The organism is Streptomyces sp. NPDC007863 (genome assembly GCF_040633895.1).
In the GTDB taxonomy this organism is placed as follows: domain Bacteria; phylum Actinomycetota; class Actinomycetes; order Streptomycetales; family Streptomycetaceae; genus Streptomyces.
In genome coordinates, this window is the sequence record NZ_JBEYEI010000015.1 from 170,290 (window position 1) to 226,261 (window position 55,972).

A 55,972-nucleotide genomic window follows, 5' to 3' on the forward strand; every position below is an offset into this window, starting at 1 on the left:
AGGTCTCCAAGGACCCGGCGGCCGCCGGACCGGAGCAGCTTCCGGGCTGAGCCCGTCCCCGGGGTAGGTTCGGAGGGTGACTTCCGAGAACCCCGGCCGCGTCGTCCTGCTCACCGCCAGCCACCGGGTGGCGCCCGGACTGCTGTCCTGGCCCGCCTGGCAGGCGCTGCGGGACGCCGACCGGGTGCTCTGCCCCGACGAGCGCCACCCCCAGCTGCCGTACCTGCGGGAGGCGGGCGTCGCCGTCGAGCACGTCCGCCCCGCCGCCGAGGAGCTGGTCGCCGCCTGCGCCGGCGGCCGCACCGTCCTCGTGCTGCCCTCCGGCGAGGGCGACCGGGCGCTCACCGACGGGCTCGCCCGGCTCGCCGGCTCCGGCCGTGTCGCCATGCCGGACCTGGAGCTGCTGCCCGGCTCGTACGACCTTCCCGGCGCCCGGCTGCTCGACCTCGTGCAGATCATGGACGTCATCCGGCGCCGGTGCCCCTGGTCCTCGCTCCAGACCCACCAGGGGCTCGCCAAGTACGCCATCGAGGAGGCCTACGAGCTCGTCGAGGCGATCGAGACCGGCGACCGGCACGAGCTGCGCGAGGAGCTGGGGGACGTCCTCCTCCAGGTCGTCTTCCACGCGCGGATCGCCGAGGAGGACGCCGAGGAGCCGTTCTCCGTCGACGACGTGGCCGCCGGGCTCGTCGAGAAGCTGATCCAGCGCCACCCGCACATCTTCGGCGACGAGACCGCCGAGACCCCCGAGGACGTCCGCGCCCACTGGCTGCGCACCAAGGCCGCCGAGAAGCGCCGGGAGTCGGTGACGGACGGCGTCCCCGTCGGCCAGCCCGGCCTCGCCCTCGCGGCCAAGCTCGCGAGCCGCGTCCGCACCGCGGGCCTCGACGCGCCGGCTCCGGCCGGCGAGGGCATCGGCTACGAGCTGCTGGCGCTCGCGGTCCGCGCGGAGGCCGAGGGCGTGGACCCGGAGGCGGCGCTGCGCGCGGCGGCCCGGGCGTACCGGGACGCGATCCGGGCGGCGGAGGGCGTCTGAGTCGGTCCTCGTCAGTCCTCGCGCGGGGCCCGGGCGGCCGGGTCGTGCCAGTGGACCGCGGGGCGCTCCAGGAGCCATTCGGCGCGGGAGCCGGGGCGGGTGACGAAGCGGCCCACCGGCGGGAGGAGGTCGTGGCGGGTGCGGGCCGGGTCGGCGCCCAGCTCCGCCAGGACCTCGGCGACCTCGGTGACGAAGCCGGGCGGGCCGGCCAGGTGGACGTCGTGGTCGGGCCAGCGGCCGCAGGACCGCAGCGCGGTGAGGAGGCGTTCGGTCGCCTGGTCGCGCGGGTGGCGGGGGGCCGAGGTGATGTAGGTGACGCTCAGGCCGGGCAGCCGGGCGGATAGCCGCTCCAGCTCCTCCCGCCCGTACAGGTACTCGCGGGAGCGGGCCACCGCGAAGATCCGGCCCTCGGCCTCCGGGTCGGCGTCGGCCGCCTCCTCCAGGAGCGCCTTGACCGGCGCCCAGCCCGTACCGGCGCATATGTAGGTGCGCAGGCCGCGCGGCGCCTCCCGGTGGGTCGCCGCCCCGCCGGCCGCGCTCAGCCGCAGCGTCTCGCCCGGACGGACCTCGTCCACCAGGGCCGTGGACATGGCCCCGCCGGGGATCCGGCTCACGTGCAGGTCGAGGGTGCCGTCCGCGCGGGGGGCGTTGCCGAGCGAGTACGTGCGCCACACCCGCGGGACCCGGAGCGAGCTGACGCCGGCGTACTGGCCGGGGAGGAAGGGGTACGGCCGCCGGGGCCGGAGGGTCAGGACGGCGAGGTCCTCGCCGTGGAGCCGGTGGCCGACGACGTCCGCGTCCCACCAGGCGGGCTCACCGGTGCGGGCGGCTTCGTCCGCGCCCCGCAGCATCAGCTCCGCGACGTGGCCGTACGCCTCCGACCACGCCTTCTCCGCCTCGATCGTCCACGTCGAGCCCGCGGCGTGCGCGAAGGCGGCGAGCAGGCTCTCGCCGACGGCCGCGTACAGGGCGGGGGTGGCGAGGTACTTCCGGTGGTCGCGGCCGAGCCGCTCCAGATAGGCGTCCAGGCCCGGATCGTCGAGCCCGGTCACCACGTGCGTGAGGGCGGCGAACAGCCGGTCGCGCTGCGGGACCATGTCCTCGGGGAAGAGCGCGCGCACGCCGGGGTTGCGCCAGAAGAGATGCGAGTAGAAGTACGTGACAGCGTGTTCGGCCCGTCTCTCGACGACCGCGAACGTGCTTCTGAGCAAGGCGAGGTCCACGCGGGAAATGTAGGGCACGGCCCGTCACGGCGTGATCACCGGCCGGTGATCACGTCAGGTCGGCCGGAGGGGCGCGCCGGACCGGACGGTACGGTCGGGGAGTGAGTGAAGGACCCGCCCCGACGCCCGGTACGCCCCGCGAGCCCCGTACGACCGGAAACCCCGGAACACCCGAAACGCCCGGAGGGGCGGGAGCGGCCGCCGCGCCCGGCGCCTCCGAGGGTGCCCGCGCGGCCGGAGCCCCGGGCGGCTGCCCCGTGTCGGGCGCGGCGGGAAGCGCCGGCGACGGGCCCGTACCGGAGGGCGCGGGGAGCGTCGGCGACGGCCCCGCGGCGGCCGCGGGAAGCGTCGGCGACGGGCCCGTACCCGCCTTGTTCAGCTGGGAGTTCGCCGCCGATCCGTACCCGGCGTACGCCTGGCTGCGGGAGCACGCGCCCGTGCGGCGGACCACCCTGCCGAGCGGGGTCGAGGCCTGGCTGGTGACGCGGTACGCGGACGCCCGGCAGGCGCTCGCCGACCAGCGCCTGTCGAAGAACCCGGTGCACCACGCCGAGCCGGGCAAGACCGGCATTCCGGGCGAGCGCAGCGCCGGGCTCATGACCCATCTCCTCAACATCGACCCGCCGGACCACACCCGGCTGCGCCGGCTGGTGTCGAAGGCGTTCACCCCGCGCCGGGTCGCCGCCTTCGCGCCGCGCGTGCAGGAGCTCACCGACCGGCTCATCGACGACTTCGCGGCGCGGGGGAGCGCGGACCTCATCCACGAGTTCGCCTTCCCGCTGCCCATCTACGCCATCTGCGACATGCTCGGCGTGCCCGCCGAGGACCAGGACGACTTCCGGGACTGGGCCGGGATGATGATCCGGCACGGCGGCGGCCCGCGCGGCGGCGTCGCGCGGTCGGTGAAGAAGATCCGGGGGTACCTCGCCGAGCTGATCCACCGGAAGCGGGAAGGCCTGCGGCAGGACGGCGAGGACGACCTCATCTCCGGGCTCATCCGGGCCTCCGACCACGGCGACCACCTCACCGAGGCCGAGGCCGTCGCCATGTGCTTCGTCCTCCTCTTCGCCGGCTTCGAGACGACCATCAACCTCATCGGCAACGGCACCTACGCCCTGCTGCGGAACCCGGAGCAGCGCGCCCTCCTCCAGGCCTCGCTCGCCGCCGGAGAGACCGGTCTCCTGGAGACCGGCGTCGAGGAGCTGCTGCGCTACGACGGGCCGGTCGAGCTGGCGACCTGGCGGTACGCGACCACCGCCCTGACGATCGGCGGGCAGCCGATCCCGGCCGGCGATCCGGTCCTCGTCGTGCTCGCCGCCGCCGACCGCGACCCGGACCGCTTCGGCGACCCGGACACCCTCGACCTCGCCCGCAGGGACAACCAGCACCTCGGGTACGGCCACGGCATCCACTACTGCCTGGGCGCACCGCTCGCGCGCCTGGAGGGGCAGACCGCGCTCGCCACCCTCCTGACCCGCCTGCCGGACCTGCGACTTGGGGTCGATCCCGACGAACTGCGGTGGCGCGGCGGACTCATCATGAGGGGATTGCGCACGCTTCCGGTGGAGTTCACCCCTTCCGCACCCCCGCACGGCGGGTGACGGCGTGTCAGAAATGTGATCTTCGCGTGATCGCGAAGCCATCGACTTGTGACGGACGTTCGAATGCGGCTACGTTCGCGCCAACGTTCGGCCCCACCCCGGCCGTCCCAGGCGTACCCGCCGTCACCGCCGTCACGCGAAAGGCCCCGACATGCTTTCCGGAAACGGACGACACCGTCGACCCCGTCAGGCTCCCGCGCTCGTCGTCACCGCCGGAGTGACCGGATCCGCCCTGGCGCTGCCGCTGCTCGCCACCGGTTCCGCCTCCGCCGCCGACGCGTCCACCTGGGACCGGGTCGCCGCCTGCGAGTCCGGCGGCCAGTGGAGCGCCAACTTCGGCAACGGCGCCTACGGCGGCCTCCAGATGACGCAGGAGGCGTGGGAGCGGCACGGTGGCCTCGCGTACGCGCCCAGCCCCGACCTCGCCAGCCGCGCCCAGCAGATCGCCGTCGCCGACGCGGCGCTCTCCTCCGGCAGCACCGCCTGGGACACCTGCGCCCCCATCGCCGGCCTGAAGAACGACGGCAGGCCCACGGGCGTGCAGCCGGGCCCCGCCGTCCAGCAGGAGGACGAGGGCGGCGTGGCGCCGGAGTCCAACCGGACCGGCGGCGCGACCGTCTCCACCCCGCCCGCCGAGGCGGAGAAGGCGGCGGAGGCGACGGAGAAGGCCCCGGAGGCCGGGAAGAGCACCACCACCCCGGCGACGCCGGCCACCCCCGCCACGCCGACGACCCCCGCCACCCCCGCCACGCCCGCGACCCCGCCCGCCACCGGCGCGGTCACGGCGCCGCCCGCGAGCGCCACCCCGGAGACGCCCGACGGCACCGCGCCGACGGCCCCGGACGCCTCCACGGGCGCGCCGGGCACCCCGGGCACGCCGGAGACGCCCGGCACCCCGGGTACGACCCCGGGCGCCCCGGAGACCCCCCTGGCGCCCACCACGCCGGTGACCCCGGGCGCGGAGGGCGCGGCTGACGCGCCGTCGGCGACGCAGGGCACGGGCAAGCACCGGGGCGAGGCCGCCCCGGAGGAAGGCGACGTAACGGACACCGAGCAGGAATCCGGACGTCATGCCGCAGCTGCGGACAAGCTCACCTCAACCCCCGTCAACTCGGACGCAAGCGACGCATACACCGTGCGGCCGGGTGACAGCCTGTCGGAGATTGCTCAGGAGAACGATCTCGTCGGCGGCTGGGACGCCCTCTATGACGCCAACCGCCAGACGGTCGGGGCCGATCCGGACCTCATCCTCCCTGGTCAGAGCCTTGAGCTGAAGGCCGCCTCCGCGGAGAAGTGAGGCCGTTTCAGGGGCGTATGTCCGATTTTGGGAAAGTGAGACATGGGTCTCTTCGTCCCAACTGGCGTGTCACGTCCGCAAAGTTTGCTTCCGTCAGGCCTCACCTGCACAAACGAGGTCTGATGGAGTGCAAGTAGGGGCGTTTTGTCCGACGTAAGCCTCTTTGAACTTCGAGCACCTGTGTGTCTACGGTCGTCACCGCTCGCCACCGCGGGCCCCGTCGACCGAAACGCCGAGTCCTGCCGTCGGCCGCCGGGAATGTCGTCGCGAAAGCGCCGTAGGCAGGAGTGGGGGACCCAAGGTTCGTGCCGGTCCCGGCCGTCGAGTCAGACGGACGGAACGACCGGCTAGGGGTGAAGCCGCACGCAAGGACGTGCGGCCGGGCGAACTCTTCAAGCCCGAACCCGACAGCTCACCTCACAGGCGTCGGTGAAGAGGAAACTCCATGCTGTTCTCCGGCACGGGCAAGCGTCGTCGTCCCTCCAAGGCCACCCGCGTCGTCGCCCTCGTCGGCGTCACCGGCGCGGCCGTCGCCGCCCCGCTGATGGCCGCCGGCACCGCTTCGGCCGCCACCGCCTCCGAGTGGGACCGCGTCGCCCAGTGCGAGTCCGGCGGCAACTGGTCGATCAACACGGGCAACGGCTACTACGGCGGCCTCCAGTTCTCGGCCTCCACCTGGGCCGCGTACGGCGGCACCGCCTACGCCCCCAGCGCCAACCAGGCCAGCAAGTCGCAGCAGATCGCCGTCGCCGAGAAGGTCCTCGCGGGCCAGGGCAAGGGCGCCTGGCCGAGCTGTGGCGTGGGCCTCTCCTCCGCCTCCTACGACGGTGGCGCCGCCGAGGCCGCCGCCCCGCAGCAGAGCGCCCCGAAGCAGAGCACCCAGCAGAGCGCCCCGAAGCGCACCACCGAGCAGCCCGCCAACCGCAGCGAGCAGCGCCAGGCCCCGAAGGCCCAGGCCGCCCCGCAGGCCGCCGCCAAGAAGACCGTCACCACCCCGACCGGCAAGAAGGTCAAGAAGGGCGACGGCGAGTACAAGGTCGTGGCCGGCGACACCCTCAGCAAGATCGCCCAGGCGCAGGGCGTCGAGGGCGGCTGGGCGAAGCTCTTCGAGCTCAACGAGGACGTCGTCGAGAACGCCGACCTGATCTACCCGGGCCAGCAGCTCCACCTGAAGTGAGCCCCGGGGCACCGGTGAGTCCGGCGGCTCACCGGCGCCCGGCGACCCTCCCGCGGTGACCACCCCGGTCCCGAGCCCTCTTCCCCCGTGGCTCGGGACCGGGGTTCTGCCGTTACCGTCCAGTAGATTCCGGGTCTTTCGTCCCCGACTGGATGCTCTTGGGTCCTTTTTCGTCCCAGGGGACGGGCGGTCGGCTGGCCGGAGCGCCGGAGCCGGTTAGGCTCTTGTCGCAAGGCGAACGAGACCTTGCGACCCATGCGTCACACCTAGCGTCACATCCCAGAAGGAGATGCTCGTGCCGTCCATCGACGTCGTCGTAGCCCGGGAAATCCTGGACTCCCGAGGCAACCCCACGGTCGAGGTCGAGGTCGGCCTCGACGACGGCAGCACCGGCCGTGCTGCCGTGCCGTCCGGTGCCTCCACCGGTGCGTTCGAGGCCCTGGAGCTCCGCGACGGTGACCAGAACCGCTACCTCGGCAAGGGTGTCGAGAAGGCCGTCCTCGCCGTCATCGAGCAGATCGGCCCGGAGCTCGTCGGCTACGACGCCACCGAGCAGCGCCTGATCGACCAGGCCATGTTCGACCTGGACGCCACCTCGGACAAGTCGTCGCTCGGCGCCAACGCCATCCTCGGCGTCTCCCTCGCCGTCGCGCACGCCGCCTCCGAGGCCAGCGACCTCCCGCTCTTCCGCTACCTCGGCGGACCGAACGCGCACCTGCTGCCCGTTCCGATGATGAACATCCTCAACGGTGGGTCGCACGCCGACTCCAACGTCGACATCCAGGAGTTCATGATCGCCCCGATCGGCGCGGAGTCCTTCTCCGAGGCCCTGCGCTGGGGCACCGAGGTCTACCACACCCTCAAGTCCGTCCTGAAGACCAAGGGCCTCTCCACCGGCCTCGGCGACGAGGGCGGCTTCGCCCCGAACCTCGGCTCCAACCGTGAGGCGCTCGACCTCATCCTGGAGGCCATCAAGCAGGCCGGCTACGTGCCCGGCAAGGACGTCGCCCTCGCCCTGGACGTCGCCGCCTCCGAGTTCTACAAGGACGGCAAGTACCTCTTCGAGGGCAAGGAGCGCTCCGCCGCCGAGATGACGGAGTACTACGAGGAGCTCGTCTCCGCGTACCCGCTCGTCTCCATCGAGGACCCGCTGTTCGAGGACGACTGGGCCGGCTGGAACGTCATCACCGAGAAGCTCGGCGACAAGGTCCAGCTCGTCGGTGACGACCTCTTCGTCACCAACCCCGAGCGCCTCGCCCGCGGCATCGAGGAGAAGTCCGCCAACGCCCTCCTGGTGAAGGTCAACCAGATCGGCTCGCTGACCGAGACCCTCGACGCCGTCGAGCTCGCCCAGCGCAACGGCTTCAAGTGCATGATGTCCCACCGCTCCGGCGAGACCGAGGACGTCACCATCGCCGACCTCGCCGTCGCCACCAACTGCGGCCAGATCAAGACCGGCGCCCCGGCCCGCTCCGAGCGCGTCGCCAAGTACAACCAGCTGCTGCGCATCGAGGAGATCCTCGACGACGCCGCCGTCTACGCCGGCCGCAGCGCCTTCCCGCGCTTCAAGGGCTGACCTGCCCGGCACCTGTGGTTACGTACGTCCCCGCACACGGTCCCGTACCGTGTGCGGGGACGTACGCGTGATCAGGGGAGGCGAGACGGCATGGCCGTGAAGAACGGGGACCGGTTCTCCACCGCGACCCGGATCAGGCTGCTCGGCGAGCAGACCGCGGCCCGTGTCTACCGCTCCCAGACCCGCCGCCAGGCCCGGCGCTCCCGGCTCACCGGCCGCGCCGCCTTCCTCGCCCTCGTGGTCTGCTCCCTCGTCGTCGCCCTCGCCTACCCGATAAGGAGCTACGTCTCCCAGCAGGGCGAGATCGAAGAACAGGAACGCAGGGCCGCCGAGGCGGCACAGCGGGTCGAGGAGCTGCGGGACGAGAAGGCCCGCCTCCAGGACCCGGCCTACGTCCGCCGCCTCGCCCGCGAGCACCTCCACTACGTGCTCCCCGGCGAGACCGGCTTCACCGTGAACGACCCCGGGGCGGCCGACCGCCCCCGCGCCGACCAGGGCACGGCCGACCGGCCCTGGTACGACAACCTCTGGGACGGCGTCGACGACGCCGACCGCAACTGAACCGACCCAGGATCCGAGACATGGACACGCCCCCTCCGCAGACCGAACGCACCGAGCCCACCGAGGCGGACGTCGCCGCCTTCGAAGCCCAGCTCGGCCGCCCGCCGCGCGGACTGCGCGCCATCGCCCACCGCTGCCCCTGCGGCAACCCGGACGTCGTCGAGACCGCGCCCCGGCTGCCCGACGGCACCCCCTTCCCGACCACGTACTACCTCACCTGCCCCCGGGCGGCCTCGGCCATCGGCACCCTGGAGGCCAACGGGGTCATGAAGGAGATGCAGGCCCGGCTCGCCACCGACCCCGAGCTCGCCGCCGCCTACCGCGCCGCGCACGAGGACTACATCGCCCGCCGCGACGCCATCGAGGTCCTGGAGGGCTTCCCCAGCGCCGGCGGCATGCCCGACCGCGTGAAGTGCCTGCACGTGCTCGTCGGCCACTCCCTCGTGGCGGGCCCCGGCGTGAACCCCTTCGGCGACGAGGCCCTCGCGATGCTCCCCGAGTGGTGGGCCAAGGGGCCGTGCGTGAATCCGTGCGCGGACGACCGCTCGGACGACAAGGAGTCCGTCAAGTGACCCGGGTCGCCGGAATCGACTGCGGCACCAACTCCATCCGCCTCCTCGTCGCCGATGTTCACCCGGACACCGGCGCGCTCGTCGAGCTGGACCGGCGGATGACGATCGTCCGGCTCGGCCAGGGCGTCGACAAGACCGGCCGGCTCGCCCCCGAGGCCCTGGAGCGGACCTTCGCCGCCTGCCGCGCGTACGCGACGGTCATCAAGGAGCTGGGCGCCGAGCGGATCCGCTTCGTCGCCACCTCCGCCTCCCGCGACGCCGAGAACCGGCAGGACTTCGTCGACGGGGTCGTGGCGATCCTGGGCGTCGAGCCCGAGGTCATCTCCGGCGACCAGGAGGCGGCCTTCTCCTTCACCGGCGCCACCGGCTCGCTGCCCGGCGACGACCGCCGCCTGGTCGTGGACATCGGCGGCGGCTCCACCGAGTTCGTCGTCGGCACGCGGGAGGTCGAGGCCGCCCGCTCCGTCGACATCGGCTGCGTCCGGCTCACCGAGCGGCACGTCCGCCACGACCCGGTGACCGCCGAGGAGGCCGAGGCGATCCGCGCCGACGTCCGCGCCGCCCTCGACCTCGCCGCCGGGACCGTGCCGATCGCCTCGGCCGCCACCCTCGTCGGCCTGGCCGGCTCGGTCACCACCGTCGCCGCCCTGGCGCTCGGGCTGCCGGAGTACGACTCCGGGAAGATCCACCACTCCCGGATCTCCGCCGCCCGGGTCGCCGAGGTCACCGGCATGCTGCTCGCCTCCACCCACGCCGAGCGGGCCGCGCTCCCCGTCATCCACCCCGGCCGGGTGGACGTCATCGTGGCCGGCGCGCTCGTCCTCCAGGAGATCGTCGAGCGGGTCGGAGCCGCCGAGGTCGTGGTCAGCGAGCACGACATCCTCGATGGGATTGCCCTATCCGTGGCATAGCGGGCAGCTATCGAGGCTCCGGCGACAGCCTGTCGGAGAAGCTTCGTGAAGTTCTTCACAAGGAAAAGGGCCCTGATGGCACCTAGGGGAGGTCTTCGGACCCTCCGAGGGGGCCCTCAGGGCCCTTTCGCAGGTGCGGAGGCCACTTCGCTCGAAGTTTCCATCGTGTGAACGCACCCGCTGGTTCAGCGTTAACGGGCGCTCTCCAGGCCAGTTCAGTAGGGGTGAACAACGTTCACCAGTGCATTCCGGTTCCTTTGCACGACCATGACCTGGATCACGTGGGCGGCGGAGTGTAGCAGAGTGCCCTCGGAAGCTTGTGAAGGGGCGCACGAGGTGACCCCCCCGAGTGGGTGGATACTCGATGGCATGAGCACCACGGAGCGTCCCAGGATCCTCATCGTAGGCGGCGGGTACGTTGGCCTGTACGCCGCGCGGCGCATCCTCAAGAAGATGCGTTACGCCGAGGCGACCGTCACGGTCGTCGACCCCCGGTCGTACATGACCTATCAGCCCTTCCTCCCCGAAGCCGCCGCCGGCAGCATCTCGCCGCGCCACGTCGTCGTCCCGCTGCGACGCGTCGTGCGCGGAGCCGAGGTGCTCACCGGCCGGGTCACCACCATCGACCAGGACCGCAAGGTCGCCACGATCGCGCCGCTCGTCGGCGAGGCGTACGAGCTGCCGTTCGACTACCTGGTCATCTCGATGGGTGCCGTCTCCCGCACCTTCCCGATCCCCGGCCTCGCCGAGCAGGGCATCGGCATGAAGGGCATCGAGGAGGCCATCGGTCTGCGCAACCACGTCCTCGAGCAGCTGGACAAGGCCGACTCGACCACCGACGAGGAGGTCCGCCGCAAGGCCCTGACCTTCGTCTTCGTCGGTGGCGGCTTCGCCGGCGCCGAGACGATCGGCGAGGTCGAGGACATGGCCCGCGACGCCGCGAAGTACTACCAGAACGTGTCGCGCGAGGACATGCGCTTCGTCCTGGTCGACGCCGCGGACAAGATCCTCCCCGAGGTGGGCCCCAAGCTCGGCCAGTACGGCAAGGAGCACCTGGAGAGCCGCGGCATCGAGATCTACCTGGAGACCTCCATGGACTCCTGCGTGGACGGCCACGTCGTGCTCAAGAACGGCCTCGAAGTCGACTCCAACACCATCGTGTGGACCGCCGGCGTCAAGCCCAACCCGGCGCTCGCCCGCTTCGGTCTGCCGCTCGGCCCCCGCGGCCACGTGGACTGCAACGAGAAGCTCCAGGTCAACGGCATGGACTACGTCTGGGCCGCGGGCGACAACGCCCAGGTCCCGGACATGGCCGCGATCAAGGCCGGCGTCCCGGCCGAGCGCGCCTGGTGCCCGCCGAACGCCCAGCACGCCCTGCGCCAGGCCAAGATCCTCGGTGACAACGTCGTGTCCGGCATGCGCGGCTTCCCGCAGAAGGAGTACAGCCACGCCAACAAGGGCGCCGTGGCCGGACTCGGTCTGCACAAGGGCGTCGCCATGATCGTCATGGGCAAGTTCAAGATCAAGCTCAAGGGCCGTCTCGCCTGGTACATGCACCGTGGCTACCACGGCATGGCGATGCCGACCTTCAACCGCAAGATCCGCGTCTTCGCCGACTGGACCCTCGGCATGTTCCTCAAGCGCGAGGTCGTCTCGCTCGGCGCCATGGAGACGCCGCGCGAGGAGTTCTACGAGGCCGCCAAGCCCGCCCCGGCCCCGGCCGCGGCCGCCCCGGCCCCGGAGAAGGCCAAGGCGTAGCAGCACCCCCGGCAGTACCGAAGGGCCGTCCGTCATCCGTGGTGCGGGCGGCCCTTCGGCGTGTTTTGCACACTCCTTGCGTCGCGGCGGGATGGCAAACCCCTACCGACGGTGTTCCCTTGGTGACGAACCAATCTGGGGCAAGGACCACGGAGGTGTTTCACCATGGCCGACGCCGCGACGCGGCTCGCTACCCTCGCCGAGGATCTGCTGGGAAGTCCCCTCCCCGTGCGCCTGCGCGCCTGGGACGGCAGCGAGGCCGGGCCGGCGGGAGACGGACCCGTGCTCGTGATCCGGGACCGCAAGGCGCTGCGCCGCATGATCTGGAAGCCCGGCGAACTGGGCCTGGCCCGCGCCTGGGTGGCCGGGGAGCTCGACGTCGAGGGCGACCTGTACGAGGCGCTCGACCGGCTCTCCGGACTGATCTGGGAGCGCGGCGAGGAGACCCGCGGCCTGCTCTCCGTCGCACGCGATCCGCGGATGCGGGCCGCCGCCGGGGCGCTGCTGCGGCTCGCCGGGCCGCTGCCGCCGCCGAAGCCGCCGGCCGAGGAGGCGAAGGGCCGCGGCGGCGGCCGGCACAGCAGGCGCAGCGACCGGCAGGCGATCAGCCACCACTACGACGTCGGCAACGACTTCTACGCCCTGGTGCTCGGCCCGTCGATGGTCTACTCGTGTGCCTACTGGACGGACGGCGGGACCCTGGAGGAGGCCCAGCGGGCCAAGCTCGACCTCGTCGCCCGCAAGCTGGCCCTGAAGGAGGGCGACCGGCTCCTCGACGTCGGCTGCGGCTGGGGCTCCATGGCGATCCACGCGGCCCGCGAGTACGGCGCCCGGGTCGTCGGCATCACCCTCTCCCGCGAGCAGGCCGCCTTCGCCCGCAAGCGGATCGCCGAGGAGGGCCTCACCGACCGGATCGAGATCCGGGTCCAGGACTACCGGGACGTGCCCGACGGGCCCTTCGACGCGATCTCCTCCATCGGCATGGCCGAGCACGTCGGAGCGGAGCGGTACCGGGAGTACACCGACCTCCTGTACGGCCTCCTGAAGCCCGGCGGGCGGCTCCTGAACCACCAGATCTCGCGCCGCCCGGAGCCCGACGAGGAGGCGTACGAGGTGGACGCCTTCATCGACGCGTACGTCTTCCCCGACGGTGAACTCGCCCCGATGGGCCGCACCCTGACGACCCTGGAGGACGCCGGCTTCGAGGTCCGGGACGTGGAGGCGCTGCGCGAGCACTACGCGCTGACGCTGCGCCGCTGGGTGGCGAACCTGGAGGGGGAGTGGGACCGCGCGGTCCGGCTGACCTCCCCGGGCCGGGCGAGGATCTGGCGGCTGTACATGGCGGCCTCGGCGGTCTCCTTCGAGCGCAACCGGATCGGCGTGAACCAGTTCCTGGCGGTGAGGACGCCGGCGCCGGGGACGAGCGGGCTGCCGCTGCGGACGCGGGAGTGGACGGAGTAGAGGACGCCGGAAGGGCCGGTCCCCGTGCGGGGGACCGGCCCTTCTCGTACCTCGGTGCCTACTCGGCCTTGATGGCGCTGAGCATGTTCAGGCGGGCGGCGCTGCGGGCCGGCCAGAGGGAGGCGAGGACGCCGACCAGGGCGGCCAGGAGCAGGAAGATCCCGACCCGGTCCCAGGGCATGACCAGGCCGTAGCCCGGCATGCTCGCCTCGAAGGTCTTGCCGAGGGCCCAGGCGAGGAAGGTGCCGAGGCCGATGCCGACGATCGCGCCGAAGACCGAGATGACCACGGCCTCCAGGCGGACCATGCGCTTGACCCGGCGGCGGTCGAGACCGATCGCCCGGATCATGCCGATCTCCTGCTGCCGCTCGAAGACGGACATCGCGAGGGTGTTGACGACACCGAGGACGGCGATGATCAGGGCCATCGCGAGCAGGCCGTACATGATATTCAGCATCAGGTTGATCTGGCCGCCGAAGGTGTCGCGGATGTCCTTCTTGTCGAGGACGGAGATGGCGGGGTTGTCGCCCATGGCCTTGATCAGCGCCTGCTCGTTGGCGTCGCTGGGGCCGCCGTCGGTCGAGACGTAGATCTCGCGGATGTACTTCTGCGGGTCGTGCGCGTCGAGGATCTTCGCGTCCATGACGACGGGGGAGAGGAACTCGTTGCCCTCGTAGAGGGCGGTGACGGTCAGCGCGCCCTTCTTCTTGTCCAGGTACTCGACCGGGACGGAGGAGCCGACCTTCAGGCCCCGCTTGGCGGCGGTGTCCTGGGCGACGGCGATCTGGCCCTGGGCGAGGCCGGCCAGCGAGCCCTCCACGACCTTGAGGTTGAGGAGCTTGTCGATCTGGCCGGGGGTGACGCCGGAGGCGGAGGTGAACGTGCCCTTGATCTCCAGGGCGCCGGCCTGCTGCGGGGAGACCGCGGTGACGCCGGCGGTCTTCTCCAGGGCGGTGAGGGCCTCCTGGGACAGGCCGTCGCCGCTGGCCATCATGACCATGTAGTCGGCCTTGACCCCGTCGACGGTCATCTTGTCGATGGCCTGGCCGGCGCTGACGCCGATCACGGTGAGGCCGGTGACCAGGGTGAGGCCGATGGCGAGGGCGGAGGCGGTGGCGCCGGTGCGGCGCGGGTTGCGGACCGCGTTGAGGCCGGCGAGCTTGCCGGAGATCCCGAAGGCCTTCACGAAGAAGGGGCGGATCAGGGCGATCACGGGCCGGGACAGGAAGGGGATCAGGATGATGATGCCGATGAGGGTGGCGAAGGCGCCGCCCGCGATGGTCATCCGGCCCTCGTCGCCGCCCGTGTTCGCGCCGAGCACGATCAGGACCGCGCCGATCGCGGTGATCGCGGCGCCGATCGAGTTCCGCACGACGAGCGACTTGGCGTTCGGGGTGGCGTGGACGCTGTTCATGGCGGCGACCGGCGGGATCTTCGCGGCGCGGCGGCCGGGCAGCCAGGCGGCCAGCATGGTGATGACGACACCGACGCCGAAGGCGGCGAGGACCGGGGTGGCGCCGAGGACCAGGTCGCCGTCCGGGACCTTCATGTCGAAGGCGGCCATGCCGGAGCGCAGGCCCACGGCGAGCCCGACGCCGAGGAGGTAGCCGACGGCGGAGGCGACCAGGCCGACGATGCCGGCCTCGGCCAGGACGGAGCGGGTGATCTGCTTGCGCGAGGCACCCACCGCGCGCATCAGGGCCAGTTCCTTGGTGCGCTGGGCGACCAGCATCGTGAAGGTGTTGGAGATCAGGAAGACGCCGACGAAGAGCGCGATGCCGGCGAAGCCGAGCAGGATCTGGTTGAGCATGCCGAGACCGGACTCGATCTCGCGGGCCTGCTCGTCGGCGAGGGCCTGGCCGGTCTGCGCGGTGGCGGCCTTCGGGACGACCTTCAGGACCTCGTCGCGGAGCTTCTCGTCGTCGGTGCCGGGGGCGGCCGAGACGTTCAGGTCGGAGTAGTAGCCGGGCTTCAGGTAGAGCTTCTGGGCGACCGGGGCGTCGAAGACGACGAGGCTGCCGCCGGCGTTGACGGCGCCGTCCTCCGTGGTGAAGACACCGGAGAGGGTGTACTCCTTCACCGGCCCGTTGGTGGCGACGCGGACCGGCTCGCCGACCTGGTAGCCGCCCTTGTCGGCGGTCTCCTTGTCGAGGGCGATCTGGCCCGGCCCGGCGGGGCCGTTCCCGGACGTGAAGGCGAGGGCCGGGTCCTTGCCGTCGGGGCCGGGGGCGAAGTTGGTGCCCTTGTTGGACCAGCCGGAGCCGATCAGCTTGCCCTTGGCGTCCGGCACGCCGGCGAAGCCGTCGACGCGGGGCTGGACGCCGGTGACGCCGTCGAGCTTCGCGACCTTGTCGACGGTCGCCTGGGAGAGGCCCGGGTTCTTGGCGGCCTCCTCCGGGTCCGGCCGCATGGCGACGGCGACGGCCACGTCGTCGTAGCTCTTCGCGGACTGGCCCCGGAAGGCCTGGGAGAGGGTGTCGGTGAAGACGAGGGTGCCGGAGACGAAGGCGACGCCGAGCATCACGGCGAGCACGGTCATCAGCAGCCGCGCCTTGTGCGCGAGGACGTTGCGCAGGGCGGTACGGAACATGGGTGAGGTCCTGGAGGAAGGCGGGACGGAAGTCAGGTGCGGGGCCGGCGCGTCCGCGTCAGCTCGTACGGCCCTTGGCGTCGAAGGCCTTCATGCGGTCGAGCACGCCGTCGGCGGAGGGGCGCAGCATCTCGTCGACGATCCGGCCGTCCGCCAGGAAGATCACGCGGTCGGCGTAGGAGGCGGCGACGGGGTCGTGGGTGACCATGACGACGGTCTGGCCGAGCTCGCGCACCGAGTTCCGGAGGAAGCCGAGGACCTCGGCGCCGGAGCGGGAGTCCAGGTTTCCGGTGGGCTCGTCACCGAAGATGATCTCCGGCTGGGAGGCGAGGGCGCGGGCGACGGCGACGCGCTGCTGCTGGCCGCCGGAGAGCTCGGTCGGGCGGTGCTTGAGGCGGCCGGAGAGGCCGAGCATGTCGATGACCTTCTGGACCCACGCCTGGTCCGCCTTGCGGCCGGCGATGTCCATGGGGAGCGTGATGTTCTCCATGGCGGTGAGGGTCGGCAGGAGGTTGAACGCCTGGAAGATGAAGCCGATCTTGTCCCGGCGGAGCTGGGTGAGCTGCTTGTCCTTGAGGGTGGACAGCTCGGTCTCGCCGATCCGGACCGAACCGGAGGAGAAGGAGTCGAGGCCGGCGACGCAGTGCATGAGCGTCGACTTGCCGGAGCCGGAGGGGCCCATGATCGCGGTGAACTCGCCCTGGCGGAAGTCCACGCTGACCCGGTCGAGCGCGATCACCTGGGTCTCGCCCTGGCCGTAGACCTTCGTGAGTTCCGTGGCGCGGGCGGCCACGGCGGTGGCGCGGGGCACGGTGGGAGTGGTGGTCACGTGGGGACTCCTGTCACGACGGTCGATCGGATGAGCGGAAACCCGGTGTTCCGGGAACCACTCCATCGTTTCGAACGTTCGTGTCGCGGTCGTCCGCCCACGTGCCCGTTCCCAGGGCCCTCTCGGGTCGGACCGGGCCCCTCCCGCCTCCTCCTCTGGTATGACGGCGACCCCGACGAGGGGGCCGCGGCGGAGGTGACACACCTGCGGCGAGATCTGGTCATTCCGGGGGTGGCCGCTTTGCGCCCGCGACCTCGGTCACAGTTCGCGAAAACCCTGCTCACCTGCGCTGACGCACCCTCAGACGTCAATAAAATAAGACAACATCGCGCCCTCGTTACCGCTGAACGGGGGAAGGGCCCCGATAGGCTCCTGTGCTAACGCGGAGCATTCGCGACAACGCCCGGATGGTGGAATAGCAGACACGGCGAGCTTAAACCTCGCTGGCCTTCGGGCCGTACCGGTTCAAGTCCGGTTCCGGGCACCACCCGGGCCCCAGGAGACCCTGCGGCCCGGCGCACGGCCCCTCTCCCCGCCCTTCTCCCTCCCTCCCAAAAGATCCTCCCCGAGCACTAGAGAGTTTCTTTTGCCTACGCATTACTCTTGACGCAAGGCCGCGCAGTGCGGCCGTCCATGGAGGAGTGAGATGAGGAGCAGCAACCCGGTCTTCTCGCGACGGGGGTTCAGCCGCGACAACGGCTACGCGGGCTTCAACGCGCAGCAGCCGCAGGCCGGGGGCCCCGCCGTCGGAACGAACCCGTACGCGACCGGCAACCCGTACGCCGAGGGCGCGGCCAACCCGTACGCCACCAACCCCTACGCGCCGCAGGACGTCCAGACGGGCGCCCCGCAGCAGGCGCGCGGCAATGTGATGACGATCGACGACGTCGTGAGCCGTACGGCCATGACGCTCGGCACGGTCGTGCTCACCGCCGTCCTGTCCTGGCTGCTGCTGCCGGTCGACCCCGCGAACCTCGGCAAGTCCTACGGCATCGCCATCGGCGCCGCCCTGGTCGCGCTCGTCCTGTCGCTCGTGCAGTCCTTCAAGCGCAAGCCGTCGCCGGCGCTGATCCTGAGCTACGCGGCCTTCGAGGGCGTCTTCCTCGGCGTGATCTCGGCCGCCGTCTCGACGTACATCGCCGACGGCGTGGTCATCCAGGCCGTGCTCGGCACGATGGCGGTCTTCGCCGGTGTGCTCATCGCGTACAAGATGGGCTGGATCCGGGTCAACCGCCGCTTCACCGGCTTCGTGATGGCCGCGGCCATGGGCTTCATGCTGCTCATGGTGGTCAACCTGCTGTTCGCGGTCTTCGCGGGCGGCGACGGCCTCGGCTTCCGCAGCGGTGGCCTCGGCATCCTCTTCGGTGTCATCGGCATCATCCTGGGCGCCTGCTTCCTCGCCCTCGACTTCAAGCAGGTCGAGGACGGCATCACCTACGGTGCCCCGCGCGAGGAGGCCTGGCTGGCCGCCTTCGGTCTCACCATGACCCTGGTGTGGATCTACCTGGAGATGCTGCGTCTGCTGTCGATCCTCCAGGGCGACGACTGACGCACCCCGTGACTCGGGGGAAGGGCCCGTCCGGCACCCGCCGGGCGGGCCCTTCCGCGTGCCCGGAGGGCGGTAGGGTCGGCCGGGTGCTGGATACGAGTGAACTGACCGCCGCCGTGGAACGCTTCGCCGACCGGCTGCGGGCGGCCCCCCAGAGCCGCCTCCAGCGGGGCGCGGCGGCGGAGGGGCTGGCCCTGGCGCGGGAGCTCGCGGTACGGGCGCAGGCGGTGGAGACGCCGGGCCCGGAGCCGCGGATCATTCCCGACGCGGGGGTCTTCGTGGTCGCCGACCAGCTGGCCGTGGCCGGCACGGACCTCGCCGAGGCACTGCGAACGGCCCCGTCCCCCTCCCGTGAGCGGGAGCTGGGCGAGGCCGTGAGTCTGGTACGGGAGGCGCTGGAGCGGTCGGGGCTGTAGGGGGGCCGGGTGGCGCCCCCTGGGGCCTCACGCCGCGAGGAGCGCGGGGAATCAGAGGGACGCGATGACGCGGTCGGCGAGGATGTAGACGTTCTCGTCGTCGGTGTCGCCGTAGGAGAAGGTCAGGGCGAAGGCGCCGGAGACGCCGGAGCCGCCGAGGAGGACCGGGGTGCGCCCGGCGCGGAGGGCTTCGGCGAGGCGCTCGGCGGTCTCGCGGTGGCCGGGGGTCATGCAGAGCGTGGTGCCGTCGGCGAAGACGTACACGTCCAGCGTGCCGAGCGGGCCGGGGCGGACGTCCGTGAGGGCCGTGGCCGTGTCGGCCAGCTCCTCCAGGCGCGCCACCGTGCGCTCGTGGTCCGTGACGACCGGGGTCTGCACCGGCACGAAGTCCGGGTGCGAGGGGTGCCGGCGGCGGGCGGCGGCCAGCTCCGCGGAGTCCTCGGGGTACTCGGGGAAGTCGTCCACCGGGTCGACGATGCCGTCGAGCGCCGCCGCCTCGGCCTCCATGGCCTCCAGGGCCATCGCCTCCAGGCCCACGAAGTCGGTCTGGCGCGGCACGAAGAGCCCGGTGGACTCCTCGCCGCCCAGGCCGCCGAGGAGGGCGGAGGGCGCGTCGGCCGCGTCCCGGGCCTCCTGCGCCGCCCAGAAGGCCCGCGCCTCGGCGAGCTCGCGCTCGCGCTCCTCGGCCAGCGCCTCGGTGACCGCGGCCCGTATCTCGGCGGCGGGCGAGGTGCGTGCCGCGGGGACCGTCACGCCGCGGTCGGCGGCGAGCTCGGTGCGCAGGGCGGTGACCTCCTTGCGGAGACCCCGCACGTGGTGCAGGGCAGCAGCGCCCACGGCCGTGGCAGCGGCCGTGGTCAGCAGCAGGGCAAGAGACATGGCGCTCACTGACGTACTCCCGGTTCGAGTCGATCCCCCGACTTCCTACATCAGCTTGTCGCGCCCCGGGACCCCCTGTCAGTGCATTACGTCACGAAACGGACAGGTATTTTGGCCGGGTGTTTAGTCCCGTAGCAGCTCTGACCTGGGAAAACGAACTCCCCCGGGATGTATGTCACATCCTGGGGGAGATTCGGTCACGGCTTGGACGCGGGGTGGTTGACGCGTTCGGCGAGTGGAGAGCGCGGCCCCCGCGGCCGTACTAGCTGAGGCGCTCGATGACCATCGCCATGCCCTGGCCGCCGCCGACGCACATGGTCTCCAGGCCGAACTGCTTGTCGTGGAACTGGAGGCTGTTGATCAGGGTGCCGGTGATGCGGGCGCCCGTCATGCCGAAGGGGTGGCCGACGGCGATGGCGCCGCCGTTGACGTTCACCTTGTCCAGGTCCAGGCCGAGGTCCTGGTAGGAGGGGATGACCTGGGCGGCGAAGGCCTCGTTGATCTCGGCGAGGTCGATGTCGCCGACGGTGAGGCCGGCGCGCTTGATGGCCTGCTTCGACGCCTCGACCGGGCCGAGGCCCATGATCTCGGGGGAGAGGCCGGAGACGCCGGTGGAGACGATCCGGGCCAGCGGGGTCAGGCCCAGCTCGCGGGCCTTGGTGTCCGACATGATGACGAGCGCTGCGGCGCCGTCGTTCAGCGGGCAGCAGTTGCCGGCGGTGACCAGGCCGTCGGGGCGGAAGACCGGCTTGAGGCCCTGCACGCCCTCCAGGGTGACGCCGGCGCGCGGGCCGTCGTCCGTGGAGACGACCGTGCCGTCCGGGGTCGTCACGGGGGTGATCTCGCGCTCCCAGAAGCCGTTCTTGATGGCCTGCTCGGCGAGGTTCTGCGAGCGGACGCCGAACTCGTCCATCTCCTGGCGGCTGATGCCCTTCCAGCGGGCGAGGTTCTCCGCGGTCTGGCCCATGGCGATGTACGCGTCGGGGACGAGGCCGTCCTCGCGCGGGTCGTGCCAGGCGGAGCCCTCGGAGGCGGCGACGGCCGCGGTGCGGGCCTCGGCCTCGGCGAAGAGCGGGTTGTGGGTGTCGGGCCACGAGTCCGAGTTGCCGCGCACGAAGCTGGACACCATCTCGACGCCCGCCGAGATGAAGACGTCGCCCTCGCCCGCCTTGATCGCGTGCAGCGCCATCCGGGAGGTCTGCAGCGAGGAGGAGCAGTAGCGGGTGACCGTGCAGCCCGGCAGGTGGTCCATGCCCATCTGGACGGCGACGATCCGGCCCAGGTTGTTGCCCTGCTCGCCGCCCGGGAGGCCGCAGCCCAGCATCAGGTCGTCGATGTCGCGCGGGTCCAGCTCGGGGACCTTGGCGAGCGCGGCCTGGATGATCGTGGCCGTGAGGTCGTCGGGGCGCAGGTCCTTCAGGGAGCCCTTGAAGGCCCGGCCGATGGGGGAACGGGCGGTCGAGACGATCACGGCTTCGGGCATCACGGCTCCAGAGGGCTGGTGGGCGGTCGGACTCAAAGGGAAGTTACCTGCACGTACCGCACGGGGTCATCGGGATCGACGTGTGATGAGGGCCTCTTTTCTAAGCGCTTGCTCAGGCGTGGGGGGAGTCGTGCGGCAGCGGCTCGACGGCCGGTTCCCGGCGTGCCTCCCGTACGTCCCCGGGGGCCGCGCCCTCCGCCTCCGCGCCCTGCGCCTCCGCGGCCTCCGCGGCCTCCGTGAGCCGCCGCCGCCGGCGGTGCTTCAGGAGGGCCCACGGGGCCCGGGCGCCGGTCACCTCGGTGCCCGCCTGCTTGGCCGCCTCGGCCGCCGCCTTCGCCACCGGCAGGATGTCCTCGCGGCGGCCCGGCTCCAGCCGGTCGGGCTCCGGCCACACGCCGAGCGCGGCGCACAGGGTCGGCAGCACGGCCATCGCCGCCGTCGCGTACCCCTCCGCCGACGGGTGGAAGAGGTCCACCCCGAACATCTCCCGGGGGTTCGCCGCGAACTCGGGGCCCAGCAGGTCGCCCAGCGACACCGTCCGCCCGCCCTGCTCCACCACCACGATCGTCTGCGCCGCCGCCAGCTGCCGCGAGGCCCGCCGGGCCAGCCAGCGCAGCGGCTGGTACACCGGCTCGATCGTGCCCAGGTCCGGGCAGGTGCCGACCACCACCTCCGCCCCGGCCGTCCGCAGCCGCCGCACCGCCGCCGCCAGGAGCCGTACCGACTCCGTCGCCGGCGTCCGGTGCGTCACGTCGTTCGCCCCGATCATGATCACGCAGACGTCCGGCGGGCCCAGCGGCTGCGCGAGCAGCAGCGACACCTGCCGCTCCAGATCGTCCGAGCGGGCCCCCGACAGCGCCACGTTCTTCAGCACCACCGGACGCTCCGCGACCGCCGCGAGCCCCGAGGCGAGCAGCGCGCCCGGCGTCTGACCCGCCCGGCGCACGCCCTGCCCGGCGGCCGTGGAATCACCCAGAAGGGCCAGCCGGAGCGGGTCCTCCGTGCCGAAGGCCCTGCCGTAGAGACCGTCCACCGCCGGCGGCAGGGGAGCGGTCCCCGTGCCCACCGTCCGCTTCGCGAGCTGCGCCTCCGCCAGCAGGATCCCGACCGCGGCCACGCCGATCAGGCCGATGCTCCCGCCGCCGTACGCCGCTCCCGCCGCGATCCGGCGCGCCACCCTCGCCCTGGACATCGCGGGCGTCACCTCCTCCGAGCCGTACCGGTCCCACAGCTCCTCCGGGTCCGTTCAGGGTCTACCTGCCCCGAAAGGCGTCCCGACTACGCATACGCTGGCCACACCATTACGGAGACCCCGGAGAACACGGTGCAATTCCACGACTCGATGATCAGCCTCGTCGGCAACACCCCGCTGGTGAAGCTCAACAACGTGACGGCAGGCATCCAGGCCACCGTCCTCGCCAAGGTCGAGTACTTCAACCCGGGCGGGTCGGTCAAGGACCGCATCGCGCTGCGGATGATCGAGGCGGCCGAGCAGAGCGGCGAGCTGAAGCCCGGCGGCACCATCGTCGAGCCCACGTCGGGCAACACCGGTGTCGGCCTGGCGATCGTGGCCCAGCAGAAGGGCTACAAGTGCATCTTCGTCTGCCCGGACAAGGTGTCCCTCGACAAGATCAACGTGCTGCGGGCCTACGGCGCCGAGGTCGTCGTCTGCCCCACGGCCGTCGACCCGGAGCACCCGGACTCGTACTACAACGTCTCCGACCGCCTGGTCCGTGAGACGCCCGGCGCCTGGAAGCCCGACCAGTACTCGAACCCGAACAACCCGCGCTCCCACTACGAGACCACCGGTCCCGAGCTGTGGGAGCAGACGGAGGGGAAGATCACCCACTTCGTCGCGGGCGTCGGCACCGGCGGCACCATCTCCGGCACCGGCAACTACCTGAAGGAGGCCAGCGGCGGCAAGGTCAAGGTGATCGGCGCCGACCCCGAGGGCTCCGTCTACTCGGGCGGCTCCGGCCGTCCGTACCTGGTCGAGGGCGTCGGCGAGGACTTCTGGCCCACCGCCTACGACCGGAACGTCACCGACCGGATCGTCGCCGTGTCCGACAAGGACTCCTTCCAGATGACCCGCCGCCTCGCCAAGGAGGAGGGCCTCCTGGTCGGCGGCTCCTGCGGCATGGCCGTGGTCGCCGCCCTGGAGGTCGCCAAGGAGCTCGGCCCCGACGACGTCGTCGTCGTGCTGCTGCCGGACTCCGGCCGCGGCTACATGTCGAAGATCTTCAACGACGAGTGGATGGCCGACTACGGCTTCCTGGAGGACACCTCCACCGCCACCGTCGCCGACGTCCTGCGCCACAAGTCGGGCGGGCTGCCGTCCCTCGTCCACATGCACCCGGACGAGACCGTCGGCCAGGCCGTCGAGGTGCTGCGCGAGTACGGCGTCTCCCAGATGCCGATCGTGAAGCCGGGCGCCGGCCACCCCGACGTCATGGCCGCCGAGGTGATCGGCTCGGTCGTGGAGCGCGAGCTCCTGGACCACCTCTTCACCCGGAAGGCGCAGCTGGAGGACCCGCTGGAGGACCACATGTCGGCGCCGCTGCCGCAGGTCGGCTCCGGCGAGCCGGTCGCCGACCTGATGTCGGTCCTCGGCGAGGCCGACGCCGCCGTCGTCCTGGTCGAGGGCAAGCCGACCGGTGTCGTCAGCCGTCAGGACCTGCTGGCCTTCCTGGCCGGCGGCGGCAAGTAGCCGCCCGGAGGGGGCCGCGCGGGTGTTCGCTCGGGCGTTCGCGCAAACGGTACGAGTGCGACACGTCCACGCAGCACCCGCTTAACACGCCTCCGGCAGAGTGTTCTGTGTCGGCGTCACGGAAACCTCCGGAGCGGCTCCCGGACCTCTGACGACGCCGCGGACGCGGAGACCGGCCCTGACCCGGGCCCGTGTCCCCCGCGGGGACCGCCGTCGTCCCGCCCCCCAGCGATGGGGGTGCGGCGGTCCCCGCGTCAGCTTTCCCGGCGGCGCTCAGAGCCGGGTGATCGGGCGCATCGCCAGGCCCTCGGTGCCGGCCCAGCCGTTGAGCCGCGCCGCGTCGTCGACGGAGACCGTGCCGAGGCCCTCGGGCAGGTCGAAGACGAGCGTGCCGCTCAGCTCGGTGCCCTCGCCGGCGACCAGGGTGGCGGTGAACCGGTCGGACTGGTCGTACTCCGCCTCGCCGCCCTCGTCGTTGCCGAAGACGTACAGGCCCGCGTAGGCCTTGCCGCCGCCCTCGACGACCACGGGCTCGTCGTCCGGCTCGCCGAGCGTCTCGACGATCGGGGCGGAGTTGCCGGCCGTGAGCCGGACGATCGGCGCCTCGTTGAGCACGCACGGCGTCTTGCTCCGGTTGGTGACGGTCAGCAGGAAGTGCCGGGGGGTCTCCCCGGGCTCGTCCTGGAGCTCCACGTGCGTGCCGAGGCCGGCGGCCTCGCAGTCGGCGTACTCCGTGCCGTTGCCGCCGCCGGTCTCGCCGCTGTCGCCGTTCCCCGTGGCCGTCGCCGTGGCCGAGGGTTCGGCGGAGCCGGTACCGGAGTCGTTCGTCGGCGCGGTGGTGCTCGGTGCGGTGGTTCCCGGTGCGGTGGTGGTCGGCGAGGCGGCGGCCGGGGCGTCGTCGCCCTGGCAGGCGGTGGTGGTCAGCAGGGCCGCGGCCACGGCCGCGCCGAGGACGGCGCCGCGCAGCCCCCGGCGTCCCGAACGGGCTCTGGACGTCGTGGAGTTCATGTCTTTTCTCTTTTCCCCCGGTGGCCGGCCACGGGCCGGCCCGTCTGTGAACGACGTCGCTATTCTTTCCGCGCGGGGGCGCGCTTCCACGGGCCTCCCGCCTTTGTTACAGCCCCCGGACGTCCCGGACGCCATCGCGTGACCCTCTGCATATCCTTATGCAGGTATGGCCAGGGATGAATGGACGGGATGGAGGGGGACGGAATGAGCGACAGCCCGGCCGGGCGGCTCCAGGCGCTCTTCGAGGGGCACCGGCTCACGCCCACGCAGCGGCGGATCGCCCACTGCATGGTGCGGCGGGCCGCCGACGCGCCCTTCCTCTCCAGCGTCGAGCTCGCCGAGCTCGCCGGCGTCAGCCAGCCCTCCGTCACCCGCTTCGCGGTCGCCCTCGGCTTCGACGGCTACCCGGCGCTCCGCCGCCATCTGCGGGAGGTCGCGCCGCCCGGGCCCGCCGCCGCCCCCGCCGGGACGGCGGAGGACGGCGGGCACAACGAGTACCAGCAGGCCGTCCTCGCCGAGATCGAGAACCTCCGGCACCTCGCCGGACTGCTCGCCGACCCGGCGCCCGTGGAGCGCGCCGGCCGGCTGCTGGCCGGCTCCCGCCCGCTGCTCGTCCTGGGCCTGCGCGCCGCCTCCTCGCAGGCCCGCGGCTTCGCGTACTTCGCCGCCAAGGTGCACCCGGACGTCCGGCTGCTCGACGAGGGCGGCTCGATGCTCACCGACCGGATCGACGCGGCGGTACGGGCCGGGGCCGGCGCGCTGCTCTGCTTCGCGCTGCCCCGGCACCCCCGCGAGGTCGTCGAGGCGCTGGAGTACGCGCGGGCGGCCGGGCTCACGGTGGTGACCGTGGCCGAGTCGGCCTTCGCACCCGTCGCCGCCCACTCCGACCTGCTCATCCCGGCCGCCGTCGGCACCGGGCTCGCCTTCGACACCGCCTGTGCGCCGATGCTCCTCGGCCGGGTCCTCCTGGAGGCCATGGCGGACGAGCTGCCGGACGCGCAGGCGCGCCTGGAGGAGTTCGACGCGAAGGCCGCGGAGCGCGGACTCTTCGTCGAGTAGCGGGGGCCGGCGCCGGTCAGACCTCCAGGTCCGCCTCGACCTTCTTCAGCTGGTGGCGGGCCATCGCCAGGTTGGCGCGGTCCTTCGACAGGGCCAGGTAGAGGAAGAGGCCCTGGGAGGTGCGGCTCTTGAGGAGCCGGATGAGGTGGTACTGGGTGCCGAGGGTGATCAGGATGTCCTCGATCTCCTCGTTGAGGCCCAGCATCTCCATCGCCCGGACCTTGGCCCGGACCACGTCGGTGTTGCCGGCGGCGGCGACGGTGAGGTCGAGCTCCTTGCCGCCGCCGATGGTGCCGAGTGCCATGCCGCTGGTGTAGTCGACGAGGGCCGCGCCGATCGCGCCGTCGATCGACGCGGCTTCCTTGAGGGCGGTTTCGACGTTGGTCATGGTGCGACTTCCTTCTGTCTCCCGTACGGATCATGTCTTCCGTGCGGATCGGATGGGGTGCGGTGGGGTCAGTGCGCGTCCCTGCGGTCCAGCGCGCCGTCGACGAGTTCGCCGATGCGGACGCTGGAGCGGCGGGCCTCCAGGTGGAGCCGGCCCACGTTGATGCGGGGTTCGGCGAGCAGGGTGAGGACGGCGGCGCCGCCGGCCGCGTACGTGGCGACGTAACCGTCCTCGCCCCGGACGAGCAGTTCGCGGAAGCCGCCCTGGCCGGTGGACTCGGTGAGCCGCCGGCCGACGCCGAGCGCGGCGGCGGTCAGCGCGGCCACGCTCTCCGCGGCGCCGTCCACGGTGTCGTGGGCGAGCACGAGGCCGTCGATGCTGGCGGCGAGCGCTCCGGTGAGCTGGGGCAGCCGGGCGCGCAGGCGTCTGAGCTCGCCGAGCACCTCGGCTTCGGCTGTCATCAACTGTCTCCTCTCGGCGCGCAGGCGCAGAGCACGCCTCATCACAGGTGTGCCTCCAGGGCGTCACGGAGCCGGCGCAGCAGGGCGATGTCGGGGTCGGACACCGGGGGGACCGGCGGGAAGGCCGGGGCGGGCGGTGCGGGGGTGGCGTCGGGGACCGCGTCGAGCGGGGTCTCGACCAGTCCGGCGGCGGCGAGCCTGCGGACGTCGAGGAGGGTGTGGAAGGCGGGGCGGCCGAGCAGCCGGGCCAGCTCGGCGGGGGTGCGGACGCCGTCGGCGGCGGCGAGCAGGGCGCGCCGGCGGGCGCCGACGCCCTGGCCGGGGGCGGCCGGGCGGGGCACGACGGGGGCGGTGTCGACGGAGGCGTAGGGCCAGACGGCGTCGAGGAGCTCGCGGCGGCGCAGCGTCTCGCGCTCGACGGCCTCGGCGGAGACGGGGCGGACGGTGCCGAACCAGTGGCCGACGCCGTACCGGAAGCGGGTGGGGCCGCTGGTGGGGGAGAGGGCGAAGAAGGCGGCGTCGAAGACGGCGCCGAGGTGGCAGATCTCCAGCTCGCCGTCGGCGAGGCGGCCGCTGTCGACGAGGAAGCGGCCGACCGCGCGGTGCGCGCCGGCCCGGTCGACGGCCTCGTCCCAGCCCTCGCGGGGCAGCCGCCCGGCGGTGGTGAGCAGCACGTCCATGCCGGGGGAGGCGGGGCTCTCGGCGTGGACGACGCGGCCGTCGACGAGGTAGAGGGTGCCGTGGTCGCGCAGCAGGGCGCCGGTGGCGCGCTCGGCCGCGAGCCGGACGAGCATGGGGGAGACGCTCATCCGAGGACCAGCCGCTCGGCGAGGTCGCCGAGGCGGATCCGGGCGAGGGCGAGGTTGCCGGTCGCGCGGTCGAGCCAGAGGTGGAGGAAGACGCTGGAGTCGAAGGAGGTCCGGACGAAGCGGAGGACGTGGTAGCCGGCCCGGGTGGTGACGATGAGGTCCTCGACGGGCGGTTCGCCGTCGTCGCCGGCGTCCCCGTCGGCGTCCGCGGCGGCGGTGAAGGAGTCGAACTCGGCGGCGGCGCGGGCGAGTTCCGCGGTCTCGGCGGCCGTCGTCTCGTGGTCCCCGACCGGCGACTCGCCCGCGGTGCCGAGTGCGAGGCCGCTGTTCCAGTCGACCAGCCAGGCGCCGCGCGCGCCCGGCAGGGTCATGGCCTCGGTCAGGCACTCGTCGATTCCGGGCACGCGGGTTCCCCTCCCGATACGGCGTGCGAGCAACGGCAGTGACGGCGACGTTACTGAACGGCGCGTCCCCGGGAGGGGGTTCTGGCATTTTCCATCGGAACATGCCTAGGGACGACCGGAATCGGACGGAGAAGTGTCCGGCGGCGGGGGTCAGTAGCGGGACTCGACCGCCCGCGCGATGTCGTCCAGGTCCTTGGCGAGCGCCTTGGCGACCGCCTTCGCGCCGAAGCGGGCGAGGAGGCGGGCGAGGACGTTCTGCCGGCGGTCGTGCGCGGGGCGGGCGGAGAAGGCCATCCGCAGCACGCTGGCGTCCGGCCCGTCGGCGCGCAGCGAGAGCTCGGAGACGTAGTGCATGCCGTGCGAGTCGGCCACCGTCACGTACCGGTCGGGCGGCTCGCACGCGGTCACGGTCATCTCCTCCGTGGCCTCCTTGCCGAGCATCTTCCGGGTCTCCCGCCAGCGGGTGCCCACGCCGAAGGCGCCCTCGGTGAGCACCTCGACGCGCTGGACGCCGGACAGGACCCGGGGCAGGTCGGGCAGGTCGGTGATCGACTCCCAGACGCGGCCGGGCGAGGCCGCGACCCGGCGCTCCACGACAACGTTTGTGGTGGTGGTCATGGCTCCCATCGAAGGGGTTTCCCGGGGGCTCCGCTACCGGACGAGCGCGTCCGCGTGCCCGCCGCCGGCCTCGGCGACGAGCTCTTCCGGGGTCTGCGCCGGGCGGACGAGGGCGAAGGCGACCGTGCCGTCCCCGGCGCCGTCCCCGGTGACCGTGAAGCCGTGGACGGCGGGGCGGGGGAGGCTGTTGTAGGCGTAGTGGTGGGCGAAGGCGTACGCGCCGGTGTCCGGGACGGCGACCACGTCGCCCGGGTGGAGCAGCGGCAGCGCGCGGCCGGCGGCGAGGAGGTCGCCGGCGAAGCAGGCGGGGCCCGCCACGTCCTGGACGGTGGTCCCGCCGGTGCGGGGACGGCCCTCGGGGTCGTACGCGAGGATCCGCAGCGGCCAGGCCTCGGGGGCGTACACCGTGCGGGTGGCGAGCTGCACGCCGGCGTGGGTGACGGCGATCGGGCGGCCGCCGGAGGTCTTGGTGTACTCGACGCGGGTGAGGACCGTGCCGTGCTTGGCGAGCAGCGAGCGCCCGAACTCGGTGACGAGGCGGTAGCGCCCGTCGAGGAGGCCGGGGACGGTGCCGGCGAGCAGCCGGGCGTAGTCGGCGTAGGTGGGGGTCTCCTCGTCGGAGGCGAAGTTCACCGGCAGTCCGCCGCCGATGTCGAGGGTGTCGATCTGCGGGCGGCCCGCCTTGGTGTTGATCTCCTCGGCCAGCTCGTACGCGGCCCGGACGCCTTCCGCCATCAGGGTGAGCGGGACCCCCTGGGACCCGGTGTGGGTGTGCAGCCGGGTGAGCCAGGGCCGGTCGAGGTACGCCTGGACGACGGCCTCGCGGGCGCCATCGTCGCGCAGCGCGACGCCGAACTTGGAGGTGGCGGTGGCGGTGGACAGGGCGCCGATGGCCCCGGCGCCGACCTGGGGGTTGACCCGCAGCCCGAGCGGCGAGGCGGTGGGGGTGGAGGCGACGAGGGCGTCGATCCTGGCCAGTTCCTGGAGGTTGTCGGCGTTGACGGCGATTCCGAGGGCGAGCGCCTCGCGGAGTTCTGCGGGCGTCTTCGCGGGCGAGTCGAGGACGGTGCGGGACGGGGGCACCCCGGCGGCCCGCGCGAGCGCCAGCTCTCCCGGGCTCGCCACCTCCGCCCCGATCCCCGCCTCGGCGAGCAGCCGCAGCACGGGCACGAGCGGCGCCGCCTTCACGGCGAAGGCGTGCAGCACCCCGGCCTGGGTGACGGCGGCGAAGGCGCTGGTCAGCGCGGCGGCGGAGGCGCGGATGCCGGCGGTGTCGAGGAGGGCGACGACGGGTGATCCGGGCGTGAGCAGTCCCTGGGCGACGGCGGCCCGGACGGCGAGATCGCGACGAGGGGAGGCCATGCCCCCCATCCTGGCGCGCCCGACGCCGGGCGTCACGGGGGCGTGCGCGGGGGGCGTGGGAGCGGGCGGGGGCGCGGGTGCGGACGCGGGCGCGGATGCGGCCGGGGCGGGCTCGTGCGCCGCGCCCTGTTGACTACTTCTATTCATCAAGTCAGGATGTGAATATCTGAACGACATTCGAGGAGGCATCGCCATGTCAGGACCCCGCCCCGTTCGGGCCCCGCGCGGTACGGAACTCAGCGCCCTGGGATGGCAGCAGGAAGCCGCCCTGCGGATGCTGCAGAACAACCTGGACCCCGAGGTCGCCGAGCACCCCGACAAGCTCGTCGTCTACGGCGGCACCGGCAAGGCCGCGCGCGACTGGCGCTCCTTCGACGCCATGGTCCGCACGCTGAGGACCCTCAAGCAGGACGAGACCATGCTGGTCCAGTCCGGCCGCCCCGTCGGCGTCATGCAGACCCACGAGTGGGCGCCGCGCGTCCTCATCGCCAACTCCAACCTGGTCGGCGACTGGGCCAACTGGGAGGAGTTCCGGCGCCTGGAGGCCCTCGGCCTCACCATGTACGGCCAGATGACGGCCGGCTCCTGGATCTACATCGGCACCCAGGGCATCCTCCAGGGCACGTACGAGACCTTCGCCGCCGTCGCCGCCAAGAAGTTCGGCGGCACGCTGGCCGGGACCATCACCCTCACCGCCGGCCTCGGCGGCATGGGCGGCGCCCAGCCGCTCGCCGTGACGATGAACGACGGCGTCGCGATCTGCGTCGACGTCGACCCGCGCGCCATCGAGCGCCGCATCGAGCACCGCTACCTGGACGTGAAGGCCGACAGCCTCGCCCACGCCCTCCAGCTCGCCGTCGAGGCCCGCGACGCCCGCCGTCCGCTCTCCATCGGCCTCCTCGGCAACGCCGCCGAGCTGCTGCCGCAGATGCTCGCCGAGGGCGCGCCCATCGACATCGTGACGGACCAGACCTCCGCCCACGACCCGCTGTCGTACCTGCCGGTCGGCGTCGCCTTCGAGGACATGGCCGACGCCGCCGCCAAGGACCCGGCCGGCTTCACCGCCCGCTCCCGCGAGTCCATGGCCAAGCACGTCGAGGCCATGGTCGGCTTCATGGACGCCGGCGCCGAGGTCTTCGACTACGGCAACTCGATCCGCGGCGAGGCCCAGCTGGCCGGCTACGACCGCGCGTTCGCGTTCCCCGGCTTCGTCCCGGCGTACATCCGCCCCCTCTTCTGCGAGGGCAAGGGCCCCTTCCGCTGGGCCGCCCTCTCCGGCGAGGCGTCCGACATCCACAAGACGGACAAGGCGATCCTCGACCTCTTCCCGGAGAACGAGTCCCTGCACCGCTGGATCAAGATGGCCGGCGAGCGCGTCCACTTCCAGGGCCTCCCCGCCCGCATCTGCTGGCTCGGCCAGGGCGAGCGCGACAAGGCCGGCGCCATGTTCAACGACATGGTCGCCGACGGCACCCTCGCCGCCCCCCTCGCCATCGGCCGCGACCACCTCGACTGCGGCTCCGTCGCCTCCCCGTACCGCGAGACCGAGGCCATGCTCGACGGCTCCGACGCCATCGCCGACTGGCCGCTGCTCAACGCCATGGTCAACGTCGCCTCCGGCGCCTCCTGGGTCTCCCTCCACCACGGCGGCGGCGTCGGCATGGGCCGCTCCATCCACGCCGGCCAGGTCTCCGTCGCCGACGGCACCAAGCTCGCCGGCGAGAAGATCCGCCGCGTGCTCACCAACGACCCCGGCATGGGCGTCATCCGCCACGTCGACGCCGGCTACGACATCGCCGAGCGGGTCGCCGACGAGAAGGGCGTGCGCATCCCGATGCGCGAGGGCTCCGGCGACGAGGCCTCCGCGTGAGCGACAGCTTCCACGCCATGTGGCGGTCGCTGCGGCCCCTCGGCCGCAGCGCCGCCTCCGGTGGCTACCGCCGCTACGCCTGGACCGGGGCCGACGCCGACTGCCGGCTCTGGTTCCGGATGCAGGCCGAGGCCCGCCGCCTCGACGTCGAGACCGACCGCAACGGCAACCAGTGGGCCTGGCTCGGCGACCCCACCGCGGGCGACGCCGTCGTCACCGGCTCCCACCTGGACTCCGTCCCCGACGGCGGCGCCTTCGACGGCCCCCTCGGCGTCGTCTCCGCCTTCGCCGCCCTCGACGAACTCCGCTCCCGCGGCGTCTCGTTCCGCCGCCCCCTCGCCATCGTCAACTTCGGTGACGAGGAGGGCGCCCGCTTCGGCCTCGCCTGCGTCGGCTCCCGCCTCACCTCCGGTCAGCTGACCAAGGAGAAGGCGTACGAACTCCGCGACGCCGACGGCATCACCCTGCCGCAGGCCATGGAGGCCGCCGGCCACGACCCCGAGACGATCGGCGAGGACCGCGAACGCCTCGACCGCATCGGCGCGTTCGTCGAACTCCACGTCGAGCAGGGCCGCGCCCTCGACCTGTCCGGCGACGCCGTCGGCGTCGCCTCCACCATCTGGCCGCACGGCCGCTGGCGGTACGACTTCCACGGCGAGGCCAACCACGCCGGCACCACCCGGCTCGTGGACCGGCGCGACCCCATGCTCACCTACGCCGAGACCGTCCTCGCCGCCCGCCGCGAGGCCGAACTCGCGGGCGCCGTCGCCACCTTCGGCAAGATCTCCGTCGAGCCCAACGGCGTCAACGCGATCCCGTCCCTCGTCCGCGGCTGGCTCGACGCCCGCGCCGCGGACCAGGAGGCGCTCGACGCGGTGATCGCCGGGATCGAGACGGCGGCCCGGGACAAGGCGGCCGCGCACGGCATCGACCTGGCCGTCGTCCGCGAGTCCTTCACCCCGGTCGTCGAGTTCCGGCACGCCCTGCGCGACGAGCTGGTGCGCCTCCTCGGCGGGAAGACCCCCGTCCTCGGCACGGGCGCGGGACACGACGCCGGAATCCTCTCCGCCGCGGTCCCGACCGCCATGCTGTTCGTACGGAACCCCACGGGCGTCTCGCACTCCCCGGCCGAGTTCGCGGCCGAGGACGACTGCGTCGTGGGCGTCCGCGCACTCGCCGACGCACTGGAGGGCCTCGCGTGCACATGACGACGTACTGGCTGGAACACGCCTGGCTCGGCACCTACGCCGAGCCGGGCGTCGCCCTGACGGTGTCCACCGGCGACTCCGTCGCGGGGACCGACGGCCGCATCACCGCCGTGCGCACCGGCGTGGACACCCCGCCGCCCGGCGCGACCGTCCTGCGCGGCTTCACCGTCCCCGGTCTGGCCAACGCCCACAGCCACGCCTTCCACCGGGCCCTGCGCGGCACCGTGCAGGTCGGCTCAGGCACCTTCTGGACCTGGCGCGAGGTCATGTACACCGTCGCCCAGCGCCTCACCCCCGACTCGTACTTCGCCCTCGCCCGGGCCGTGTACGCCGAGATGGCGCTGGCCGGCATCACGGCGGTGGGGGAGTTCCACTACCTCCACCACGCCCCCGGCGGCACCCCCTACGCCGACCCCAACGCCATGGGCGAGGCCCTGATCGCGGCCGCCGCGGAGGCGGGCATCCGCATCACCCTCCTCGACACCGCCTACCTCTCCTCCGGCTTCGGCGCCGCCCCCGAGCGCCACCAGCTCCGCTTCACCGACGGCACGGCCGAGCGGTGGGCCGAGCGGGCGAGCGCCCTGAAGGACCGGGACGGCGTACGGATCGGGGCGGCGATCCACTCCGTCCGCGCCGTCCCCGCCGGGCAGCTCTCCACCGTCGCCCGCTGGGCCGAGGAGCGTCGGGCCCCGCTCCACGTCCACCTCTCCGAGCAGACCGCCGAGAACGAGGCCTGCCATGCCGCCCACGGCGTCACCCCGACCCGGCTCCTCGCCGACCACGGCGTCCTCGGCCCCCGGACGACCGGCGTCCACAACACCCACATGACGGACGCCGACATCGCCCTCGTCGGCTCCACCGCCACCGGCACGTGCATGTGCCCCACGACGGAACGCGACCTCGCCGACGGCATCGGCCCCGCCGTCGCCCTCCAGAAGGCCGGCTCCCCGCTCTCCCTCGGCAGCGACAGCCACGCCGTCGTCGACCTCCTCGAAGAGGCCCGCGCGATGGAGCTGAACGAGCGCCTCCGGACGAACGTCCGGGGCCACTGGACGGCCGCCGCCCTCCTCCGCGCGGCGACCGCCGACGGCCACGCGGCCCTCGGCTGGACCGACGCCGGCACCCTGGAAGCGGGCGCCCTCGCCGACTTCACGACGATCGCCCTCGACACCGTCCGCACGGCCGGCCCCGTCCCCCGCCTCGCCCCCGAGACGGCCGTCTTCGCGGCGACGGCGGCCGACGTCCGCCACGTGGTCGTCGGCGGCCGGAGGATCGTCCAGGACGGCGCGCACGTCTCCGTACCGGACCCGGCCCGGGCCCTGGCGGACTCGATCGCCGCGCTGAGGGACTGACACCCGCCCGCACCCACCCGCCCGCCCCACCGGAGAGCACCTTGACGACCACGGTCATCACGAACATCCGCAGCCTGGTCACCAACGACCCGGACCTCGGCGAAGGCCCCCTCGGCCTCGTCGGGGACGCCGCCCTCGTGCTGGACGGCGACCGGGTCGCCTGGGCGGGCCCGGCGGTGCGGGCCCCCGCCGCGGACCGGCGGGTCGACGCGGCGGGGCGCGCCGTCCTCCCCGGCTTCGTCGACTCCCACTCCCACCTCGTCTTCGCGGGCGACCGCACCGCCGAGTTCAACGCCCGCATGTCCGGACAGCCGTACAAGGCGGGCGGCATCCGCACCACGGTCGCGGCCACCCGCGCCGCCACCGACGCCGAACTGTCCGCGAACGTCGCCCGCTACCTCCGCGAGGCCCTGCGCCAGGGCACCACCACCTTCGAGACGAAGTCCGGCTACGGCCTCACCGTCGAGGACGAGGCCCGGGCGCTGCGCATCGCGGCGGAGCACACCGACGAGGTCACCTACCTCGGCGCGCACATCGTGTCCCCCGACTACGCCGACGACCCGGCGGCCTACGTCGACCTGGTCACCGGCCCGATGCTGGACGCCTGCGCGCCGTACGCCCGCTGGGTCGACGTCTTCTGCGAGAAGGGCGCCTTCGACGGCGACCAGGCCCGCGCGATCCTCACCGCCGGCCAGGCGAAGGGCCTCCAGGCCCGCGTGCACGCCAACCAGCTCTCGTACGGCCCCGGCGTGCAGCTCGCGGTGGAGCTGGACGCGGCGAGCGCCGACCACTGCACCCACCTCACGGACGCCGACGTCGACGCGCTGGCCTCCGGGAACACGGTCGCCACACTGCTCCCGGGCGCGGAGTTCTCGACGCGCGCCGCGTGGCCGGACGCCCGCCGCCTGCTCGACGCGGGCGTGACGATCGCCCTCTCCACGGACTGCAACCCGGGCTCCTCCTTCACCTCCTCGATGCCGTTCTGCGTCGCGCTCGCGGTCCGGGACATGCGGATGACCCCCGACGAGGCGATCTGGTCCGCGACGGCCGGCGGCGCCGCCGCCCTGCGCCGCACGGACGCGGGCCGTCTGGCGCCCGGCGCCCGCGCCGACCTCACCGTCCTCGACGCCCCCTCCCACGTCCACCTCGCCTACCGGCCCGGCGTCCCGCTGGTCGCGGAGGTCTGGCGGGCCGGCGTGCGCGTCGTCTGACGCACGGACAACTCAGGTGGCGCGCCAGGCGCGTTGAGTAGCGGTACTCATGTGGGCGGTTCGGGCCCGCCCGCATGATTCCGGCATGACCACGTCGAAGCGCCTCCTCCGCACCCTCGCCCTGACCGCCACCGCCCTCGGCGCCCTGACCCTCACCGCCTGCGGCACGCAGGGCGCCGCGGGCAAGCCCGCCGCCACGGCGGCCCCCGCGGCGGCCCCCGCGGCCGTTACCGCGAGCCCGTCCCCGCGGATGCTCTCCGGGAAGGAGCTGGAGAGACACCCGGACCCGACCGTGCGGGCCCAGGCGATCGCCCTCGGCATCGCGAACACCTGCGCCCCGGGCTCCATGATCGAGCTGCCCCCGCTGCCGGCGGTGAGCAACCTCGCGGAGACGGTGCCGGGGATGCCGGCCGACGCCCCGCCCCCGGTCCCCGCCGAGCCCCCGGTCCCCGCCGAGCTGCCCTCCGACCTGCCGCCGGCGCCCGGCCCCGAGGCCACCGTCTCCTACGACGAGGTGCCCCTGGACAAGGTCGACCGGTGCGCCGCCGACGCGCACGCCGACCGCGTCCGCGCCGCCTTCGCCGCCGGCGCCCCGGCCGACGAGGCCGCGCTGCGGAAGGCGCTGGCCGGCGCCGACTACCTGCCGGAGAGCGTCCACCGGATGCCCGGCGACGGCGCCCTCCGGGTCCGGATCGACCTCCGTGACCTCTCGCCGAACGACAACCTGGCCCTGGAGGTCACCGCCACCGCCACCGGCGTGCGCGTCGACGCCTTCGGCGCCCCGATCGCGGGCGACCCGGCGATCACCGGGATCCGCCGTGCGCGGGCGTCCTGACCGTCACCCGGTCAGCGACCGCACCAGCTCCTCCGCCGCGCCGAGCGCGCCGACCTCCGCCGCCGTCAGGTTCGGGTCGGCGGCCCGGCGCGACCGCGCCTCCGCCAGCAGCAGCGGCCCGGGCGAGGCCGCGAGCAGAGCGGCGAGGCCCGCCCGGGCGCCGGGGGCGTACGGGGCGGGCGAGACCGCGACCTCGGCGAGGATCAGCGCCGACATCGCGCGGTCGAGCCCCGGCTCCGCGCCCTCCTCCGCCGTGCGCCAGTCGATGACCACCGGACCCCGGTCCTCGGCCAGCACCACGTTCCCCGGGTGCAGGTCCAGGTGGACCACCCGGCCCGGCAGCGCGTGCAGCCGGTCCAGCAGGCCGGCGAGCAGCGCCCCGGCCGCCTCGGGTTCGTACGCCCCCGCCAGCAGCCCGTCCATCAGCGAAGGGCCGCGCAGCCGCTCCATGACCAGGTCGGGCCCGGCCGCCCCGCGGACCGCCGGGACGGGGTAGCCCGCCTCCGCGAGCCGGACCATCAGCGCCGCCTCGCGGGCGGTGTCCCCGCCGTCGCGGTAGCGGCGCAGCACCCAGCCCCCGTCGTCCGTCGCGTACACGTCGGCCGTGCGGCCCCGCCCCAGCGGTATCCCGGTCACCCTCGTCCCCCTCCGTGATCGAAACGCCGAGTATGCCTGCCGGGGAACGGTTCGGACCGGTACCGTCCTGTCCTGGCAGTGCTCAGGGGGATGACCGGGGGGTCGGCTAGGTGAGTGCTTGGCGTGTGGGGACCGTGCGGCCGGAGGAGCTGGGCGCGCGGGAGATCGAGGCGTGGCGTGAACTGAGGGCCAAGTCCGGGGCGCCCGCGAACCCCTTCATGGAGCCGGAGTTCACCCTCGCCGTCGGGGCCGTCCGGCCCCGGTCGCGGGTCGCCGTGTGGTGGGAGGACGGCGAGCCCGTCGGATTCTTCCCGTACGAGAAGGGGCCGTTGGGGCGCGGGCGGGCCATCGGCTTCGGCGTCTCCGACAGCCAGGGCGGCGTCTTCCGGCCCGGACTGCGGCCCGGCACCGAGGCGTTGCTGCGGGCCTGCGGGCTCGTCTTCTGGGAGTACGACAACCTGGAGACCGGGCAGCCCGTCTTCGAGGGCGCCGCCGACGAGTCCTTCGCCTCCCCCGTCATCGACGTCGGCGAGGGGTACGCGGCGTACGAGGCGCTGCTGCGCGTCCAGTCGCCGAAGTTCCTGAAGACCACCCTCGCCAAGGAGCGCAGGCTCGCCCGGCAGGCCGACGGCGAGGTCCGCTTCGTCTTCGACGAGCGAGACCCGGCCGCCCTGCGGACCCTCATGGAGTGGAAGTCCGCGCAGTACCGCCGCACCGGCCGGGGCGACCGCTTCGCACAGGAGTGGATCAGCGCCCTCGTCCGCCGCCTCCACGCGCGGCGCGCGCCCGGCTGCTCCGGCGTCCTGTCCGTGCTCTACGTCGGCGACCGCCCGGTCGCCGCGCACTTCGGGCTCCGCTCCGCGACCGTCCTGTCGTGCTGGTTCCCCGCGTACGACCCCGAGTTCGCCAAGTACTCCCCGGGCCTCGTCCTCCACCTGAGGATGGCGGAGGGCGCGGCGGCCGCCGGGATCGGGATGCTCGACCTCGGGCGGGGAGCCGCCGAGTACAAGGACTCCCTGAAGACCGGCGAGCTCACCGTGTACGAGGGCGCCGTCACCCGCCCCGACCCGCGCACCGCCCTCCACTGGCTGCGCCGCGAGCCGGTCCGCGCGGCCCACGCCTACGTCCGCTCCCGCCCCGAACTGGCCGCCCGCGCCCGCGAGGCCCTGAACACCCTCGCCCGCCTCAAGGGCGACCGCTAGCCGCGCGGCGGCACCGACGGCCCGCACCCGGCCTCGAACCCGTACGTCCCTGGGGGATCCCCGTTGAACCAGCAACCCGCCATATCGGTCGCCGAGTTGGACCTCGGTGCGGCAGGACCGCGACTCCGCCCCGCCCCCGGCGCCGCCGAGGTCGCCCCCGGCGACGTCTACGCCCTCGTCCGCGTCGACGGCCGCCCCGCCGCCACCGTCCTCGGCCGCTACGAGGAGGGCGAGGACCCCGCCGAGGTCCTCGCCGCACTCGCCGCGAAGCGGCTGGCCGACGCCGCCACGCCCCGCACGGACGCGGAGCGGCGCGCGGCGGAAGGCGCGCCGGAGGCCGCCGCCGCCCCGCCCCGCGCCTCCGTCGTCGTCGCCACCCGCGAACGCCCCGGCTCCCTCGCCCGCGCCCTCGACTCCCTCCTGGCGCAGGACCACCCCGACCACGAGCTGATCGTCGTCGACAACGCCCCCCGCACCTCCGCCACCCACGACCTGGTCCGGCGGACGTACGCCGGCCGGGTCCGCTACGTCCGCGAGGACCGGCCCGGTCTGGCCGCCGCCCACAACGCCGGGGTCGCCGCGGCCGGCGGCGAGGTGCTCGCCTTCACCGACGACGACGTGATCGCCGATCCGCACTGGCTGACCGCGCTCGCCGCGCCCTTCGCCGCCGACCCCGGGCTCGGCTGCGTCACCGGCCTGATCCTGCCCGCCCGGCTCGCCACCCCCGCGCAGATCCTCCTCGAATCGCACGGCGGCTTCGCCAAGGGCTTCGCGCCCCGCCTCTACGACCCGGCCCGCCCGCCCGCCGACGAACCGCTCTTCCCCTTCACCGCCGGCAGCTTCGGTTCCGGCGCCAACATGGCCTTCCGGGCCTCCGCGCTGCGCCGCGCGGGCGGCTTCGACCCGGCGACCGGCACCGGGACGGCCGCGCGGGGCGGCGACGACCTGTACGCCTTCGTCGCCGTCCTCGCCGCCGGGCACCGGCTCCGGTACGCGCCCGGCGCGCTCGTCTGGCACCACCACCGCGAGACCTGGCAGGACCTGGAGAACCAGGCGTACGGCTACGGCGCCGGCCTCACCGCGTACCTCACCGCCACGATGGTCCGCCGCCCCGCCCTGCTGCCCGCCCTCCTGGCCCGGCTCCCGCGCGGCCTCGCGCACGCCCGGACGATGACCGCCGAACGCGGCGGCTCCCAGGGCGGCGGGGTCCCCGGCGAGCACGGCACCCGGCACCACCCGTGGCCCGCGTCCCTCTCCCGCCTGGAGCGGCGCGGCATGCTCTACGGCCCGCTGGGCTACCTCAGGGCGCGCCTCTCCCGGGGGGCCGGCCGATGACCCGCGTCCCCGTCCTCCTCTACCACCCGGTGATGGACGATCCGCCGTCCTGGATCGCCGAATTCACCGTCACGCCACGGCAGTTCGCCTCCCATCTCGACGCGATCGCCGCCGCCGGCCGGACCCCGCTCACCGTCGGCGGGCTCGTCGGACACCTCGCCGCCGGCACCCCGCTGCCGCCCCGGCCCGTCGTCCTCACCTTCGACGACGGCTTCGCCGACCTCGCCGGTCCCACCGCCGAGGCGCTCGCCGCCCGCGCGCTGCCGGCCACCGCGTACCTCACCACCGGCGCCCTCGCCCCCGGCCGGCCGTGCCTCCTGCCGCCCGCGCCGATGATGACGCTGGCGCAGGCGCCGCGCCTGGAGGAGTACGGGATGGAGGTCGGCGGCCACACCGTCAGCCACCCCCAGCTCGACACCCTCCGGCCGGCCGCGCTCCGCCGCGAACTGCGCGACTCCAAGGCCGAACTGGAGGACGTCCTCGGCCACGAGGTCCGCCACCTCGCCTACCCGCACGGCTACAACAGCCCCGCCGTCCGCCGCGCCGCCGAGGCCGCCGGATACGCCTCCGCCGTCGCCGTCCGGCACGCCCTCAGCTCCGCGTCCGACGAACTCTTCCGGATCGCCCGGCTCATCGTCCGCCGCGACCACACCGCCGCCGACGTGGAGGCCTGGATGGACGGCCGCGGCGCCCGCGTCGCCCCGTACCCCGACTCCCTCCCCACCCTCGGCTGGCGCCTCTACCGCCGGACCCGCGCCCTGGTGAAGGGACCCGAGTTCGCGGGCTGAGGCGACCCGGCAGGACCGACCGAGACCGACCACCCCGTACAGGGAGAAGAGTTCGTGCAGAAGCAGGAGCAGGGACAGGCGCAAGGGCAGGCGCGGGAACAGGCACAGGACCGGCCGGGGACGGTGACCGACGGAGCCGTACCCGCGCAGCCGGACGGCCCGCACGAGGCGAAGCCGCCCACCGCGCCGCCCACCGCACCGGCCGCCGCGCCGGACGCCGCACCCGCCGCCCGGCGGCCGCGCGCGCCGCTCGTCCTCGCCCTCGCCCCGCTCCTCCTCGCCGCCGCGCTCTGGCTCTGGGCACTGCCGCGCGTCGACTTCCGGCACATCGACGAGTTCGGCCTGCTCGACCGCTTCCCCGTCACCTTCTACGCCGCCCTCGCCGTCCTCACCCTCGGTTTCGTCCTCAGCCTCCGCCGGGCCGGCACCGCCCCCGCCTGGCCCGCCGTCTACAGCGTCGCGATGCTCGTCGCCCTGAAGGCGCCGCCCGCGGTCCTCTACGAGACCGTCCGCTACGCCTGGGCGTCCAAGCACGACGCGATCATCACCCGGCTGCTCGCCGAGGGCACCGTCCACCCCGGCACCGAACTCTCCGGCGGCATGTCCGCCTACGACCAGTGGCCCGGCTTCTTCGCGCTTGACGCGGCGCTCGTCCGCGCCTTCGGCGTCGAGGGTGCCGCCTCCTTCATCAACTGGGCGCCGGTCGCGCTCGGGCTGCTCACCCTGCCCGTCCTCGTCCTCGTCTACCGGACCTTCACCGACGACTGGCGGCTGGTGTGGGCGGCGGTGTGGATCTTCCAGCTGGCCAACTGGGTCGGCCAGGACTACCTCTCCCCGCAGGGCTTCTCGTACCTGCTGTACCTCACCGTCCTCGCCGTCGTCGTCCGACGCTTCGTGCGGCCCGGGTCCGCCGGCCGGCTGCGGGACCGGGCCGTCCTCGACCCGGCGGCCGCCGCCGTCCCGCCGGCCACGACCGTCCGGCAGCGGGCCGTCACGGTCCTCCTCCTCGTCCCCGTCGTCGCCGCCGTCAACGCCGCCCACCAGCTCACCCCGCTGATGCTGTGCGTGACCCTCGCGGCGCTCTGCCTCACCCGCCGCCACCGCAACCTCGGGCTGCTCGCCACGGCCGCCGTCCTCATGCTCGCCTGGTACCTGACCATGGGCCGGGAGCTGTTCCTCGACACCCTCTCCACCCTCGGCGAGAAGCTGGGGAACCTGCTCGCCAACTCCCGGCCCGGCTTCGCCGGCGAACCCACCGGACCCGGCCCCGAGCTGGTCGGCAGCGCCAACGTCCTGATGGTCCTCGCCCTCGGCGGGCTCGCCGTCACCGCCGTCCTGCTCCGCCGCAGGCTCGCCCGCAGCGCCCTGCCGCTGATTCTCGCCGCCGCCGCGCCCGTCCCGCTGGTCCTGGTCAACGACTACGGCGGCGAGATGATCTTCCGCGTCTACCTCTTCGGCCTGCCCGGCGCGGCGTTCTTCGCCGCCGCCGCGCTGGTCCCCGCCGCCGGCGCGGCGAGCCGGGGCGCGACCGCCGCCCGCCGGGCCGCGACCGTCGCGCTGCCGCTCGCCCTCCTCGCCATGCTCGCCGGCTTCCTGCCCTCGTACTACGGCAAGGAAGGCATGCACTACGCCCAGCCCGGAGAGACCGCGCTGACCCGACGGGCCCTCGACCACGCCCCCGAGGGGGCGCTGATCCTCGCCGCCACGGGCGCCTTCTCCGACGCCTACTACCGCTACGACCGGTACGAGCGCTGGTTCTTCACCGAGCAGGAGGTCGACGAGAACCTCCGGATGCTCAAGGACCCGGCCGGCTACCTCGCCGGCGGCATCCCGGCCGGCCGGCCCGCCTACGTGATCCTCACCCCCACCCAGGCCGAGGCCGTCATCGGCGAGGGCTACCTCCCGCCCGGCGGCTTCGACGCCCTCGTCGCCGCCCTGAAGGCGTCCCCGCTCTTCGGGGTGGTGGAGGAGAGCCGGTACGGGATCGTGCTCCGCTACGAGCCCACCACCGGCTGAACCCTTCCGCCCCTCCACCGACCCGACCGAAGGAGCAGGTACGCCATGGCCCTCCCACGCCTCACCCCCGTCCGGCGCAGAGCCGCCCTCGCCGTCTCCGGCTGGGTCGCGCTCGCCGCCACCGCGCTGCCCGACGGCTCCCCGCTGCGCTGGATCCCCGTCCTCGCCTTCGTCGGCTTCGCGCCCGGCTTCGTGCTGCTGACGCGGCAGCCGGCCGGGCCGCGCCCCGACGCCCGCCTGGAGGTCTTCGCCCTGGCGGCGCCGGTCAGCCTCGCCCTGGCCACCCTCACCGCCACCGGGCTCTTCCTCGCGGACGCCTTCAGCGTCGCCGCCTTCCTGGGCGTCCTGGCCGCCTTCGTCACCGTCGCCGCCCTGCTGCCGGGCTTCCGGTTCCGCAAACGGGGCGGCGGTGAGGACGGGTGAACGGGCGGCGGGACAGGGGAGGTTCCGCCGGCCGGCTCGCGGTGGCGCTCGCCGCCGTCGGCGCGCTGACCGCCGGCGTCGGCGTGTGGGCGACCCTCGCGGAGGAGCGGGACGGCGACCGCTGCCGGCCGGACGCCCGCCTGGTGGCGCCCTGCGGCGCCTGGTGGGGCGCGTACGTCCCGTACGACGAGGACGGCTCGCTGACCCGGCCGGTGTACGCCTTCGAGAAGAAGATCGGGCGCCGCCTCGACCTCGTGTACAACTACCACGACATGTCGGGCAGCGCGGCCGACGGACAGCTGCTCACGCCCGACGAGGTCGAACTCGGCCGCGACCGGCTGCTGATGCTCGCCTGGGAGTCCACCGTGTGGACCGAGAAGCACCACGCGAACTGGACCGAGAAGCAGCTCGGCTGGAAGAACATCGCCTCCGGCCGCTACGACGAGTCCGTCATCGACCCGCAGGCCCGCCGCATCAAGGCCTACGGCAAGACGGTCTTCTTCTCCTTCGACCAGGAGGCCGACTTCCGGATCCCGGAGGGCGCCGGCACCCCGGAGGAGTACGTCGCCGCCTACCGCCACCTCCACGACCGCTTCCGCGAGCTCGGCGTCACCAACGTGGTGTGGGTGTGGACGGTCTCCGGCTGGCTCGGGAACGCCGCCACGATGAAGGCCCTCTACCCGGGCGACGCCTACGTCGACTGGATCGGCATGGACCAGTACAACTACTACCTCTGCCACAAGTCGCCCGACTGGCTGGACTTCGGGAGGAGCCAGCGCCCCTCCTACGACTGGCTCCGCGCGAACGTCTCCGCCGGCAAGCCCGTCATGCTCGCCGAGTTCGCCACCGCCCCCGACCCGGAGCGGCCCGGGCGTCAGCGGGACTGGTACGCCCGGATTCCCGAGGTCGCGCCGACGCTGCCGGAGGCGAAGGCGTACGTGCACTGGAACCGTGCCGTGCCCGGACCCGGGTGCGACCTGACGGTGAACTCCGGGCCGGGGCTCGACGGATACCGGGAGGCGGGACTCGCCCCGTACTTCCGTCAGCCGCTGCCGGAGGGCTGACTCAGGCGCGCAGGCCGCGGATCGCGTACGCCGCCATGGTGACGCCCGACAGGCCGAGCAGGAGGGGGAGCGGGGCGGCGGCGAAGGACTGCTGCCCCGCCCAGCCGGCCCAGACCAGCACCCACACCACGCCGACCGTGATCCGGCCGCCCGCCCCGCACACCCGCAGCAGCACCGCCACCAGGGCCAGGCACGCCGCCTGCGCCGCGATCGGGGCGAGCCACGCCGCCGGGCCCGTGCCGAGGAGCCCGGCGCCGGGGCCGACGGCGGGCGGCGGCAGCAGGCCCAGGAGCGGCGGGGCGGTGTGCAGGGCCAGGAAGGTGGCGAGGAGCACGGCCGCCGCGTAGCCGCCGCGGAAGGCGCGCGGGGCGACCGCCGCGCCCAGGAGGGCGACGAGCAGCAGCCCGGCGGCCAGGGTCGGCGCGGGCAGCGCGGCGAGCAGCTCGGAGCCGGCGAGCGGGGCCGTGCCGAGCGGCGCGGCGCCGGTGAGCGGCAGCCAGAAGACGACGGCGGCCGCCGCGAGCAGGGACCACAGGACGGCCGCCGCGCGGTCCCGCACGGGCGGCGGGGCGTGGCGTACGGGCGCGGGCTCGGGGGCGCGCGGCCGGGGCACGTACACGGGGATGCCGAAGGCCGGCGTGACCGTGTCCTGCGCGGCCGTGGCGCGCAGATAGGCGCTCTGCCGCGCCCACTGGGTGCCGTAGCCGTCGTCCTCGGCGGGGGTGGGGGCGAGCGCCGGGGGCTCCGCGGCCGGCGGTTCCGGGGGCGTCACGGGCGTCGTGCCCTTCAGGACCGTCCGCAGGCCCGGTGCGCACACCAGGGCCATGACGGTCATCCCGCCGAGCACCGCCGCACCCGCCCCGGCGATGCCGAGCGGGCCGAGGAGGACGGCCGCGGAGCCGAGGACCAGGACGCACATGGCGCCCTGGACGGCGGCGAGCATCCCGGTGCGGCCCTGGACGCGGAGCACCCCGATGTACAGCTCCACCGCGACCCGGGGCAGCGCCCCGGCGGCGAGCAGCCGCAGCACCAGGGAGCCGTTGTCGGTGTAGCCCTGGCCGAAGGGGGTGAGGATCAGCGGCGCGAAGAGCACGAGGACGAGGACGACGGGGACGAGCAGCAGCACCATCCGGCGCAGCGCTCCCCGGACGCCCTCGGCGAGCGACTCGGGGCTGTGGGAGGCGTGCGCGGTGAGCGAGGAGGCCATGTTGATGGCCATGAACTCCATGGTGCCGCCGACGGTGTACGCCGTGTAGAAGAAGGCGTTGTGCGCGGCGTCGAAGCGGACGGCGACCATGACCGGCAGCAGGCTGATCATGAGGAGGCTGAAGACCGCCCCGAAGGCGTCGCCGGCGACGAAGCGTCCGATCTCGCGGTACGTGGGCGGCTCGCGGTCCCGGTCGGCGCGGGCCTGCGCCGGGATGAGCCGGCGGAAGACCAGCCAGGCCAGCGGGACCGTGGAGAGCGCGATCGCGGCCGCCCAGGAGACGAAGACGCCGAGGACGGGCAGGGCGGCGGCGAGGACGACGAGCAGGACGAGCTTGCCGACCGAGAAGACGGCGTTGCCGACCGGCACCCAGAAGGCCTTCCGCAGGCCGGTGAGGACGCCGTCCTGGAGGGTGAGCAGCGCCCAGCCGACGGTCGACAGGGTGAAGAAGATCCCGGCGGAGAGGGTGCCGAGCGGGGCGTACGAGGGTCCCCACAGGTCCAGGGTGAGCAGGAAGATCCCGGAGGCGGCGGCCACCACCACCGTGCTGAGGAGGTAGAGGCGGGCGACGAGCGGCCCGGTGGCGCGGCCGGCCCGGGGGACGTAGCGGACGACGGCGCCGGAGAGGGTGGTCGCGGTGATGGAGGCGAGCATCCGCTGGGCGGCGATGGCGGCGGAGCCCTGGCCGACGGCCTCCTCCGTGTAGTAGCGGGCGGCGACCAGCCAGAAGCCGAGGCCGAGGGCGGCGGAGACGCCGGTGGAGAGCATGAGGGCGTAGGCGTTGCGGAAGAGCGAGTCGTCGCCGTCGGCGGCCGGGGCCTCCGTGCCCTTCGCCTCGCGCGCGCCCGGGGCGTCCGGGTCCGCGCCCCGGGCCCGTACGGTCCCGGTCACCGGGCGCCGCCGAGGGAGGGTTCGGGCGTGACCGGCCGGGCGCCGGAGGCGCGCAGGACGGCGAGGACCTCGTCGGCGCGGCGCGGGTCCACGGGCAGGGCGTGCCGGGCGAACCAGGCGGCGGCCGCGGGCGCGGGGGAGGGGTCGGTGAACCGCTCCCCGGCGTAGGCGTCGAGCGGCGGGTCGTAGAGGTAGCCGACGGTGATGCGGCGGCGGGCGAGCGCGGCGACGGCGGCGTCCCGGTCCTCGACGAGCAGCGGCACCCGGAAGAGCGCGGGCACCTCGCCGTCCGCCGGGAGGCCCTGCCCGGAGTACTCGCCGGCGAGGAGGCGGGCGGTGCCGGCGCGGTGGGCGTCGAGGACGGTGTCGAGGGCGGCGAGCCTGCGGCGGGTGCGGGCGAGGCGGCCGGCGCCGGGGCGGAGCCGGTAGTCGTGCATGTCGACCCGCACCCAGGAGTGGAAGGGGTCGAGCGCGGGGGCCGCGCCGAGCGCGCGGGCCAGCTCCTCGGGGCGCAACGGCATCCGGATGCCCGGCCGTTCGTGGACGCCGAGGGCGCGCAGGGCGGCGTGCGCGGGCCGGGCCAGGCGCAGGCCGCGGGCGGTGGCCTCGGCGTACGGGCGGGCCAGGTAGGCGAGTTCCTTGGCGAGCCGGGCCGGGCGGAGCAGCGCGTCCCGCTCGGCGGCGAGTCCGTCGCGCAGCCGCGGGTCGGCGAGGGTGAGGAAGCCGCCGGTCTTGGCCCCGGTGTGCTTGGAGAGGCTGAAGACGGAGGCGTCGCCCCAGGCGCCGACGGGCCGGCCGCCGACGGTGGAGCCGATGGCGTGGGCGGCGTCCTCCAGGAGCGGGATGCCGAGCCGGTCGCAGCGGGCGCGCAGCTCGGGTGCCGGGTCGGGGTTGCCGTACAGGTTGGTGGTGAGGACGGCGGAGAGTCCGGACCAGACGGCGTCGGGCACGGCCGCCGGGTCGAGGGAGCCGTCGCGCGGGTCGAGCGGTGCCTGGACGGGCCGCAGGCCGGCGGCGAGCACCACGAAGAAGATGACGTCGTCGTTGACCGGTGACATGAGCACCCGGCCGCCGGGCGCGCACCAGCGGCGCAGCGCGAGGTAGAGCCCGAGGCGGCACGACGGCACGTAGAGGCACTCCCGGCCCCCGAGCCGCGCGCGCATGCCCTCTTCCAGGTCCGCGTACGCAGAAACCATGACAGATTCCCCCCAGATCCCCGGGCTCAATGTGGCCCATTCCGGACGGTCCCGTCAACAACGGCCCGCCCCGCGGCCGTTGTGGCCGTCCCCCTGAAACGCGCGGAAGGGCCCGTCCGGGTCGAAGACCGTGAACGGGCCCTTTCCGTCGCCATCTTGGCGGCTCGTGGGGGCCGGTGGGGGCGATTCCTCCGGAGCGGCGGTCATTCCTCCAGGGTGAGTCCGCGGCGCAGCCGGGCCAGGGTGCGGGAGAGCAGCCGGGAGACGTGCATCTGGGAGATGCCGAGTTCGGCGCCGATCTCCGACTGGGTGAGGCCGGTGACGAAGCGGAGGGAGAGGATGAGCCGTTCGCGTTCGGGGAGCGAGGCGATCATCGGCTTGAGGGAGGCGACGTACTCGATGCCGGTCAGGCCGTCGTCCTCGTAGCCGAGCCGGTCGGCGAGGGTGGTCTCGTTCTGCCCGTGGTCGTCGTCCTCGGTCTGGGCGTCGAGGGAGGCGGCCGTGTAGGCGTTGCTGGCGGCCATGCCCTCGACGACCTCGTCCTCGGTCAGCCGGAGTTCGGCGGCGAGTTCGGCCACGGTGGGTGCCCGGTCGAGGCGCTGGGAGAGGGCGTCGCCGGCCCGGGCCAGGTCGAGCCGGAGTTCCTGGAGCCGCCGGGGGACGTGCACGGACCAGGAGGTGTCGCGGAAGAACCGCTTGATCTCGCCGATGATGGTCGGCATCGCGAAGGTGGGGAACTCGACGCCGCGGGCGAGCTCGAAGCGGTCGATGGCCTTGATGAGGCCGATGGTGCCGACCTGGACGATGTCCTCCATGGGTTCGCTGCGGGTCCCGAAGCGGGCGGCGGCGAAGCGGACCAGGGCCAGGTTGAGTTCGACGAGGGTGTTGCGGACGTACGCGTACTCGTGGGTGCCCTCTTCGAGTTCGGCGAGCCGGGCGAAGAGGTCCTTCGAGAGCGCGCGGGCGTCGGCGGGGGCGACGCGGTCGAGGGGGCCGTCGAGCGCCGGGGGGAGCGCGGGTGTGGGGGCGGCGGGACGGGGAAGGGCTGGTGTCGACGGCGCGGTGGGGGTGCGCGGGGCGTCGAGCCGGGGTGACATGGGTCTCCTCCAGGGTGGGTGTCCGGGTGCGGTGTGCGGCGCCTCCAATGCCGGCTGGATCGGGTGTTCCGTACTAGCCCTACCTGCTCGGCGGCGATCGTTGCAAGTGGCAATAATCCGTTTTGGGCTGTTTCGTGGTGGGCTCGTGTGCACCGGAAGGGGCCCCGCTAGTAGGGTTCGGCGGAGTCGATCGAGGAGGCGTCACACCATGGACCGCCAGCACATCGGCAGCGCGCGGCCCGAGCGGCTGCGGGTCGAGACCAGGGTCGTGGTCGGCGGCGCGGACGGTGACGCGGAACTCATCACCCCGGTGGGTGAGCTCGATCACCACACCGCGGAACTGCTGCGCGCCCCGCTCGACGCCGCCCTCGACGCCGGCCGCGTCCGGCTCGTCGTCGACTGCGCCGGCCTCGGCTTCTGCGACTCGACCGGCCTCAACGTGCTCCTCGGGGCCCGGCTGCGCGCGGAGGCCGCCGGCGGCGCGGTCCATCTGGTGGCCATGCGGCCCGCCGTGGCCCGGGTCTTCCGGATCACCGGCGCCGAGGCCGTCTTCACCGTGCACGAGACCCTCGCCACCGCCCTGCCCGGCTCCGGCTGACGCCCCGTCGCACCTCCGCGCCACCCTTCTCGTCCCCGCCCCTGCTCTCTCGTCGACCGGTGAGGTGAAGTGCTGATGGACCAGGCTTCCGACGTCCGTGACGTCCGTACGCTCGCGCTCGGCGAGACCAGCGGCACCGTCCCGCTCGCCCGCGACTTCACCCGGACCGCGCTGACCGAGTGGGGCTGGCTGCCGGCCGCGGGCGCCGACCGCCGCGCGGCCGCCGAGGACGTCCTGCTCGTCGTCTCCGAACTCGTCACCAACGCCTGTCTGCACGCCGAGGGGCCCGAGCGGCTCCGGGTCGTCCGCCTCGCCACGACCGTCCGCCTCGAAGTCACCGACCGCGGCGCCGGCCAGCCCGCGCCCCGCACCCCGCACCGGGCCGGACGCCCCGGCGGGCACGGCATGTTCATCGTGCAGCGGCTCTGCCTCGACTGGGGCATCCAGCGGATGCCGGGCGCCCCCGGCAAGACGGTCTGGGCCGAACTGGCCGCCCCCGCCTGACGGTTCCCCGCCCCCCGGCGCCGACCACCGCAGGACTTTCACCGTCGCTCTTCTTCCCTCCGTAGGGCCCCGGGCGTACCTTGACGGCCAATCTGATGGCGCGTCAGGAAATTGCGTGAGGGGTCACGGGTGTCCAAGCAACCGAACCGGAGGAGGACGGCCGCCGTGCTCACGGCCGCCGTCGCGGTCTGGGCCCCGGCCGGCCTCGCCGCCGCGCCCGCCGCCCACGCCGAGGTCGTCGACGTGAAGTACGCCTGCGAGACCGAGATCGGCGACCGCTCCGCCGTCTCGCCCGTGGACGTCACGGCCGAGCGGAAGGGCGACGCCTACACGATCACCATGACCTTCGACAAAGGCGTCTCCGACAGCCCCGTCGAACTCCCCAAGGGCGTCATGACCCCCCGCGCCGCCCTCGTCCTCGGCGGCGACGACGAGGGCACCCTCCAGGTGAAGGGCACGCCCAACCCCGCCGCCGTCCCCGCCTTCACCCCCGTCAGGATCGGCACCCTCACCGGCACCTACACGCCGAAGCGCAACGGCACCGTCACCTTCACCGCCGGGGTGCTCACCGTCCACGCCCTCGGCATGGACGCCGCCGTCTGCGAACCCGCGAACGAGCCCGGCCCCTCCCTCACCCTCACGGTCACCGGCCTGCCGGAGACCGGAGCGGGCACCGGGGACGTGTCCGGCGAGGAGCCCGACGAGGAGGAGGCCCTGCCCGGCGGCGAACTCCCGAAGACCGGCGGCCTCTCCACCACCACCGCCCTCGCCACCCTCGGCGGCACCGTCCTCCTCGGCGGCACCGGCGCCCTCCTCTGGCTCACCCGCCGCCCCCGCCCGGCCCGCCCATGACCAGGACCCGGTACGCGCTCCTCGCCGCCGGCGCCGTCCTCGGCACGCTCGCCGCCGCGCCGCAGGAGACCGCCGCGCCGCACGGAACCGCCGAACGCCCCGCCGCCTCCGCCGAGTGGACCGCCGCGCCCGCCGCCGGGCGGCCGTACGCCTACCTCGAAGGGCCCGCCGGGAGCGTCCTGGAGGACACCCTCTCCGTCACCAACCCCGGACCCAGCCCGCTCACCGTCACCCTCACCGGCGAAGGGCCCGCCGCCGTCGCCTTCGCCGCCCGCACCGTCACCGTGCCCGCCCGCACCCGCGCCGACGTGCCCTTCGCCGTCACCGTCGCCGCCGCCACCGCGCCCGGCGAACACCGCGGCACGGTACGGGCCGGGGCCGGCGGCCGGAGCGTCGGCGTCGACCTGCGGCTCAAGGTCAGCGGCCCCGAACTCGCCGCCCTCACCGTCGAGGACGCCCGCGTCGACCGCGCCACCGGCACCCTCCACTACACCCTCGTCAACCGCGGCAGCACCGTCCTCGACCGACCCCGCCTCGCCGTCCGCGCCGACGGCCTCCTCGGCACCGTCCTCGACCTCCCCGACCGCGCCCTGCCGCTCACCCTCCGCCCCGGCGAGCGCGCCGCCCGCGCCGAACCCTGGCCCGACCCGCCGGCTCTCGACTCCGTCACCGTCCGGCTCACCGCCACCGCCCCCGGAGCCACCCCCGCCACCGCCGCCACCGCCGCCGTCTTCGCCTCCGCGCCCGCCCTCGCCGCCGCCGGCCTGCTGCCGCTCGCGGCGGCGGGCGGAGCCGCGTACACGCTCCGGCGCCGGGCCCGTACGAAGGGAGCCCCCGCATGAGACCGGCCGCCGCCCGCCCCCGTACGGCCCTGGCCGCGCTGCTCACGGCGCTCGCCCTCGCCCTGCTCCCCGCCGCCCCCGCGCACCCCGCGCCCGCCGCGGGCGACCCCACCGTCGCCGTCTCGCAGGCCCAGGCCCCGAAGGGCGGCGAGCTCACCGTCAGCGGCGCCGGCTGGAAGGCCGGCGCGCTCCTCATGGTCCTGCTCTGCGGCCAGGGCACCCCGGAGAAGGGCGTCGTCGGCGGCACCAACAGCTGCGCCAACACCGACGGCCGGGCCGCCACCGTCGACGCGCGCGGCGCCTTCAGCGTCAAGCTGCCGGTGGCCGCCCCGCCCAGGCCCTGCCCCTGCGTCGTCCACGTCTCCGGCGTCACCGGCACCCAGGACGTCGTCGACGCCGGCTTCACCGTCGCCGGCCACCCCACCGCCCCGCTCCCCGACGCCACCGGCGACGGACGGCTCGCCGTCCTCACCGCCGCCCGCCTGGAGGGTTCGGGCGGAGTCCTCACCTGGTTCGGCGCGCCGCCGTCCCGCACCCTCGTCCTCACCGTCGGCAACCTCGGCGGCGCGCCCGTCCGCGACCCGGTGTTCCTCGTCGGCACCGCCCGCGGCGTCCTCGCCCCGGGCGACGAGGAGCGGCAGTGGCGCGGCACCATCAAGCCCGGGCAGAAGGCCAGGATCGAGCTGGACGTCGAGCTCTCCGCCGGCGCCCACGGCGACTACCGGGTGTCCGTCTCGTACGGCGGGAAACTCCTCGCCGAGCAGCCGTGGACGGTGGGCCGACCCTGGGGCGTGGTCCTCTTCTGGGCCCTGCTCGCCCTGGTCGTGCCCGCCGCCCTCTTCCGGGCCGGCATGGTCCTCGTCGACCGGGCCGGCGGCCGGAACCGCGACCCCGTCCCCGTCGCCGTACCGGCGGACGCGGACGGCCCCGGGACGACCGCGGCCCTCCCGTGGTTCCTCCCCGACTCCGCACCGACCGAGAACAGTCCGACGACGAAGGGACATTCGTGAGCACGCAACGGAGGACGATCGCGGCCGGGGTCGCGCTGATGCTCGGCGGCGCGGGGATCCTGCTTTCCGCCGGTTCCGCCCAGGCCGCCCAGATCTCGTTCAGGACGGAGTGCATCCCGCCGTCGATCTCCGGCCTCCCGCCGGTCCAGGGCACCACCACGGTGCTCGTCACCGCACCCGCCACCGCCAAGGTCGGCGACACCGTCGAGGTCGTCTGGAAGACCGTCAAGCCGGCCTCCAAGAACCCCGACATGCTCGACCTGGACGCCGACACCGTGAAGCCCACGGGCACCATGAAGGTCGCCGGGGCGCAGAGCGGCACGGTCGCCATGGAGGGCCCCCGGAAGAACCCGCCGATCCCCAAGAACAGCGACATGGTGCTGCCCGAGATGAAGGGCACCCTGAAGCTGACCAAGGCGGGCGACGTCACGCTGACGCCGGACGCGTACACGATCAACGTGTCGAAGCCGATGTCCACGAACACTAAGTGCACGCCCAAGGAGCAGGTCCCGGTCGGCGCCACGATCAAGGTGACGGACGGCGGAGGCGGCTCGGGCGGCGGTTCAGGGTCCGGTTCAGGGTCCGGGTCGGGTTCGGGCAGCGGCTCCGGCTCCGGCTCCGGTTCCGGCAGCGGCGGGGGCTCGGACAGCGGAGGCTCCGGAGGCTCCGGCGGCCGGACCGACTTCCCGGGCAAGGAGGTCGCGGTGGCCTTCGCCTGTACGTCCCCCGGCCCCGCCGCCATCAACTCCAAGGTCACCATCAACGCCAAGAAGAACGGCGGCGCGTACGACCTCACGGTCAAGACGGCCAAGGGCGTCATGAACAGCCCCGCGCCGCTGCCCGCGAACGCCCTCACGCCCAGCATGGACATCAAGATCGGCGGGGACGACAGCGGCACCGTCAAGGTCACCGGCGCGCCCAACCCCACCGCGCTCAAGATGAACGACCCGGTGAGCCTCACCGACATGAAGGGCACCTACCGCCCCGGTGCCACCGGCAAGGCGACGCTCTCCCCGGGCGCGCTCACCATCAGCGTCGTCCTCGCCCCCGGCGCCGACCCCATCAAGATCCCCTGCACGGTGAAGGGCACGGCCGCGGCCTCCCTCACCCTGGACACCGCCGAGCAGTCCGGCGGCGCGTCCGGCGGCGGTGACGACGGCGGCACGGACGACGGCGGCGCCGGCAACGGCGGCAGCCCCTCCGGGAACGGCGGCGACGGCGGCTCCGGCGACGGCCTCGCCCAGACCGGTGCCGAGTCCGACGGCGCCCTGCGCGCCCTCGGCCTGGTCGCCGGCACGGTGATCCTCCTCGGCGGCGCGGTCTTCACCTTCACCCCGTGGCGCCGTCTGGCCCGCGGGAACCGCTGAGCGGCGCGGTCGAGCACGGCGAAGGGCACCGGGAAAGGGGACGGCCCCGGCACACCGTGAAGGGTGTGCCGGGGCCGTCCCCCGTGTGCGGTCGTGCGTCAGTGCACGTCGCCCATGAGGCTCTGGACCTTCTTGCGGTACATGAAGATCGCGAAGCCCGCGAGGACCGCGAGGGACGCCTCCATGGCGATCACCCCCGTGCCGTTCAGGTCCACACCGGCCAGCGAGAGCAGACCCGTGGTGCAGTCACCGGCGGTGACGGCGAGGAACCAGACGCCCATCATCTGGGAGGCGTACTTCTGCGGCGCCATCTTCGTCGTGACCGAGAGGCCGACGGGGGAGAGGCACAGCTCACCGATGGTCTGGATCATGTAGATCGAGACGAGCCACATCGGGGAGACCTTGGTGCCGTCGCCCGCCATGTTCATCGGGACGACGAAGACGAAGAAGGAGGCACCGACCAGGACCAGGCCCATCGCGAACTTCACGATGGTGTTCGGCTCCTGGTTCTTGCGGGCCAGCCACAGCCACAGCCAGGCGAAGACCGGGGCCAGCGCCATGACGAAGAGCGGGTTCAGCGACTGGTACCAGGTGGCCGGGAAGCCGAAGCCGAGGACGGTGTCCGCGGTCTTGCCGTCGGCGAAGAGCGACAGGGTCGAGCCGCCCTGGTCGTAGATCATCCAGAAGACGGCGGCGGCCACGAAGAACCAGATGTAGCCGGTCATCTTCGACTGCTCGGTCTTCGACAGGTCCTTGTCGCGCTTGATGCGGACGAGGACGGCGACCGGGATGATCAGGCCGGCCAGGGTGATCGGGACGATCGCCCAGTTCAGGGTGTACATGCCCAGGGCGATGACGACGCCGTAGAAGACGGCGGCCAGGACCAGGACCAGGCAGACCTTGACCAGGATGTTCTTGCGCTCGGCGGCCGAGAGCGGGTTCGGGACGACGTTGCTCTTCGGGCTCAGGTTCTTCGTGCCGATCAGGAACTGGAGCAGACCCAGACCCATGCCGGCCGCGGCGAGCGCGAAGCCGAGGTGCCAGTTGACCTTCTCGCCGACGGTGCCGACGACGAACGGGGCGACGAAGGCACCGAGGTTGATGCCGATGTAGAAGAGGGTGAAGCCACCGTCACGGCGCGGGTCGTCCGGGCCCTCGTACAGGTGGCCGACCATCGTCGAGATGTTGGCCTTCAGCAGACCGGAGCCGGCCGCGACCAGCGCGAGGCCGACGAAGAACATCGCCTGGCCGGGGATGGCCAGCGAGAGGTGACCGGCCATGATCACGAAACCGGCTATCGCGACGGTCTTGCGCGCGCCCCAGACGCGGTCGCCGAACCAGCCGCCCGGCATGGCCATCAGGTAGACCATCGACACGTACACGGAGTAGATCGCCGTGGCCGTGGCGGCCGTCATGGCCAGTCCGCCACCCTGGCTGCCGGTGGCCGCGTCGGCGCCGCCGGAGACCAGGTACAGGACGAGAAGCGCCCGCATGCCGTAGTAGGAGAAACGCTCCCACATCTCGGTCATGAAGAGGGTGGCGAGGCCGCGGGGGTGTCCGAAGAACTCCTTCGGACCCGCGGGAACGGTCGTTGCCGCCATGTCGATCCTTGCTCTGTCGGGACGCGACGCCTCGTGAGCGTGATGCGCCCGGTGGGGGGTGGCCGGCACCGGCCGGGGCGTTCGCACCCCGCCCGGGATCCACGCCCCGCCGCGCGTCTTCGCGCCGCGGGACCCGGCCCACAGGTCTTTCACCGTCCGAGGGTGGCAGGGCCAACCTGCCGCAGAAAAGAGGACCTTGGCTGACGAAGCAGGCCAAAGGTCCCCGATTACCGCTACAGACGTCTCGCCACCATACGACACGACAGTGCCGGATATGGAAGGACTTGAGAGATGGATCACAGGTGACCATGGAACCAACAGGCGTCAATCCAAGGTGATGTACAGGTTACGCACCCTCGTTCGGAGGCGGCGGCCGCCGCCGTGCGATCCCGCCCCGGCCCGGTACCCGTGCGGACTACCATCACCCCATGACCCGTGTACTGCTCGCCGAGGACGACGCATCCATCTCGGAACCGCTGGCCCGCGCCCTGCGGAGAGAGGGGTACGAGGTCGAGGTCCGCGAGGACGGGCCGTCCGCGCTCGACGCCGGACTGCAGGGCGGCGTCGACCTGGTCGTGCTCGACCTGGGCCTGCCCGGCATGGACGGCCTGGAGGTCGCCCGCCGGCTGCGCGCCGACGGGCACACGGTCCCGATCCTGGTCCTCACCGCCCGCGCGGACGAGGTCGACACCGTCGTCGGGCTCGACGCGGGCGCCGACGACTACGTCACCAAGCCCTTCCGCCTCGCCGAGCTCCTCGCCCGCGTCCGGGCCCTCCTGCGGCGCGGCGCCACCGAGCCGGCCCCCCCGCCCGCCACCCACGGCGTCCGCATCGACGTCGAGTCGCACCGCGCGTGGATGGGCGACGAGGAGCTCCAGCTCACGGCCAAGGAGTTCGACCTCCTGCGCGTCCTGGTCCGCGACGCGGGCCGGGTCGTCACCCGCGACCAGCTGATGCGCGAGGTCTGGGACACCACGTGGTGGTCCTCCACCAAGACCCTCGACATGCACATCTCCTGGCTCCGCAAGAAGCTCGGCGACGACGCGGCGAACCCCCGCTACATCGCCACGGTCCGAGGCGTCGGCTTCCGCTTCGAGAAGAGCTGACCCACGCCCGGACGGCGCCCTCCGCC

General features: G+C 73.6%; 51 protein-coding genes, 1 tRNA gene and 1 riboswitch (1 of these 53 cut by a window edge). Of the genes, 34 read left to right on the top strand and 18 right to left on the bottom strand.

Going from position 1 to position 55,972, the window contains the following annotated elements; all coding sequences use genetic code 11:
* Positions 1–50, top strand: the end of a protein-coding gene (locus ABZ621_RS23840; RefSeq protein WP_360607718.1) for a SurA N-terminal domain-containing protein. Its footprint begins 643 nt before the window's first position; the window shows 50 of its 693 coding nt (coding positions 644–693); its start codon lies beyond the left edge, outside the window; the stop codon is at positions 48–50.
* 26 nt (positions 51–76) lie between these two features.
* Entirely contained in the window at positions 77–1,036 is a 960-nt protein-coding gene (locus ABZ621_RS23845) for a nucleoside triphosphate pyrophosphohydrolase (RefSeq protein ID WP_360607720.1), read from the top strand.
* Between the two features lie 11 nt (positions 1,037–1,047).
* Here the strand turns inward: ABZ621_RS23845 and ABZ621_RS23850 are convergent, their stop codons facing one another.
* Positions 1,048–2,259, bottom strand: a complete 1,212-nt coding sequence (locus ABZ621_RS23850) for a globin domain-containing protein (RefSeq protein ID WP_360607722.1) — start codon at positions 2,257–2,259, stop codon at positions 1,048–1,050.
* A 371-nt stretch (positions 2,260–2,630) separates the two neighbouring features.
* Between ABZ621_RS23850 and ABZ621_RS23855 the strand changes: the two genes are divergently transcribed.
* The 9 genes from ABZ621_RS23855 (at position 2,631) to ABZ621_RS23895 (ending at position 13,173) form a co-directional block, all read left to right on the top strand.
* Positions 2,631–3,860, top strand: coding sequence for a cytochrome P450 (locus ABZ621_RS23855; protein WP_360607831.1), 1,230 nt, complete (start codon positions 2,631–2,633; stop codon positions 3,858–3,860).
* A 217-nt stretch (positions 3,861–4,077) separates the two neighbouring features.
* A complete protein-coding gene (locus tag ABZ621_RS23860) occupies positions 4,078–5,157 on the top strand; it encodes a transglycosylase family protein (RefSeq protein WP_360607724.1) in 1,080 nt (359 codons plus the stop codon).
* A gap of 263 nt (positions 5,158–5,420) precedes the next feature.
* Positions 5,421–5,598, top strand: a riboswitch (cyclic di-AMP (ydaO/yuaA leader).
* A 4-nt stretch (positions 5,599–5,602) separates the two neighbouring features.
* On the top strand, positions 5,603–6,334 hold the full coding sequence (locus tag ABZ621_RS23865; RefSeq protein WP_360607726.1) for a transglycosylase family protein: 732 nt from the start codon (positions 5,603–5,605) through the stop codon (positions 6,332–6,334).
* 289 nt (positions 6,335–6,623) lie between these two features.
* Positions 6,624–7,910 (top strand): phosphopyruvate hydratase, encoded by a 1,287-nt coding sequence (gene eno, locus ABZ621_RS23870; RefSeq protein WP_360607728.1) that lies wholly within the window; start codon positions 6,624–6,626, stop codon positions 7,908–7,910.
* 90 nt (positions 7,911–8,000) lie between these two features.
* Positions 8,001–8,471 carry a septum formation initiator family protein gene (locus ABZ621_RS23875; RefSeq protein ID WP_360607730.1) on the top strand — a complete coding sequence of 157 codons (471 nt, stop codon included), beginning with the start codon at positions 8,001–8,003 and terminating at the stop codon, positions 8,469–8,471.
* 20 nt (positions 8,472–8,491) lie between these two features.
* Positions 8,492–9,043, top strand: a complete 552-nt coding sequence (locus ABZ621_RS23880; protein WP_360607732.1) for a DUF501 domain-containing protein — start codon at positions 8,492–8,494, stop codon at positions 9,041–9,043.
* Positions 9,040–9,954, top strand: coding sequence for a Ppx/GppA phosphatase family protein (locus tag ABZ621_RS23885; protein ID WP_360607734.1), 915 nt, complete (start codon positions 9,040–9,042; stop codon positions 9,952–9,954). The genes ABZ621_RS23880 and ABZ621_RS23885 overlap by 4 nt, the downstream gene beginning before the upstream one ends.
* Before the next feature lie 369 nt (positions 9,955–10,323).
* The gene (locus ABZ621_RS23890; protein WP_360607736.1) at positions 10,324–11,712 is read left to right on the top strand and encodes an NAD(P)/FAD-dependent oxidoreductase; all 1,389 of its coding nucleotides are present in this window, start codon (positions 10,324–10,326) and stop codon (positions 11,710–11,712) included.
* 165 nt (positions 11,713–11,877) lie between these two features.
* Entirely contained in the window at positions 11,878–13,173 is a 1,296-nt protein-coding gene (locus tag ABZ621_RS23895; protein WP_360607738.1) for a cyclopropane-fatty-acyl-phospholipid synthase family protein, read from the top strand.
* A gap of 58 nt (positions 13,174–13,231) precedes the next feature.
* Here the strand turns inward: ABZ621_RS23895 and ABZ621_RS23900 are convergent, their stop codons facing one another.
* On the bottom strand, positions 13,232–15,763 hold the full coding sequence (locus ABZ621_RS23900) for an FtsX-like permease family protein (protein WP_360607740.1): 2,532 nt from the start codon (positions 15,761–15,763) through the stop codon (positions 13,232–13,234).
* Between the two features lie 58 nt (positions 15,764–15,821).
* A complete protein-coding gene (locus tag ABZ621_RS23905; RefSeq protein WP_360607742.1) occupies positions 15,822–16,592 on the bottom strand; it encodes an ABC transporter ATP-binding protein in 771 nt (256 codons plus the stop codon).
* Positions 16,593–16,993: 401 nt separating this feature from the next.
* Here ABZ621_RS23905 and ABZ621_RS23910 point away from each other — a divergent pair.
* The 3 genes from ABZ621_RS23910 to ABZ621_RS23920 all read left to right on the top strand — a co-directional run bounded on the left by ABZ621_RS23910 (position 16,994) and on the right by ABZ621_RS23920 (position 18,557).
* Positions 16,994–17,079, top strand: a tRNA-Leu gene (locus ABZ621_RS23910).
* Between the two features lie 159 nt (positions 17,080–17,238).
* Entirely contained in the window at positions 17,239–18,141 is a 903-nt protein-coding gene (locus ABZ621_RS23915; protein WP_360607744.1) for a Bax inhibitor-1/YccA family protein, read from the top strand.
* A gap of 86 nt (positions 18,142–18,227) precedes the next feature.
* The gene (locus ABZ621_RS23920) at positions 18,228–18,557 is read left to right on the top strand and encodes a hypothetical protein (protein WP_360607746.1); all 330 of its coding nucleotides are present in this window, start codon (positions 18,228–18,230) and stop codon (positions 18,555–18,557) included.
* Between the two features lie 51 nt (positions 18,558–18,608).
* On the opposite strand, the gene ABZ621_RS23925 is transcribed toward ABZ621_RS23920, so the two are convergent.
* The 3 genes from ABZ621_RS23925 to ABZ621_RS23935 all read right to left on the bottom strand — a co-directional run bounded on the left by ABZ621_RS23925 (position 18,609) and on the right by ABZ621_RS23935 (position 22,111).
* Entirely contained in the window at positions 18,609–19,445 is an 837-nt protein-coding gene (locus ABZ621_RS23925; protein ID WP_360607748.1) for a hypothetical protein, read from the bottom strand.
* A gap of 253 nt (positions 19,446–19,698) precedes the next feature.
* Positions 19,699–20,919 carry an acetyl-CoA C-acetyltransferase gene (locus ABZ621_RS23930; protein WP_360607750.1) on the bottom strand — a complete coding sequence of 407 codons (1,221 nt, stop codon included), beginning with the start codon at positions 20,917–20,919 and terminating at the stop codon, positions 19,699–19,701.
* Between the two features lie 112 nt (positions 20,920–21,031).
* On the bottom strand, positions 21,032–22,111 hold the full coding sequence (locus ABZ621_RS23935; RefSeq protein WP_360607752.1) for an SGNH/GDSL hydrolase family protein: 1,080 nt from the start codon (positions 22,109–22,111) through the stop codon (positions 21,032–21,034).
* A 132-nt stretch (positions 22,112–22,243) separates the two neighbouring features.
* On the opposite strand from ABZ621_RS23935, the gene ABZ621_RS23940 reads away from it, so the two are divergent.
* Complete coding sequence (locus ABZ621_RS23940) at positions 22,244–23,626, top strand: cystathionine beta-synthase (protein ID WP_360607753.1); 1,383 nt, start codon at positions 22,244–22,246, stop codon at positions 23,624–23,626.
* Between the two features lie 273 nt (positions 23,627–23,899).
* Here the strand turns inward: ABZ621_RS23940 and ABZ621_RS23945 are convergent, their stop codons facing one another.
* A complete protein-coding gene (locus ABZ621_RS23945; RefSeq protein ID WP_360607755.1) occupies positions 23,900–24,634 on the bottom strand; it encodes a DUF4232 domain-containing protein in 735 nt (244 codons plus the stop codon).
* 204 nt (positions 24,635–24,838) lie between these two features.
* On the opposite strand from ABZ621_RS23945, the gene ABZ621_RS23950 reads away from it, so the two are divergent.
* Entirely contained in the window at positions 24,839–25,693 is an 855-nt protein-coding gene (locus ABZ621_RS23950; RefSeq protein ID WP_360607757.1) for a MurR/RpiR family transcriptional regulator, read from the top strand.
* Positions 25,694–25,709: 16 nt separating this feature from the next.
* Here the strand turns inward: ABZ621_RS23950 and ABZ621_RS23955 are convergent, their stop codons facing one another.
* The 6 genes from ABZ621_RS23955 to ABZ621_RS23980 all read right to left on the bottom strand — a co-directional run bounded on the left by ABZ621_RS23955 (position 25,710) and on the right by ABZ621_RS23980 (position 29,744).
* Positions 25,710–26,081, bottom strand: coding sequence for a hypothetical protein (locus ABZ621_RS23955; RefSeq protein WP_360607759.1), 372 nt, complete (start codon positions 26,079–26,081; stop codon positions 25,710–25,712).
* A gap of 68 nt (positions 26,082–26,149) precedes the next feature.
* Entirely contained in the window at positions 26,150–26,542 is a 393-nt protein-coding gene (locus tag ABZ621_RS23960; protein WP_360607761.1) for a roadblock/LC7 domain-containing protein, read from the bottom strand.
* 41 nt (positions 26,543–26,583) lie between these two features.
* Positions 26,584–27,351, bottom strand: a complete 768-nt coding sequence (locus tag ABZ621_RS23965; protein ID WP_360607763.1) for a transcriptional regulator — start codon at positions 27,349–27,351, stop codon at positions 26,584–26,586.
* Complete coding sequence (locus ABZ621_RS23970; RefSeq protein ID WP_360607765.1) at positions 27,348–27,755, bottom strand: hypothetical protein; 408 nt, start codon at positions 27,753–27,755, stop codon at positions 27,348–27,350. Before ABZ621_RS23970 ends, ABZ621_RS23965 begins: the two co-directional genes overlap by 4 nt.
* 150 nt (positions 27,756–27,905) lie before the next feature.
* Positions 27,906–28,382: an SRPBCC family protein gene (locus ABZ621_RS23975; protein ID WP_360607767.1), complete on the bottom strand. Its 477-nt coding sequence runs from the start codon at positions 28,380–28,382 to the stop codon at positions 27,906–27,908.
* Between the two features lie 24 nt (positions 28,383–28,406).
* The gene (locus ABZ621_RS23980) at positions 28,407–29,744 is read right to left on the bottom strand and encodes a diaminopimelate decarboxylase (protein ID WP_360607833.1); all 1,338 of its coding nucleotides are present in this window, start codon (positions 29,742–29,744) and stop codon (positions 28,407–28,409) included.
* A gap of 184 nt (positions 29,745–29,928) precedes the next feature.
* Here ABZ621_RS23980 and hutU point away from each other — a divergent pair, with 184 nt between their 5' ends.
* From hutU to ABZ621_RS24005, 5 genes are all read left to right on the top strand, one after another.
* Positions 29,929–31,605 (top strand): urocanate hydratase, encoded by a 1,677-nt coding sequence (gene hutU / locus ABZ621_RS23985; protein ID WP_360607769.1) that lies wholly within the window; start codon positions 29,929–29,931, stop codon positions 31,603–31,605.
* Between the two features lie 17 nt (positions 31,606–31,622).
* On the top strand, positions 31,623–32,813 hold the full coding sequence (locus ABZ621_RS23990) for an allantoate amidohydrolase (protein ID WP_360607835.1): 1,191 nt from the start codon (positions 31,623–31,625) through the stop codon (positions 32,811–32,813).
* Positions 32,804–34,165, top strand: a complete 1,362-nt coding sequence (locus ABZ621_RS23995; protein ID WP_360607771.1) for a formimidoylglutamate deiminase — start codon at positions 32,804–32,806, stop codon at positions 34,163–34,165. The genes ABZ621_RS23990 and ABZ621_RS23995 overlap by 10 nt, the downstream gene beginning before the upstream one ends.
* Before the next feature lie 41 nt (positions 34,166–34,206).
* The gene (gene hutI / locus ABZ621_RS24000; protein ID WP_360607773.1) at positions 34,207–35,376 is read left to right on the top strand and encodes an imidazolonepropionase; all 1,170 of its coding nucleotides are present in this window, start codon (positions 34,207–34,209) and stop codon (positions 35,374–35,376) included.
* Between the two features lie 85 nt (positions 35,377–35,461).
* Positions 35,462–36,211: a hypothetical protein gene (locus tag ABZ621_RS24005; protein WP_360607775.1), complete on the top strand. Its 750-nt coding sequence runs from the start codon at positions 35,462–35,464 to the stop codon at positions 36,209–36,211.
* A 3-nt stretch (positions 36,212–36,214) separates the two neighbouring features.
* On the opposite strand, the gene ABZ621_RS24010 is transcribed toward ABZ621_RS24005, so the two are convergent.
* Positions 36,215–36,847, bottom strand: coding sequence for a phosphotransferase (locus tag ABZ621_RS24010; RefSeq protein WP_360607777.1), 633 nt, complete (start codon positions 36,845–36,847; stop codon positions 36,215–36,217).
* Between the two features lie 125 nt (positions 36,848–36,972).
* Here ABZ621_RS24010 and ABZ621_RS24015 point away from each other — a divergent pair, with 125 nt between their 5' ends.
* The 6 genes from ABZ621_RS24015 to ABZ621_RS24040 all read left to right on the top strand — a co-directional run bounded on the left by ABZ621_RS24015 (position 36,973) and on the right by ABZ621_RS24040 (position 43,675).
* Entirely contained in the window at positions 36,973–38,049 is a 1,077-nt protein-coding gene (locus ABZ621_RS24015; protein WP_360607779.1) for a GNAT family N-acetyltransferase, read from the top strand.
* A 63-nt stretch (positions 38,050–38,112) separates the two neighbouring features.
* Entirely contained in the window at positions 38,113–39,384 is a 1,272-nt protein-coding gene (locus tag ABZ621_RS24020) for a glycosyltransferase family 2 protein (RefSeq protein ID WP_360607781.1), read from the top strand.
* A complete protein-coding gene (locus tag ABZ621_RS24025) occupies positions 39,381–40,172 on the top strand; it encodes a polysaccharide deacetylase family protein (RefSeq protein WP_360607783.1) in 792 nt (263 codons plus the stop codon). Before ABZ621_RS24020 ends, ABZ621_RS24025 begins: the two co-directional genes overlap by 4 nt.
* 54 nt (positions 40,173–40,226) lie before the next feature.
* On the top strand, positions 40,227–42,188 hold the full coding sequence (locus tag ABZ621_RS24030; RefSeq protein ID WP_360607785.1) for a hypothetical protein: 1,962 nt from the start codon (positions 40,227–40,229) through the stop codon (positions 42,186–42,188).
* A 45-nt stretch (positions 42,189–42,233) separates the two neighbouring features.
* Positions 42,234–42,611: a hypothetical protein gene (locus ABZ621_RS24035; protein ID WP_360607787.1), complete on the top strand. Its 378-nt coding sequence runs from the start codon at positions 42,234–42,236 to the stop codon at positions 42,609–42,611.
* The gene (locus ABZ621_RS24040; protein WP_360607789.1) at positions 42,608–43,675 is read left to right on the top strand and encodes a glycosyl hydrolase; all 1,068 of its coding nucleotides are present in this window, start codon (positions 42,608–42,610) and stop codon (positions 43,673–43,675) included. The genes ABZ621_RS24035 and ABZ621_RS24040 overlap by 4 nt, the downstream gene beginning before the upstream one ends.
* Position 43,676: 1 nt before the next feature.
* Here the strand turns inward: ABZ621_RS24040 and ABZ621_RS24045 are convergent, their stop codons facing one another.
* The 3 genes from ABZ621_RS24045 to ABZ621_RS24055 all read right to left on the bottom strand — a co-directional run bounded on the left by ABZ621_RS24045 (position 43,677) and on the right by ABZ621_RS24055 (position 48,066).
* Positions 43,677–45,650 (bottom strand): lipopolysaccharide biosynthesis protein, encoded by a 1,974-nt coding sequence (locus tag ABZ621_RS24045; protein WP_360607837.1) that lies wholly within the window; start codon positions 45,648–45,650, stop codon positions 43,677–43,679.
* Between the two features lie 119 nt (positions 45,651–45,769).
* Entirely contained in the window at positions 45,770–46,936 is a 1,167-nt protein-coding gene (locus tag ABZ621_RS24050; protein WP_360607839.1) for a DegT/DnrJ/EryC1/StrS family aminotransferase, read from the bottom strand.
* A 236-nt stretch (positions 46,937–47,172) separates the two neighbouring features.
* A complete protein-coding gene (locus ABZ621_RS24055; RefSeq protein ID WP_360607791.1) occupies positions 47,173–48,066 on the bottom strand; it encodes an RNA polymerase sigma factor SigF in 894 nt (297 codons plus the stop codon).
* A 208-nt stretch (positions 48,067–48,274) separates the two neighbouring features.
* Between ABZ621_RS24055 and ABZ621_RS24060 the strand changes: the two genes are divergently transcribed.
* From ABZ621_RS24060 to ABZ621_RS24085, 6 genes are all read left to right on the top strand, one after another.
* Positions 48,275–48,664 carry an STAS domain-containing protein gene (locus tag ABZ621_RS24060; protein WP_360607793.1) on the top strand — a complete coding sequence of 130 codons (390 nt, stop codon included), beginning with the start codon at positions 48,275–48,277 and terminating at the stop codon, positions 48,662–48,664.
* Positions 48,665–48,739: 75 nt separating this feature from the next.
* Positions 48,740–49,168: an ATP-binding protein gene (locus ABZ621_RS24065; RefSeq protein WP_360607795.1), complete on the top strand. Its 429-nt coding sequence runs from the start codon at positions 48,740–48,742 to the stop codon at positions 49,166–49,168.
* A gap of 165 nt (positions 49,169–49,333) precedes the next feature.
* A complete protein-coding gene (locus tag ABZ621_RS24070; RefSeq protein WP_360607797.1) occupies positions 49,334–50,020 on the top strand; it encodes a peptidase in 687 nt (228 codons plus the stop codon).
* A complete protein-coding gene (locus ABZ621_RS24075) occupies positions 50,017–50,862 on the top strand; it encodes a hypothetical protein (RefSeq protein ID WP_360607799.1) in 846 nt (281 codons plus the stop codon). Before ABZ621_RS24070 ends, ABZ621_RS24075 begins: the two co-directional genes overlap by 4 nt.
* Positions 50,859–51,872, top strand: coding sequence for a hypothetical protein (locus tag ABZ621_RS24080; RefSeq protein WP_360607801.1), 1,014 nt, complete (start codon positions 50,859–50,861; stop codon positions 51,870–51,872). Before ABZ621_RS24075 ends, ABZ621_RS24080 begins: the two co-directional genes overlap by 4 nt.
* Before the next feature lie 38 nt (positions 51,873–51,910).
* Positions 51,911–53,239, top strand: a complete 1,329-nt coding sequence (locus tag ABZ621_RS24085; RefSeq protein ID WP_360607841.1) for a hypothetical protein — start codon at positions 51,911–51,913, stop codon at positions 53,237–53,239.
* A 98-nt stretch (positions 53,240–53,337) separates the two neighbouring features.
* Here ABZ621_RS24085 and ABZ621_RS24090 read toward each other — a convergent pair whose 3' ends face one another.
* A complete protein-coding gene (locus ABZ621_RS24090) occupies positions 53,338–54,840 on the bottom strand; it encodes an oligopeptide:H+ symporter (RefSeq protein WP_360607803.1) in 1,503 nt (500 codons plus the stop codon).
* Between the two features lie 428 nt (positions 54,841–55,268).
* Between ABZ621_RS24090 and ABZ621_RS24095 the strand changes: the two genes are divergently transcribed.
* Complete coding sequence (locus ABZ621_RS24095; RefSeq protein WP_360607805.1) at positions 55,269–55,946, top strand: response regulator transcription factor; 678 nt, start codon at positions 55,269–55,271, stop codon at positions 55,944–55,946.
* Positions 55,947–55,972 lie beyond the last annotated feature (26 nt).

Excerpts from the sequence above, each read along its gene's own strand:
- ABZ621_RS23865 (WP_360607726.1), top strand. The coding sequence starts at position 5,603 with ATGCTGTTCTCCGGCACGGGCAAGCGTCGTCGTCCCTCCAAGGCCACC.
- eno (WP_360607728.1), top strand. The coding sequence starts at position 6,624 with ATGCTCGTGCCGTCCATCGACGTCGTCGTAGCCCGGGAAATCCTGGAC.
- ABZ621_RS23875 (WP_360607730.1), top strand. The coding sequence starts at position 8,001 with ATGGCCGTGAAGAACGGGGACCGGTTCTCCACCGCGACCCGGATCAGG.
- ABZ621_RS23880 (WP_360607732.1), top strand. The coding sequence starts at position 8,492 with ATGGACACGCCCCCTCCGCAGACCGAACGCACCGAGCCCACCGAGGCG.
- ABZ621_RS23890 (WP_360607736.1), top strand. The coding sequence starts at position 10,324 with ATGAGCACCACGGAGCGTCCCAGGATCCTCATCGTAGGCGGCGGGTAC.
- ABZ621_RS23895 (WP_360607738.1), top strand. The coding sequence starts at position 11,878 with ATGGCCGACGCCGCGACGCGGCTCGCTACCCTCGCCGAGGATCTGCTG.
- ABZ621_RS23900 (WP_360607740.1), bottom strand. The coding sequence starts at position 15,763 with ATGTTCCGTACCGCCCTGCGCAACGTCCTCGCGCACAAGGCGCGGCTG.
- ABZ621_RS23915 (WP_360607744.1), top strand. The coding sequence starts at position 17,239 with ATGAGGAGCAGCAACCCGGTCTTCTCGCGACGGGGGTTCAGCCGCGAC.
- ABZ621_RS23930 (WP_360607750.1), bottom strand. The coding sequence starts at position 20,919 with ATGCCCGAAGCCGTGATCGTCTCGACCGCCCGTTCCCCCATCGGCCGG.
- ABZ621_RS23935 (WP_360607752.1), bottom strand. The coding sequence starts at position 22,111 with ATGTCCAGGGCGAGGGTGGCGCGCCGGATCGCGGCGGGAGCGGCGTAC.
- ABZ621_RS23945 (WP_360607755.1), bottom strand. The coding sequence starts at position 24,634 with ATGAACTCCACGACGTCCAGAGCCCGTTCGGGACGCCGGGGGCTGCGC.
- ABZ621_RS23950 (WP_360607757.1), top strand. The coding sequence starts at position 24,839 with ATGAGCGACAGCCCGGCCGGGCGGCTCCAGGCGCTCTTCGAGGGGCAC.
- ABZ621_RS23955 (WP_360607759.1), bottom strand. The coding sequence starts at position 26,081 with ATGACCAACGTCGAAACCGCCCTCAAGGAAGCCGCGTCGATCGACGGC.
- ABZ621_RS23960 (WP_360607761.1), bottom strand. The coding sequence starts at position 26,542 with ATGACAGCCGAAGCCGAGGTGCTCGGCGAGCTCAGACGCCTGCGCGCC.
- ABZ621_RS23965 (WP_360607763.1), bottom strand. The coding sequence starts at position 27,351 with ATGAGCGTCTCCCCCATGCTCGTCCGGCTCGCGGCCGAGCGCGCCACC.
- ABZ621_RS23975 (WP_360607767.1), bottom strand. The coding sequence starts at position 28,382 with ATGGGAGCCATGACCACCACCACAAACGTTGTCGTGGAGCGCCGGGTC.
- ABZ621_RS23980 (WP_360607833.1), bottom strand. The coding sequence starts at position 29,744 with ATGGGGGGCATGGCCTCCCCTCGTCGCGATCTCGCCGTCCGGGCCGCC.
- hutU (WP_360607769.1), top strand. The coding sequence starts at position 29,929 with ATGTCAGGACCCCGCCCCGTTCGGGCCCCGCGCGGTACGGAACTCAGC.
- ABZ621_RS23990 (WP_360607835.1), top strand. The coding sequence starts at position 31,623 with ATGTGGCGGTCGCTGCGGCCCCTCGGCCGCAGCGCCGCCTCCGGTGGC.
- ABZ621_RS24005 (WP_360607775.1), top strand. The coding sequence starts at position 35,462 with ATGACCACGTCGAAGCGCCTCCTCCGCACCCTCGCCCTGACCGCCACC.
- ABZ621_RS24025 (WP_360607783.1), top strand. The coding sequence starts at position 39,381 with ATGACCCGCGTCCCCGTCCTCCTCTACCACCCGGTGATGGACGATCCG.
- ABZ621_RS24035 (WP_360607787.1), top strand. The coding sequence starts at position 42,234 with ATGGCCCTCCCACGCCTCACCCCCGTCCGGCGCAGAGCCGCCCTCGCC.
- ABZ621_RS24045 (WP_360607837.1), bottom strand. The coding sequence starts at position 45,650 with ATGCTCTCCACCGGCGTCTCCGCCGCCCTCGGCCTCGGCTTCTGGCTG.
- ABZ621_RS24050 (WP_360607839.1), bottom strand. The coding sequence starts at position 46,936 with ATGCGCGCGCGGCTCGGGGGCCGGGAGTGCCTCTACGTGCCGTCGTGC.
- ABZ621_RS24055 (WP_360607791.1), bottom strand. The coding sequence starts at position 48,066 with ATGTCACCCCGGCTCGACGCCCCGCGCACCCCCACCGCGCCGTCGACA.
- ABZ621_RS24060 (WP_360607793.1), top strand. The coding sequence starts at position 48,275 with ATGGACCGCCAGCACATCGGCAGCGCGCGGCCCGAGCGGCTGCGGGTC.
- ABZ621_RS24065 (WP_360607795.1), top strand. The coding sequence starts at position 48,740 with ATGGACCAGGCTTCCGACGTCCGTGACGTCCGTACGCTCGCGCTCGGC.
- ABZ621_RS24075 (WP_360607799.1), top strand. The coding sequence starts at position 50,017 with ATGACCAGGACCCGGTACGCGCTCCTCGCCGCCGGCGCCGTCCTCGGC.
- ABZ621_RS24080 (WP_360607801.1), top strand. The coding sequence starts at position 50,859 with ATGAGACCGGCCGCCGCCCGCCCCCGTACGGCCCTGGCCGCGCTGCTC.
- ABZ621_RS24085 (WP_360607841.1), top strand. The coding sequence starts at position 51,911 with ATGCTCGGCGGCGCGGGGATCCTGCTTTCCGCCGGTTCCGCCCAGGCC.
- ABZ621_RS24090 (WP_360607803.1), bottom strand. The coding sequence starts at position 54,840 with ATGGCGGCAACGACCGTTCCCGCGGGTCCGAAGGAGTTCTTCGGACAC.
- ABZ621_RS24095 (WP_360607805.1), top strand. The coding sequence starts at position 55,269 with ATGACCCGTGTACTGCTCGCCGAGGACGACGCATCCATCTCGGAACCG.